Below are 57,671 nucleotides of genomic sequence, written 5' to 3' on the forward strand. Positions count from 1 at the left end.
TTTCAATTTGTTTTTTTAAGGATAGTTTTATTTTGTTTAAAAAATAGTCAAACCATTTATTTTTATCGTTTTTAAACTTGTCAAAACTTTCTTGATTACTAACAGTTTTACTTATTTTATTATTGATGTCTCCTGAGCTAAATTCTTTAAATAATCCAGAAACTTTTATGACAATTGGATAAACACCTATTTTATGATCTCGGTTAATTTCGGTTTCTATTAAATATTTGAAATCATTGTCTTCGTGTTCTAAAACAAGTTTTAATTGTTTGAAATGAACAGACATGGCGTCGTTTACTTCAATTTCATATTTGTCTAGAGCATATTTTAAATCATTTTCTTTTCCGTCTTGATCATGATAAAAATTGATGTCATCATGAGCAATTTTAATGATATTAGTAATATTTAAACTTCTAAAAGTAGCGTTTAACTGCTGTAAAATAGCAACAGCTGTAAAAGTTTCGCGTTCTTCTTTGTCAGAAATAGCGCCTAGAGTTAGGTGGTGAAAAAACTTTTTAAAAGCTTTAGTTGGTTTTACTTTTTTAATCTCTGTAAGTTGAGATGGGTCAATGGTAATAATACCTTCTAAATACATAAGTTGGGTTTTAATTGTGGCAAGCTCCGCAATTGCTAGCTTCCCATTCTTTTATAGCGTATGAACCCCAAATGGATTCTGGTGGTTTGTTGTAGTGTTTTATATAAAGTTCTATTGTTTTTTGAAATGTTTTTGGTTCGCTATTTTCGCTAGGAGTGTGGTGTATAAACCTTGAATAGTGAGTTAAACAAAAGTCATTATAGTATCGGGTAAATAGAATAAATTCATGCCAAGCTAAATCAACTAATACTGATGGACTTAGTTTTTCATTAGTGATATGAATTAGGTTTAGAAATTTTACCATTTCTATTAATAATTCATCACTATCAACTTGGTTTTTGAAACTTATTTCAGCTATTTTTTTCTTTAATAGAGGAATATTTGATGAGATATCGTTTAATTGGAGCTCCATAAACTAGTTTAAATAGAGTTTGTTCTCTCCGTTAGCAATATAAACCAAAACATCATTTTCTTTAAGTATTAGGTTGTTTTCTGGATTTTTAATCAATTGTTCATCTCTACTTAGAGCAACTAAAGTAATTCCTGATTTTTCTTTTAAATCAATATAAGTGTCTAAAAAACGTGTGTTTGTGTAGTTGTGATTTGCTGTTAGTTTAGTTTCGCAAATATCTAAATTGCTCTTGTCGTTTGAGGTAGATATTAAATCTTCGGTAAGTAATGCAACATTGGGTTCGAAAATATAGCTTGCTATAAACTTAGAAACTATTTCTTTTTTAGGAATAATAAATTGTACTCCTAAATAGTTAAAAGACGATTTTAATTCTATATTTTCTATAGCAACAACACAATTTACTTTTTCAAATCGCTTTTTTAAGCTAATGGTATAAACTAACGAGTCAGTATCGTTTTCAAAACTAATGTAAACTCTTCTTGAATTTGTAATGTTTATTTTTTCTAAGGCCTTGTAATCATTTAAGTCAGCTAATAAAACAAAACAGTTTTTATCTGAGTAAATTTGTTTAATTGTTTTTAGATCTGATTCTTGATTAACAACTATGGCTAAATCTTCTCCAGCATTTATTATTTGTTCGGCAACTTGTTTTGAAAAAGTATTCCAGCCAATAATTATACAGTGGTTGTTCATATCTGTTCCAAAGTATCCCATTTCTCTTTTTTTTAAGTATTCTGATATTTTTAAGCTTAATTCTGTAACGATGTACCCTAACATACCAAGGCTTCCTAGTACGAATAGTATTCCAATTAACCTTCCCCAAAAAGTAATAGGGTAGAAGTCACCATAACCAACAGTTGTTAAGGTAACTAAAGAATACCAATAAGCATCGGCAAGATTATGAATGTTAGTGTTTTCGAAGTTTGATTCAAAATAATACAAACCATATACTAGTAGATTGTATATGGCTGCAATTATAACGAAGAGTATTAGTTTTTGTTTGGTACTCATGCGTTCATTAAAACTTTAAAAGTGTTTAGTTTTTCCTGATTACAACTACTTAGCTCAATGTAAGTTTTTTTGCTTTCAGGAAACGTATGAATCGCTAAATGACTTTCTCCAAGTAACCAAAAACAAGTATAGCCTTGTTGTTCAAAATAATGTTCGTTAAAAGCTAAAATGGTGAACTTACTTTGTTGTAGCAATTTTTCAAATTTGGTTTTTAAAACCTCAGGATTGGTTTCTATAATCCATTCCTGAAGATTGTATATTTCGGCTTGTATATGTTTGTAGCTAGTGTTCATTTTTTATTAGTATAAATCCCAATTTCCTTTTAAATAATATTGATACAATACCGGATTTTGAATCTTATTCACTTCAATTTTTTTAGCATCGATATTAAAGAAATCTTTTTTTCCAAAAGAAGTTAATAATAACATTGCTTCGTTGTTAATCCATTTAGTAGTAATAGAATCAAACTGTAAGCTTTGTAATTGTTTTTTAAATGTTTCTTTTGAAATGTTCTTGTTTTTAGTTCCTATAATCCAACCCCATTCTCCCATAGATATTATTTGATTGTGCATTGGAATTGTTGTGAATCCTGCCGATTGCATTGTTAAATCTATACACTGAAATGCTTTGGTGGCAAAATATGGGCTTCCAGATTGTGTTATAAGTAATCCGTTAGGTCTTAGCTTACGTCTGCATAAAGTATAAAATTCATGAGAATATAATCTACCTAATTCAACACTTCTTGGGTCTGGTAAATCAATAATAATAACATCGTAAAAAGATTTTGTGTCTTGTTCTAGGTGAACATAGGCGTCTTTATTGTAGATAGTTAGTTTTTCACTATTCATTGATCCCTCGTTGATATCTATAAGAATTGGGTTGTTTTTACCTAAATCAGTCATGTTGGGATCTAAATCTACCATGTCAATTTTATCAACAGAAGGGTACTTTAAAAGTTCTCTTACTGCGCAACCATCTCCACCTCCAAGAATTAATATTTTTTGTGGATTTGGATGTGCTTGCATAATAGGATGTACCAAAGGTTCATGGTACATTTCTTCATCAATAGAGCAGAACTGTAAGTTTCCATTTAGATATAACCAATGTTCGTCCTTCCATTCGGTTAAAACAATTTTTTGGTATTTACTTTGATTTGCATAAACAACTTTATCCTTGTATTTCTTTTGCTCTCCCCAAGTAATAATGTCGTTTGTAAAACTCATTCCGGCAATAAGAATTGTCAAAACAATACCAATGCTTCCTAGCATAGGTTTGAATTGCTTTTTTACCATTTTTCCCTTAAAGCGATAGAAAACAATACAGGCAACAAAAAAGTTGATGAATCCTAGGATAAATGGGGTGTAAGTAAGTCCTAAAATAGGTAAGCCTATAAAAGCAAAAAATACACCGCCAAGTAAACTTCCGTAATAATCTTTTTCAAGAATTGATGAGATGTTGGTTTTTAAATCTTCGTACTCTTTGTTTATTCTTACTACCAAAGGAATTTCTAGACCAATGAGTAGCCCTACAAGCATACTTAAAAGATAAATAACTAAATCGTAATAAGATGAGACTGCAGCTAATGTGTATACTAATACTGAAGAGAAAGCTACGATTAAAGATAATGCTAGCTCTAGGAGTAAAAAGTTTCTAACTAGGTTTTTGGTAAAATACTGGCTAAGTCTACTACCTAGCCCCATGCAAAATAGCATTAATGAAACAATCATAGTCCATTGAAAAACAGAGTTTCCAATGAAATAGGTGGCAAGTGTAGATAAAACATACTCTGCAACAATTCCAGCAAAACCAGTAGCAAAAATTGCCGATTTAAGTACGAATGAATTACTTTTTAAATACTCCATGTAATTAATATTGCTGAGCTAACATAAGCAAATGCTTCTAGTAAACCAGCTCCAATATTTGGTTTTTCTTGGTTAATTATTTCGTCTGTTAGTGTTCTTCCTGGAAGTAAAATTTTGTCAGTTAAGAAACGCATTATAGGTAATAAGATAATTCCTAAAACGGTTTGTAAACTAACATCGATTAAAGTAGTGGTCCAATCAATAAAAGGGTCTAATAAGGCGTTCATAATTACAATTCCTATCGCTAAGATTGCACCTCCAAAGCTTATTCCAACAGCAACATTATCTTTTTCAATATGATCATGTACATCAAAACGAATCCATAAAGTGAAGATTTTTGAAGCAATAATTAGCATAATATTTCCAATAACCCAGTAACTAATAAAGGTGAGTATTCCTTCTTGAAAACTTTCAGATTCTCCAATAAGAGCTCCATGTAATATTAAAGCGTTTGCAGTGTAGATACAAGCTTCTATAACTCCTGTACCTTCGTTTTTATCTTCAACAATTTCCTTTTTAATATCAAATTTTGGTAAAATTAGCTTGTTGCTAATTAGAATTGAAATATGAAGTAAAACAATACCAATAAGGCTATAGGTACCAATGTGAAATAAATCTGTATAAAAATCAACGCTTTCTCCAATAATTGCACCTCCTAGAATTATAACTAATCCTACAAAATAACCTGTATAGGATAGAATAAAAGCAAAATTGTCTTTTTCAACAAGTTCATGTGCAATATTGATTTTCTTATTTATTAAGCTATAAATTAACTTTCCTAAATAAAAGATAATAAAAGCAGAAAGTACATAGCCTAAAGAGTGTCCTAGGCTAATGATGTCTATATATTCGGTTAGGTTTTCCATTTGTGTTTTAATCTTTTTAAGTTAGTTGTTATTTACCAAAGCCTCCGCTTCTTGAACGAGAAGATGATCTGCTATATCTAGAACTGCTTCTGCTTCTTTTGCTATAACTTTTACTAGAAGTATAGCCTCTTGATCGCATATTAGAAGCACTTCTGCTAACTTTTGAATTTACCTTGCTTTTAAACGTTTGTGGCTTTTTTGCCCAAGAAGTATTTTTATTTCCTGTAGAATTTGTTCCGTATTTGCTAGAACCTCCATAATATGATTTTTTATTACGATAGTTTCTGTTGTAATCATTCCAGTCTCTTCTAGGGTAGCCATATCCATAACCGTATCTTGGTCCGAAGAATAAATCAGAAAATAATCGATAACGTCCATAAAAAGCCCAAAAAGAACTTCCGTCGCTATGGGTTCTCCATTCTCCGTATTTAGGATTTCCTACATAATTGTTTACTCCAGCTGGAGCAGAGTTTTTATCTAATTTTCCATTTTTCTTACTTAGAATAGTCATCCCTAAATCATTTTGATGCTCTTCAAAAGTTATAGGAGAAACTTCCTTCCAATCTGTGTCAATAATTTTAATATCGGTAGGTTCAGCTAAACTATCTTTTAACTGTTCAATAGATAGGTTTGGTTGTTTTTCTTCAATTAAAATTCGATACTTATGAAAATATTTATCGGTATCTTCTTTGTAGTCCATATCGGCTAAAATGACACTGTAATCATTTTTGTCAATGTATTTAGTGATGATATTATCGATAGGAGATTTTACAAATTTTGGTTTTCTTTCAGTACCACAAGAACTTATTAAAAAACTAATGGTTAATAGAAATAAATAGTTGATAAGTCGCATAGTTTATTCGTTGTATGATGGTAAAATATTACTAATTTCAAATGGTTTAAGTATTTTTCCAATACTTACTTCAAAGTCATTTTCGTCCCATTGTTCAATGGTTAAACATTTTTCTTCGTCTTCATCTAAGTAGTAAAAAGAAATAAGTTCTTCCCAGTTTTCGTTTTCTACATTTCTATAGTATCCTGGAGACTCTTCGTCCAAGTAATAAGTAATATTTTGATGTGTAATTTTTTTTGGAGGTTTTCCATTAGTGTCAATATAGTCGGTAACAGTTTCTCCTAGTTTTCTGTATTTTAATTCTTCTGAAAGAGAAATGATAAGGTCATCATCTTCTTCTATATGAAGAAATCGTTTCTTTCCTTTAGATTCAATTACAAATTCTCTTGAGAAATGATTGTTTCCCCAATCATATTCAGACATTTTGGTAACTGTCCAAGTTTCTAAATCGTAATCTAATAGATAACCGTTTTCTAAATCGGTTACTTTGATGTTAATTGGGTCGTAATGTTTTTCTTCTTCTTTTTTATTGCTTTTGAATAAATCAAAAAATCCCATAGTAGTAGGTTGTAGTTAGTTTTTATTTTCTAATCCTTTCTGTAAAACAGATTTTATTCCTTCCAAATTTTCTGTAAATGCCATCATTTGACTTAGAATTTGTGTCATTTCATTTTTGTTTCCTAAACCATTTAGTTTGTTGTTTTTAAGGAAAATCTTCTTAATATCGTCCCAACGTTCTTGTTCTTCTTTAGATTGAGAGCTAATCAATTCTTTATATTTTAAGAGATTGGCTTCAGCTGCTGAGGTTAGGGTTTGTGATTCACTTTCGTAATGAGATAATAACAAACGTCCTAATTCATCTTGATTCATGATAGGAACAATTTTAGCAACTAATTTGTTCATGTCACGATACGAACCTTGTAGTTTGAATGAAGGCTCAGTTCTATAACTGTCTTCCATTGCTGCTGATTGAATATAGGTTTGATTCACTTTTAAAATAGTATCTCTGATTGTAATCACTTTTTCAAGAACTGCAATGTAATCTTGCACTTCTTGTTTGGTGTGATTTCCTTTTAAGTTAATCTCCTGTGTATTATTTTCCACTTTGTCAATTAGCGTGTAAACATCATCAAAATACTTACTACTTAGTTGGTGTAAAACAGGGTTAGAGGTTAAAGAATTTTCTATTAAACTTAATTTAAATAAATGTGCTGTATCACCTATAATATCTCCTAAATTGTATATATCTGCTCTGTTAGCAAGCATGTCTGGTATTTGGAATCTGTCACCGCTTTCGGTATAAGGGTTTCCTGCCATAATAACACAAAACTTTTTCCCTCTTAAATCGTAGGTTTTAGATTTTCCATTGTAAATACCTTCTATTTTTCTTGTTCCGTCGGAAAGAGAAATAAACTTTTGTAAAAACTCTGGATTACAGTGTTGGATGTCATCTAGATATAACATTACATTGTCTCCCATTTCAAAAGCTAAGTTTAATTTTTTTAACTCTTCTCTTGATGCTGAGTTGTTAGCAGACATTGGGTCTACAGAAGTCACTTCATGACCAATTGCAGGACCATTAATTTTCATAAATACCAATCCTAATCGGTTTGATATGTATTCCATTAAGGTAGTTTTACCATACCCAGGAGGAGAAATTAATAATAGCATACCCATTCTATCGGTACGTTTATTGTCTCCAACTGTTCCTAATTGTTTAGCAAGGTTGTCACCAATTAGAGGGAAGTAAACTTGGTCTATCAGTTTATTTCTTACAAAAGAAGAAAGTACTCTTGGTTTGAATTCTTCTAATTTTAATTCTTCTTTTAATTCTTCTGTAACTTGATGTTTTGCTTCTCTATATTTTATAAAGTTAGGTACTTCATTTTGATTAAATTGTGTAAGCTCTTCAATGAAGTTATGATAGTCAAACTCAATAGTATTTTCGTTAATTGTTGAATGGTTACCTTTTAATCCTTCTAATACTTGTTTTGGATGAACATTAATAGGGTTTAAAGCTGATAGATTTTCAAATAGTAATAATACTACGACTTCATTTATATAATTAATTTCAGTAGGAGCCTTTTCTATAATGAAGGAACTTACCCATTGTTTCGCTAATTGAATTTTATCGGTGTACTCTTCGAGCTTTTCTGTACTTGCTTTAAATTTATGAAGAGCATTTTGCCTATCTAAAGTTTTAATAAATGTCTCTTTTAAAACTAGTGCTTCCGGACTTGTGTGAAAAGTATTGTTGCTCTTTAATTCATTGAATAAGTACCTAGCAATAACTTTAGATTGGTCATTTGAAAAAAGCTGTGTTTTTTCTGAAAAACTATTTAAATAATCAGTTAAGTCATCAATAATGAAGTCATAAGCAGTGCTATTTGGAAACACAGCTAAAACTTCACCAGAAGCCTTAATTGAAGTATTGTAGTTTGTTTTTTGTTCTTCGGTTAATGAGTTCCAGAAATATTGAGCAAAGGCTCTTACGTCTGGAGTAAAAGTTAGTAATCCAAGTTCGTGATGTTTATGTACTAATGTGTGTAATATTTTTGCAGCATCAACATCATGAACACCTTTTATATAGCCTTCAGCATAAGAATTGCTACTTTCTTTTCTGATTAAATTTAGTAGCTCTTCTTCGGTAAGGTTGATTAATTCTTCTTCTTTAAATTTATTGAATAATTTAAAAGCTAGGAATGAAGATCTATAAACAGTGTTGTTTTCTGAAACTAATTCTTGGTCCCAATATTTTTTTGAATTAAGTAAGATTTCATTTGAAACTTTTTCGTAAAAATCGGTTCCAGTTAAGTGGTAGTATAACTCTTCGTTTTTGTAAACAATAGTAAGGTCGAGTAATTGTTTGTTTACCCCAAATTTGTGCTTTCCTAATTTGATTACATTTTCACCGTCTTCGTAAAGTTCTTGCTTGTCTTTTAGTTTTCTAAGTGCATCTTCTTTTGCAACTTTTAATTGCGTTTCTATAGCTTCTGCTTTACCGATATCGTCTAATTCTTTTAGTTGACTAATAATGTCTCTAACTTTATTAATCATTAAGTCAGCAGCAAAATACCCGTTGATGTCTTCAGTTGAATTGAAAGTAAGTGCTTTTTTGCTTACACCTTTTAAAATTCTTTCTGAAGCTGTTTGTAGCGCTACAGTTTTTTTGTTTCTTTTTTCAATTAAGCTGTTCTTTCTGTTATCGAAAGCGGCATGAACTTCTTCTCTTTTTTCAATAATCAAAGTAATAAACTCTTCAAAATCGGCAAATTTTCCTTCTAGCTCTTCAAGTTGAATAGCTGTTTTGGTTAAGAATTCATCACATTTTTCAGGTGTATTAGCAATGTCTATGTAATTGATGATACTTTGGTCAATTAGCTTTAACTGTGCATTAAAATCGGCCTTAGCTTCTTTGCTTCCTAAGCTTTTGATGCTATTCTTAATTCCAGATTTTAACTGGTTTAATGTCGCAAAAATCAATGAGATGTTATCAATAATCTTAGTAGATTGTGAAGTGTCTTCGATTTCTAAATTTGAAACAATATCAATTAGCATCTCTAAATCGGAAGTAATCTGATTAACTTCTTTCTCTAGAGCTTTGGCGTCTATTACCTTTTTAATATTTGGTAAAGCTTCTTCTTTTTCTGAAACTCTCTTATGGTAAGGTTCTAATGCTTTATCGTTTAAAAGAAACTGAACACAACGTTTAGAAATAAGGTTGTTTTGTTCGGCAACTTGCTCTTCTAATTCTTTTAAGAGATTTGCATTTATATATCGAATATCATGTAAGCTAATTACTTCTCCTCGTAAGGTTCGTAATTGATTCAACAGAACAACAAAGTCGTCAATAGATTTAAAAGAAGTACTTTTTATTTTGCTGAATAACTCATCAGATTTCTGATTAATGTTTTTAGTTTCCTTTTCAGCTTGTTTTTTTAGTTGAACTACCTTCTCAAACTCTTCAATAGCAGCATTTGCAGCTTCATTTATTTGAGCAATAGGAATGTTTAACTGTGAAGTTTCTTTTTCAGGTAACCAGTAATAAGTGTCGTTTATATCTTTTGATATTTTGGCAATATCGTTGTATAAGCCTGTATAATTATCTTCTTTATTTAATAGGTTGATTAATTCGTGACACTCTGCCATGGCGCGAACAATATCTTTATTACCTATTTTGTATAATAATGTATTTTCATGTTGTGAAGGCATAAAATCTCCTTTCAAATACGGAGTTTGCCAAATTTGAACTACATGATGTTTTGTTTGTTCATTTTCTGTTTTAAAATAACAAAGTTCTCCATTTTGTAATACAGTAAAACCATTACAAATTATTGGGGTTTTAACTTCTTGTTCTATGATGTTGTACGACATTAAAATGTATAAACCACGGATGGTTGCATAAAATACATATAAGAAGTCTTCTCCATTAGGAGATACTATTTTTTCTTGGAATTTTACTTCCTTAGCATCGTTTTCAAAAAGTTTATATTCTCCAGTTTGTAGGTAATATCCGTTGGGAAATATAATACCATGGTCATCTGGTAACTGAACAGCAGTGTCTTTAATGCTGTCTATTTTTTGAACTTCCTGAAGTTTGTGGTTGTAAACAAAATAACGAGATGGTTCTTGAAATGGTTTCACTTCTAGGGTAATTAGATTTCCTAAATTACCATATCTGAATTGACCATCGTCTAATGTTTGATCTATATGTTCAACAGGTTCAGAAAGAATTCCTCTTCCTTCATCTGTGTTGTCTTCAATTTTAATAGTTAAATCTCCTCCAATAGTTTCTACAAAAATCTTATCTAAAATAGATACATGAGAGTAGGTTCCATAGCGGTGCATATCACGAGTTACTTCCTGCCATTTAAACTCGTGTTGTGTAGGGAATTTATATTCGTGTTCACTTCTATTATCAATATATTGAAGACTATTTTCGTTGATAAGCCATTTAAAAGCTTTAATATCGTTTTTGTTTTCGCTTAACTGAAAAACCATGTATAGGTAATTTCCAATTACAGCAAATTTTGAGAAAATAGTATTTCTATAATATTTATAAAGATTGGTAAAGTCATCAATAAAAATAGAATCGTTTAATAAATCTAAAGATTGAATGTGAAAACGTTGGTCTTTAAATTCATAAATACTAAACACATCCGATAGTTTGATGTCTGTTCTTAATCCGAAGTGAACATTGTACCCGAAAATAGAGATGTTGCCTAAAGAAACGATATCTCTGGCAATACAATTGTTTTCGGTGTTAATTCTATCATTAGCAATTAATTTGGTTTCTATAGCTCCAAAAACATGTTTTCTATCCTCATTTAGGGTATGTAATCTTTCTTGTAGGTCTTGCTTTTGTTTTTGCAATCTACTTTGAATGATTTCATAGGTGCCGCCATCTAATTGCTGTGCATTGTTTTGGTTTTCCATGTACTTTTAAAAGTGTGGTTTTAAATAAATAGAAACAATAAAATATTAGGTGTATGTATGACACCATAATTTTCTTGTTATAAAATAACTAAGAAAACAAAGAGTTTATCGATGTGATAAACTCTTTGTAAAAGTTGTTTATGATAACTTTTGGTTAGATAAACCTAATCCTTTTGCTAAATTGAATAGGTTACTAAAAAGGTTTTCATCATCTGAACTAGTTGCTTTTCCTTTTAAGTCCATTAAAAGGTTGGCCACTGTTAAGTTTTTAATGTCTTCAGAAGAAATTCCGTATTTGGTAGCAAAGTCTTTTACTTTGTCTAATAGGTTACCTTTTACATCATCACTTCCTAAAATAGCATCTTTTACATCTTGAATGTTGTCACTGTGTTGTACTAGTCTATCAAACCCTTTAGCCTTGGTAATTTGCCCAATGATTTGATCGAAGAACATAGTTTCACCACCAACAATATCAATATTAGCAGCTTTCAATGCGTCACCAATAACTTGTGCTTGTGCATCTGCAATATCTTTCTGAACATTAATGTGAGCTAAATCTACTTTTAATTCTTTTTCTAAGCGTAGCTTGAATTCTTCGTGTTCTTTACCAACACCGTCAAGTTTCTTCATTGCTTCCGCTTTTTCTTCAATTCCAGCTGCTTCAGCTAAAGCAATCTCTTTGTCACCAGTAGCTTGTGCTAACGCTTTTTCTTTGATAACTTCCGCTTCTGCAATTCCTTCTTCTTTAAGGGCTTCTGCTTTTGCTAAAGTTCCAGCTGCTTCAGCTTTTGCTTTTTTCTCAATGATTGTAGCTTCTACTAATCCTTGACGTTCGTTAGCATCTGCTTTAGCATGCATTACTTGTGCTTCAGACATACCAATAGTAGCTTCTTCTTTAGCTTTAGCTTCAGCTAATGTTTTTCTAGCTTCAGCTTCTTTTTCACTTGCTTCTTTTTGAGCTTGTGCATGGATGTTAATTTCTTCTGCTTTTTGCTTAGCAGCTTCTTTTTCTGCTTCTGCTAGCTTAATTCGCTTAATTAATTGCTCTTGAGCGGACTTCTCAGCTAAAGTAATAGCAACTTGCTTTTCACGATCGGCACCTTTAAAAGCTTCGATGTCTTTCATGTTTTCTTGCTCTTCAACAACACCTTTCTCTAGCATTACTCTGTCGCGAATTACATCTTGAATGTTCTTCTTCTCAACTTCTACAACTTTCTCTTTTTCAATTTGAGCAAGTGTAACAATACGCTCACGTTCTGTAGCTTCTAAAGCTCTGTCTTTTTCTACTCTTTCTGTTTCAACAGCTTCAGTACGTATTTTGTTTTTCTCTGCAACAATGATTTGACGTTGCATGTTTTCTTCTGCAACCTGTACCTTTTCTTCAGTAGCAATTCTAGCAGTTTCAGATTTTAAACGTTCTTCTTCAGCTACTTTTAAAGTCTCTGCTTCTTCACGAGCTTTTATGTTAGCAATTTCTCTTTTTTGTTGCTCTTCTTTTTCTGCTAATTGTTTATCTAGCTCTAAGATAGCTTCTCTAGCTTCTACATCTTGTTTACGGATAACTTTTTCTTCATCACGCTTAATTAAGTTAGATTTTACATTTTGTGCAGCTGTTAATTCAGTAATTTTCTTGATACCTTCAGAATCTAAAATATTATCAGCTTTTAAATATTGAACATCAGTTTGTTCTAAATAATCAATAGCACAATCATCTAAAACATATCCATTTAAATCTTTTCTAATAAGCTCCATGATTTCGTCTCTAAACTCCATACGAGCCTCGTATAAATCCACAAAATCGAATTTTTTACCTACAGTTTTTAAAGCTTCGGAAAATTTTGCTCCAAAAAGTTCTTCTAAAGTAGAGATGTTAGAAGCTCTTTCACAACCAATGGTTTGCGCTACTTCTATAATGTCGTCTTTAGATTTATTAACTCGTAAAAAGAAAGCGACTTTAATATCTGCACGCATATTGTCTTTACAAATAAGACCATCATCGCCTAAACGTTCAATTTCGATTTTTTTAACCGAAATATCCATAACTTCTACTTTGTGTAGAACTGGAATCACATACATTCCTTTATCAAATGCTACTGCAGTACCTCCAAAACCAGTTTTAACTAAGGCTTCTCCCTGAGGGATTTTTTTATAGAACATTGCTATAACTGCAATGAAGACTATAAATAAAAATAAAAGACCTACAACAGCTATAATGGCAATTTGTGCTCCATTACTTAATGTATCCATAAAATTTAATTGTTATTAGTTAGTTATTATTTTCATAGTGTTGAACCAGGTATAAGTTGTCTCCTTTTACTTGGTTTATTATTATTATATTCTCATCCATGTTTATTGGTTTTCCATCAATAGATTTTACATAAACAATAATTGGACTTGATTCTATTTTTATTTTTGCTTTTCCAACGCGTTCGTTTTTTATGTTTGTTTCTAAAACTCCAACTCTTCCAATTAAATCAATAGAGTTAACTCCTTTTTTACTAAAATTTTTAAAGAAAGACTTAAAAGGAGTTGTACCTATTTTTGTTACTATTAAAGAAGGAATAATAGCTAAAAAGAAAATAATAAAACCGAAACTGTTATTATAACTGTTGGTTAAGTTAGTTATGAAAACGGTTAAAAACCACCAAGAAAAAATCCAAAAAGTGAATGTGAACATAAATGGCAATCCAACAAAGTTGAAATATACCAAAGCTACTTGCCACCATTTTAAATCCTTTTTTCTGTCTTTTATGATGTCCTGATGTTTTACTTCTGCATTTGAAACGTCTTCAATAGATATATTACCACTATCAAGACTGGTTTCAGTATCTATGTCAAAGTCGCTATCAATATCAACGTCAACTTCTACATCAAAGTCTAAATCGAAATCAATTCCTGAAAGCATTGTTAGCAACCAGTATAAAACTAAAATAATTAGTAATACGGTTAGTGAAATGTTTACAGGGGAAAAAAGTATATCAGTTAATTCAACCATGTATTGTTTAGTTTTATTCTATTAGCTGTTTTCAGAATCTTTATTATCCATTCCTAATTGTTTCTTTAATTTGTCTAAGTCGCTCATAGCACTAGCTTCTGTAGTATCTACAATAGCGTCTAGCTCTTCATCTATACTCTTAGATTCATTAGCGATATCTCCATAAGCTTCTGCTAAAGCTTCTTCTTGTTGTACTTTTTCTTTCATACGCTCTAACATAGAAACTGTACTAGAGCTGTCGATTTCGGCCATCTGCTTGTTTAAGTTTTTAGTAGCATTACTAACCTTAACTCTGGCTTTTAAAGTTTTTAACTCATTTTCCCACTTACTGATGTTTGATTTTATTTCAGAAACATTTTTCTCTAATTGAGCAACAGATTTGTTAAATCTTTCGGCTTCTTCTGTAGTTCTAGTAATATGGTTTGTAGCTTCTTCTTTTTTAATTAAAGCTTCTTTTGCTAAACGATCAGCTTCAGCCATGTCTAAATCACCGCTTTGAGCTTTTTTCAAAATAAGCATCGCTTTGTTTTGATAGTCTTCAGCTTTAGATGTGTATTGTTCTTTATCGTTATTGGCTCTAATAGCCATAGCTTTAACTTGAGCTAATGCTTCAAGACTTTTATCTAAGTCTTTTTTCATGTCTCTTATTCCTTGCTCTGTTAGTTTAATAGGGTCTTCCATTTTATCAATGGCAGAGTGAGCTTCGGCTTTTCCTATGTTAAATAATCTTCTAAAAATGTTCATAATAATATTTTTTTAATATTTTGAATATGTAATAATTTGTTCAGAATATTCGCTTAATAATAAACTCAAAGAGTTTAAACTAGCTTCTAATTCGTTTAAATCTAAATTTTCTAATTGTAAAGTGTCTCTAAAAATTACACGCTCATAGCTGTCGTCTAAAACAAAGGCACCATGAACAATGTCTCTGTTCTTTTTTAGTAAACTCTTAAAGATTTCTTCGTTTGGTTGATTAACTTTAAAGATGAATTGTTCAATAATAACTATTGGGTAAGCGACTCCTATAATTAAGTTTTTGATCCCAAAACTTTCTTTTTCAATAACAAAAATCCCCTCAGTTTCGTCTTCCTTAATAATGTTTACATTAAGTTCTTGTAAAAAGTTTTTTGTTTTTAAATAGTGATTGTTCATTAGCAATGAAATTAGTAGTTTATAATTTTGTTTTCTTCTCTTTTTAGCGCTTGTAATATTACAAAAAAGATTTGAAAACAAGTCCGGTCATACATATAGTAAATAGTATCATAATTGTTAAAATTTGGTTAGTTGTTCTTTTTTATTTTGATTTTTAACTAAAAAAAATAGCAAATATCAAAAGTATTAGCTAATATTGTTAGTGTAAAGATAGGTAAAATAATTTAATTTGCAAATAAAATTAGCAAAATATGTCGTTTTTTGGAAAAAACATAAAGAAAATAAGAGGGGTTAAAGGGTTGAGTCAGCAGGTTTTTGCTGAGATTTTTGATCTAAAACGTGCTACTTTAGGGGCTTACGAAGAAGGTAGGAGTGAACCTAAAATAGATACGATAATAAAGATTGCTAATCATTTTAGTATTAAGGTAGATGATTTGCTAACTTCTGAATTAACTGTAAATAAGTTGTTGCAGTTTAAGGATGATATTACGTTGCAGGCTGATGATATGGATAAAGAAGTGTTTGCTTCTGTTCCATGTATTACTGAAAAGATGGTGGGTGATTATATTAAGTATTACAATAAAAAAGCATTTGTGGGTGATTTACCTGTTTTGAACTTACCTATTAATACAGGGAAAGTATTTAGGGGGTATACTGTTAGGAATTTAGAAATGACAAACCATGATAAAGGTTTGTTTCCTAAAGATGTTGTTGTAGGGGAGTTTGTTCCTAAGGATGTGATAGAGAAGTTAAATAACGGTGTGTTGGCTTTGGTGTTGGTAAATGACGAGCTTATTTTAAGAAGATTATATGTAACAAATGATGAAATTGTTTTAAGGGCAGATCATAAAAATATTGAAGATAAAACCTATGCATTATCGGATGTAAAAGAGTTGTGGCGTATTCGTTATGCTTTTTTTAAAAGGTTGCCAGAGTTTAATGATGTATTAGAGGAAAAGTTATTGTTTTTGGAACAGGAGTTTACAAAACTTAAAAATAGGCTGTAGTTGAAAGAATATTATAAGTATAATTTTTTCAAACATACTTATTGTGAGTTTGAGAAAAAGGAAATCGATTTTTTTAAAGGGAAGTCTGCACATTATCAAAGTAAATCAGGAAGCTTATATTATTATACGGAAGATGGTGTGTATCGATATTCTAATCATTGGGGTAGAGTAGCTAATTGTAGGTGGAAAATAAAAGGAATTGAAAATTATAGAAACCAAAACTATTATGTTGGTTATGCTAATTGGAAGGATTTTTATCCATTAAATGATGTTGATAAGGTTTTTTATTTAGAAGTTGACTTTGAAAATAAGCAAGTGAAAATCCAAAGAGTAGGAAATAAGGTAGATGAAAATGTTTTTTTAATGACTTCAGAATTGGTTCATAAACGCTTAAAGCAAATTCAAACTTTATTTAAAGAATATAAGTGGGCGAAATACTATGATGAAGATATTGATGTATTGCGTAAAGAAATAATATTAAACTTGATGAGTTCAAATAAACCCTTGCAGTTACTAAAGCAAGATTTGAAAAGGGAATATCATTAAAATTCAGTAAATTTGTGTTTAGATTTTAACTTTAATAAATCTAAATGAATATACCACAAACCAGTTTTCCTCGAGTTGTAATTATAGGAGGGGGATTTGCAGGATTGGCTGCTGCTAAAGGATTAGAAGACCAAGAACTTCAGGTAGTTTTAATAGATAAACATAACTATCATACATTTCAACCATTACTATATCAAGTTGCTACTGGAGGGTTAGAGCCCGATAGTATTGCTTTTCCACTTCGGAAACGTTTTAACGATGTAGAGAATTTTTATTTTCGTTTGGCAGAAGTAACTAATGTCGATGCAAAACTGAATGTGATAGAGACTTCAATAGGAAGTTTAGAATACGATGAATTAATTATTGCTACAGGTTCAACTACAAACTTTTTTGGAAATACGAATATTGAAAAATATGCAATGGAAATGAAGTCAGTTCCCCAAGCATTAAATATTCGTAGTTTGGTGTTAGAAAATTTTGAAGAAGCTTTACTGGAAACAGATCTTGAAAAGAGAAGGGCCTTGATGAATTTTGTAATTGTAGGTGGTGGTCCAACTGGTGTTGAATTAGCAGGTGCTTTGGCGGAAATGAAGAAAGGAATTTTACCTAAAGATTACCCCGATTTAGATATTCGTCAAATGAAGATAAATCTTATTCAAGGTACGAATGAGTTGTTGAGTGGAATGAGTAGTAAGGCATCGCAAAAGTCAGAAGATTTTTTAATCAAGCTAGGAGTGGATGTCTGGAAAAATCTTAGAGTGATAGATTATGATGGTGAAACAGTAACTACTAATGGTAGCGATCATTTTAAAGCAGAAACGGTTATTTGGGCAGCTGGTGTAAAAGGAGATGCTATAGATGGTTTAGAACAAGATTGTTTGATAGAGAGAGCGAATCGTTTTAAGGTTGATGAATATAGTAAGGTGGTTGGTTATGAAAATGTATACGCTATAGGTGATGTTGCTTGCATGCAAACAAAAGATTATGAACGTGGGCATCCAATGATGGCACAACCAGCAATTCAACAAGGTGAGCTGTTAGGGAAAAATATCTTAGCTAAGTTAAAAGGAAAAAAGCTAAAACCTTTTAAATATAATGACAAAGGTTCTATGGCAACTATTGGAAGAAATAAAGCTGTAGTCGATTTGCCTAAGTGGAAGTTCCAAGGAGTTTTTGCTTGGTTTGTATGGATGTTTGTACACTTGTTCTCTTTAATAGGTTTTAGAAATAAGGTAATTGTTTTTATGAACTGGGTGTATAGTTATATTCGTTTTGATAGAGAAACTCGCTTGATAATTCGTCCATATAGAAAACAAAATAAATATTCATTTGTAAAAGAAGATGCCTAAAGTATCAAAAAACATCAAGTGTACTAAATGTGGAGTGTTTACTGAAAACTCTGATTTTTGTAAAAATTGTGGAGAATTAATTTCTTTTAAGAAAAAGCAAGAAATAAAACAAGAAGGAGAAAGGCAGAAGCGAATAGATAAAGCTAAATATGAATTAGAGAATCCTAACTTAGCTGAACGTTTAAAACAACATCCATTTTTTCTTTATAAGATAGTAGGTTGGATATTGTATTCAGTGTTTTTGGTGGTAAGTGCTATAGGTGCTATGTTGGCTTGGTTTATTGCAATGGTAGCAGCTGGGTAGAGTGAAAAAAGCACTTCATATATATTTTGTGGTTTCACTGTGTTTAGGAACAATTGTTTATTTGGCTTCTAAATATAAAGTTGAGTTACCAAGAGTTATTCGGTTTTACCTAAATGATTTTCTTATTATACCAATAGTATTGTCGTTTAGTTTATTTGTACTTAGATGGAGTAGAGGAGATAAGAATTATGAAATTCCTATTTGGGTAATTTTTTATATGTGTGCTATGTATTCAGTCTTATTTGAATTTGTGTTGCCCAAAAGCCATTCTAGATACACGGCAGATGTGATTGATGTAATTCTTTATTTTTTGGGAGGTTTGGTTTTTTATGGACTTCAAAAGAAATCAATTTATGAAGATTAGAATAAGAACTTTTTGTTTGTATGGTGAGAGTATGTATCGTATAAGAATTATAAAATAGATGAAAGGAATTGTGAATTTTTCAAATAAAACAATAACTAGAATAGGAAAGGCAATAGATTATGTAGAGTCTAATTTAGATAAGAAACTAGTGTTAGAAAGAGTAGCAAAAGAAGCGCATTTTTCTTCTTTTCATTTTCATAGATTATTTAAAATTGTAACCAACGAGACATTAAATGATTTTATTGTTAGAAAAAGAATAGAAAAAGCGGCATTTTTTTTATTAAAACAAAAAGAAAAATCAATAACAGAAGTTTCTGAAAGAGTGGGTTTTACAAGTTTGTCTTCGTTTTCGAGAGCGTTTAAGAACTTTTACGGAATGAGTCCTGCGGAATTTAAAAAAGAAAGTGCTAATAAATATAGCAAGATATGTAAAACAGAAAGCAAGAATGGACAAATAGAAACCAGGTTTGAGCAATACATTTGTAACATAAATGAAAATTTGAATTGGTTAAAAATGAATGCAAAAACAGAAGTAAAAGTAGTTCCAGAAATGCAATTGGCTTACTTGAGTCATAAAGGAGGAATGGATTTGATAGGGAGTGTGTATAATCGTTTAATTCAATGGGCGGCTCCTAAAGGTTTAATGGGGCAACCAAATTTAAGGATGGTAACGATTTATCATGATAGTCCTAAAATAACATCGCCAGACCAAGTGAGACAAAGTGCTTGTATGGTTTTAGATCGTAAGGTAACTTCAGGAGGAGAGGTGAATTTGAAAACTTTACCAGCAACCAAATGTGTGGTTTCTAGAGTAGAGGTTGTAGGAGAGCAATTTCAAAAAGCATGGGAAAGTAGTTTTGTATGGATGAGTGAACATGGGTATAGAAAAGGAGATCAAGATCCGTTCGAGATTTATTATAATAATGCAGAAGAGCATCCTCAAAAAAAATGGATTGTAGATTTATGTATACCAGTTGAGTAAGCTTTTATGTGTTAATGTTCTTTAATAAAAAAGTTATCAAGTTGTTGATAGGTGTATAAATTCCTAGTTTTTTACCCAACGATGATATAATTCCGTTCTTGGCATTAATTTCAATAGGGTTGCCGTTTAGTTTGTCGGTTAGCATAGAGCTGCCTTTTTTGGATGGAAGTGTACGTGCTTTTTCTGTTAAATGAAGAGTAAAATCAGGAGGGATTTGAGCGCCATCTGCATTAGCGACTTGAATCCCTTCTTCAATGATTTTTGTATATAAATTTAAGATACTGGTATCTTTAAAAATGATAGCGGTTCTGTTGCTAAGGCATAGTATACTGCCGATAGCTGAGCTTTCAATTAGCTTCATCCAACTATCCGTTTTAAAGTCTTTGCTAAATTGAAAATTTAGATTTTTAGTATGAAATAAAGAAAGGAAGTTTAAAGAAGTATTTTTTTTATCTAAAGTAATAATGCCTTTTTTTAGTTGAATAAAAAGTCTGTTTTCTATTTGTGTGGGACAGTCAATAATGCATTCAATAATGTTTTTACTATCTGTATATTGTAGAATACTGTCTTTAAGATTGATGCCATTTCGTATAACGGCAACTTTAGTATTTTTATTAATTAGCTTTTTTAATAAAATGGAAGCGTTTTTATAATGATATTCTTTTAAGCAAATAATTAACCAGTCGAGAGGAATGTTACTAGGAGTGTTTAAAGAGATGGATTTTTGAGTGGTGTAGTTTTGAAATTGGAGTTTTAGAGTTGTTTTTGGACTTCTGTTATAGTAGTAAATAACATTGTCAGTTTTTAATGACAATGAAATTACTGTACCTATAGCACCAATACCTAAAACTCCAATATTCATTTCATAAAAGTAAAGGAACTAATTATGAAAATAATTGACGAAAATCATTAATTTTAGTTTTAGCATCAGTGTCAATTTCTTTACCGTCTTCAGTAAACCATGCGTGAGTATCTCCAATATAGTTCATGCCTAGATAATTTGCACTTTCAATAAAAGGCATAGTGAATCCATCTTTTAAATCATTGGCTCCAGAATTACTAATCATAGCCATGCTTTTGCCGCGTAACTGTCTTCCAAGTTCTTTTTTATAATGAAGAAGGTCAGATAATCTGTCAAAAAAATGTTTTAAAGTACCGCTCATAGAGTACCAATAAACAGGGGTAGCAAAAATGATTGTATCATATTTATCAATAATGTTTTCCATTAAAGGAATAAAGTCATCATTTGCATTACTAAAATCATATTCGAATGCTCCAATGTTTTTGGTTTTTAAGTCTATAATGTCAAAATTACTATTTTTATTTAAGTAGTTGATAACCGTATTTGTGTTACCATTGCTTTTTGAACTTCCTTGTATAATTACAGTTTTATTCATTTTTGTTTGTTTTATGTGTGATAAAGCTCACAAATTTTATTAAAAACCAATTAAGAATCTTATTGTTAAAAATGATAATAACCAAGAAAAAATCAATGATTAAAGGGGATATTTTTTGTACTTTTATCGTATAAAAAGCATTATCTATGAATACAGACATGTTTAAGTTTTCAGAAGAGGTTGTGTTAAGCGATTTTGAAACGAAAACAGTAGAGGGGGAAGCGAAAAAAAAACTTAAAAAATTAAGAAAAGAAATAAGTAAATTACAAGATACTATGTATGCTGAAGGTAAGTATAGTATGTTAATTTGCTTACAAGGAATGGATACCGCTGGGAAAGATAGTTTGATTCGTGAAGTGTTTAAAGATGTAAATGCCCGTGGAGTTGTAGTGCATAGTTTTAAAGTGCCAACAGAGTTAGAGTTGAAGCATGACTTTTTATGGAGGCACTATATCGCTCTTCCTGCAAAAGGAAAAATAGGAGTTTTTAATAGGACTCATTATGAAAATGTGTTGGTAACAAGAGTACATCCTGAATATGTTTTTGGAGAAAATATCCCAACAGTTAAAAGTTTAGATGATTTAAATGACGATTTTTATCATTCAAGAATGGATCGAATTAATCAGTTTGAAAAACATATTTCAGAAAACGGAACAATTATCTTGAAGTTCTTCTTAAATGTGTCAAAAGAAGAACAGAAAAATAGGTTATTACGTCGCTTAAATATTCCTGAGAAGAATTGGAAGTTTTCTTCAGGAGATTTGAAAGAACGTAAGTTATGGGATAAATATCAAGCATGTTATGAAGATTTATTAAAAAGAACATCAACATATTATGCACCATGGTATGTTGTACCTGCTGATGATAAACCAACAGCAAGGTATATAGTTGCAAAAACAATTAGTGAAGAGTTAAAAAAGTATGGATTTAAAGAACCTACATTAGCTCAAGAAGATTTAGATAAGATAGACGAGTTTAAAGCTCAATTAAATAATGAATAATTCTCTTAAAATAAGATGAAGTTAAACTTAGCAAAACCAATCGTATTTTTCGATTTAGAAACAACTGGAGTTAATATTGCGAAAGATAGAGTTGTTGAAATATCAATATTAAAAGTGTTTCCAAACGGAAATAAAGAAAGTAAAACATGGTTGGTGAATCCTGAAATAGAAATACCGAAAGAATCATCAGATATTCACGGAATAACAAATGAAAAAGTAGTTACAGAACCTACATTTAAAGAGTTAGCACCAAAAATCAATGAGATGATTGCTGGATGTGATTTGGCAGGATTTAATTCAAATAGATTTGATATCCCTCTTTTAGCAGAAGAGTTAATGCGTGCTGGAATTGATTTTGACATGAAAAATCGTAAAGCAATAGATGTACAAGTAATTTTTCATAAAAAAGAGCAAAGAACATTAAGTGCAGGATATCAGTTTTACTGTGGAAAAGAATTGGTAGGAGCACACGGAGCAGAAGCAGATACAAATGCTACTTATGAAATTTTATTAGCTCAATTAGATAAATATGATGATATAGAAAATACAGTAGAGGCTCTAAGTGAATATTCAGCACATGGAAAAAGAGCAGATTTTGCAGGTTTTGTTTTAATGAATGATAAAGATCAAGAAATTTTTTCTTTCGGTAAATATAAAGGACGAACAGTAGAAGAGGTTTTTAAAGAAAACCCTGGATATAATGCATGGATTCAAAATGCAGATTTTCCATTATATACTAAAAAAGTTTTGAGAGAGGTGAAAGAACGTATGTCTCCATCTAAAAAAAAGATGACAGATGAAGAGAAGCTACAAGCACTGCAACAAAAATTTAATTTAAGGTAATCTTTAACACTCGTTTAAGATATAAAATCTTGATAGTTTTTTAATTTAGGAATTATAAAAGAAAGGAAAAATGTACACGGAATATAATAATTTACCAAACGATTCACGAGTTTGGATTTATCAAGCAGATAGAGAGTTTACAATTGAGGAAGTAGAACATATTTGTGCAAAAGCAATACTTTTTATTGAGAATTGGACACGTCATGGAGATGATTTAAAAGGATCGTTTACTATAAAATACAATCAATTTTTAGTATTAGCTGTAGATGAAGGTTTTAATAATGTATCAGGATGTTCTATAGATTCTTCAGTTCGTTTTGTACAAGAGTTGGAAAAAGAAATCAATGTAGATTTAATGAATAAAATGAATGTAACTTTTAAAGTTGGTGAAAACATTAATATAGTAAAGTTGCCAGAGTTTCAACAATTTGCTAAGGAACAAAAAATAACTTCAGATACCATAGTTTTTAATAATATGGTAAATACCAAAGAGGATTTTGAGACAAACTGGGAAGTAACAGCTGATAAAAGTTGGCATAAGAGGTTTTTGGTATAAGAATTGATTTCATGTAGTAAGAGATTTTAAATATGATGAAGAAAGTACTAGTTTTTTTAGCGTTTGTTTTTGTTCAAGTAGTAGAAGCGCAACAAGTAGATCCGTTATTAGCAAAAGATAAGGAATCACAAACAATTTGGGTAGATAGTATCATGAAATCAATGTCCATTGATGAAAAAATAGGGCAGTTGTTTATGGTACAGGCTTATTCTAATAAAGACAAAAAGCATGAAAAGGTTATTACAAATATGATTAACAAGTATCATGTAGGTAATTTAATATTTATGCAAGGAACACCTGAAAAACAAGTAGCTCTAACTAATAAATATCAAGAAATATCAAAAGTCCCTTTAATGATAGGTTTTGATGGAGAATGGGGATTGGATATGCGACTTAAAAAAACATATCGTTTTCCTTGGAATATGGCTTTAGGGGCTATAAAAAATCAAGAGCTTTTAGAAGAAACAGGTAAGAGAATAGGAGAGCACTGTAAGCGAGTGGGGATTCATATGAATTTTGCACCTGTGGTTGATATCAATACAAATCCTAATAATCCAATAATAGGAAACAGGTCGTTTGGAGAGCGTAAAGAAAATGTAACAGAAAAAGCAATTGCATTTACCAAAGGAATGCAAAGTGTTGGGGTTTTAGCAAACGCCAAACACTTTCCCGGCCATGGAGATACGGCAACAGATTCTCATCATACTTTACCAACAATCAATTTTAATGAACAAAGAATAGACTCAATAGAGTTATATCCTTATCGTAAAATATTTAAAGAAGGAGTTGCTAGTGTAATGACTGCACATTTAAGTATTCCTGCTTTTGAGCCAAATCCTAAGTTACCAACTTCCTTATCAAAAAATGTAGTAACAAATTTATTACAAGATAAACTAGGTTTTCAAGGTTTGGTAATTACAGATGGGTTGAATATGAAAGGAGCGGCTAACTATTCAACTTCGGCTGAAATAGACTTAGCAGCAATTTTAGCAGGGAATGATATTTTATTAATACCACAAGATGTTCCTGGATCAGTAAAGTTATTGAAAGAAGCTTTAGAAAAAGGTGATTTAACAGAAGAAAGATTAGATTTTTCAGTAAGAAAAATTTTAAAAGCGAAATATCTAGTAGGTTTGAATAGGTTTGAGCCAATTTCTACAGATAATTTGAACAAAGATTTAAATTCGATATCAGATGAGGTGTTACATAGAAAATTGATAAAGAGTTCAATTACAGTAGCAAAGAATGAAGCAGAGATTTTACCAATAAAGAATTTAAAAGACAAAAAAATAGCCTATGTTTCTTTAGGAGATGCAAAAGGAAAGCATTTTTCTAATATGCTTAAAAACTACACTAAGGTAGATGTGGTTTCAGACAAGCACTTGAGTGTTTTAATGAAGAAACTAAAAAAATATAATTTGGTAATTGTAGGTTTTCATAAATCAAATAAGCATCCATGGAAAAGCTATAAATTTTCTAATAAAGAACTAGTTTGGTTGCAAGAGATAGCGAGAACTAAAAAGGTGATTTTAGATGTGTTTACAAGTCCTTATAGCTTATTAAAGCTAAAATCTTTTACAAACATAGAAGGAGTTGTAGTTTCGTATCAAAATAGCAAGTTGGCGCAAGAACTTTCAGCACAGGCATTATTCGGAGCATTTGATTTGAATGGTAAATTACCAGTATCAATTAATGAAGAATTTAAAGAAGGAGAAGGAGTTTCTGTAAAAGGATTAAATGTTTTTGAATACACAATTCCAGAAGAAGCAGGAGTATCTTCAGAAAAACTTTCTATCATAAACAAAAGAATTGATACTATTTTACAAAAGAGAATGGCTCCAGGAGGTCAGGTTTTAATAGCAAGAAACGGTAAGGTGTTTTATAATAAAAGTTTTGGATATCATACGGGGTTAAAGAGAAGGAAAGTAAAGAAAACTGATATTTATGATCTTGCATCATTAACTAAAATTTTAGCTTCATTGCCAATGATTATGAAGGCAGAGGAGGATAAAAAAATTAGTTTGTACTCAAGTTTAGGAGATGTGTTGCCAAGATATCACGAGTCAAATAAGGATACTTTATTATTGAAAGAAATTCTTTCTCATTATGGAAGATTACAATCGTGGATTCCTTTTTATATGAATACTAAAGATGAAGAAACTGGAAAAAATTCATCTAAATATTATAGAAAGAAAAGATCAAAAAAATACAATATCAAGGTTGCTAAAAATTTATATTTAAGTAAAGCATATAGAGATACAATTTATAAGCATATTGTTGAGGTAGATCAAAGAGAAAGAGTTGGCTACAAGTACAGCGATTTAGGCTATTATATTTTTAAAGAAATTATAGAGAAAAAATACAAAACACCTCTAAATAAATTGGTTGATGAAGAGTTTTATCAATCATTAGGAGCAAATAGAACAACATATTTGCCGCTTAATAAGTTTAGTAAGTCAGAAATAGTACCTACAGAAAAAGATACTTATTATAGAAATCAATTAGTACATGGTTATGTCCATGATATGGGAGCTGCAATGTTAGGAGGAGTTGGAGGACATGCAGGTTTGTTTGCAAATGCAAATGATGTAGCGAAAATTATGCAAATGTTCTTGCAAAACGGTGAGTATGGAGGTAAGAAATACTTAGAACCAGAAACTTTAGAGAAGTTTAATAAAAGATATTATGCAGATAAAAAAGTACGTAGAGGATTAGGTTTTGATAAGCCTCAAATAAGACCTGAAGAAAAGCCAACTTGTGGATGTGTTTCTGAAAAAAGTTTTGGTCATAGTGGTTTTACAGGAACTTATACTTGGGCAGATCCTGAATCGGGAATAGTTTATGTGTTTTTATCTAACAGAGTGTATCCAACAATGAAAAACTCTGGCTTGGTTAGAAGTAATATGAGAACTAAAATACAAGCAGATATTCAGAATGCAATAATCCATTAAAAATGGAAGCATATAAAACGTTACGAGCTTATATAAAGAAAGAAGGAATTGCTACTCAGAGAAAAGTTTTAAATCGAGAAGAGTTCTTAAAAAGAGCTCATAGCATTGATACCAATATTTATTTTATAGAAAAGGGAAGTGTTCGAGTTTTCTTTGTTGAAGATTTTGAAGAACATACTTTTTATTTTGGATATAAAGAATCTATCATAACAGCGTTAGATTCTTTTTTTTCGGGTAAAAATTCTCAATTAGAAATAGAGGCTTTAAAGAAAACAGAAGTAAGTTATTTGTCTAAGGAAGAGTTTCTGAAGTTTATATTTTCTCGCCAAGAGTATCAAGAATTGTGGTATAGGGTTTTGGAGGAGATTATAGTGCATCAAGCAGAGCGAGAAAAAGATTTGTTAATTTCATCTCCTGTAAAAAGATATCAAAGAGTTCTAAAAAGAAGACCAGAGCTGTTTCAAGAGATTCCTAATAAATACATAGCATCTTATTTAAGAATGAGCCCAGAAACATTGTCAAGGGTGAAGAAAACGTTGATTTAAATCAATGTATATGTTTGTAAGTTGCCGTTATTTTACAAAAAAAATAAATGAGTATGATAATGGACGATTTTAAAGTACAATTATTAACAGAAAAAGAAAGCGCTCTCTTTTTTGAATTAATTAATAAGAATAAAAATAGGTTAGAAGACTTTTTTGCTGGAACAGTAAAGTATACACAAACATTGCAAGATACAGAAGAGTATTGTAAAAAAATAGATGTACGAATAGAAGAGAAAACTTATTATCCGTATTTAATAATAGATAAGAAACTAGGTAAAGCGATTGGTTTTATAGATTTTAAAAATATAGATTGGGATGTTCCTAAAGCCGAACTAGGAGCTTTTATAGATGTGTCCTATGAAGGAAAGGGGATTATAACTCAGAGTTTTAATTATATACTAGAGAATACAGTAAAAAAGCATCAGTTTAAAAAGTTGTTTTGTAGAATTTCAAAAGAAAATACAAGAAGTATAAATTTAGCCTTACGATGCGGGTTTGAACAAGAAGGAGTACTTAGATGTGATTATAGAACAACCAAGGGAGAATTGGTTGATTTAAACTATTATGGAAGATTGTTTTAAACACAATCTTAGGTTTTGAAATAGTGGCCAAACTCACTAAACTTTGTTGTTTTTAATGGATTTTTAGAAAAATGTTCAATGATTTTAGCAATCGCTGGATTTTTTAAGCTTTTTCTTGGATAAGCTAAACCAACCTCTCTAAAATAACGAGGTCCTTTGTATTTTTTTACCTCAAAACCATACCATCCATCAACAAACGATTCAGGTAAAAAAGTAACGCCTAATCCAGCCATTAGCATGGTTAATGTTTCGGTTTTGGTTGAGCAATTAGCAACAGTAACCATTTTGTTTGTTTCGTGATTTAAAATTGATAAGCATTGCTTGTGAGCTTCACAGGGAGGGCAGTGAATAAATGTTTCTTTTTCTAAATCCTTTAAGCTAATAAGTTCTTTGTTTATTAAAGGATTGTCGTTAGGGATACAGAGAACATAGTCTTCTTTCCAAAGAGGTAAAAACAAGTCTTCTTCTTGCTTCCATTCTCTGACTAATAAATTAAGTTCATTTTTTCTATCAATTTCATTTACTATCCATTCTACGGAATCACAAATATTAGATGAAGTCCTAAAAAACTGTTGTTTGTGTTCTTGAGGTAAACTCTCTGCGATACCAATTTGTACTTTGTTTTCAAATTTTCTAACCTTAAAACTGTGACTCAAATTATCTATTTCACTAACCAAACGTTTAGCTATAGGATATAAATAATGAGCCTCGGTTTTTAATTCAACCCCTTTTTTATGACGTTCAAATAAAGTTTTTCCAAGTTCTTCTTCAAGTTGTTTAATTCCATTAGAAATGTTGGGTTGAGAAACAAAACATTGAGAAGCAGCTCGAGTTAGATTCTTTTGTTCGTAAACAGCGATGAAAAATTTAAGTAGTCTAGTATCCATAATAAATAATTATGATAAATATAAAAAAATAGTATTTTGATGACCTTCTCTTTAGTTATAGATTTGCTTCAGATTATAGTCATATTTTATTTCAACTTGCAAGTTAATTATTTACTAATTATTATAAAAAATAATTATGATGAATAGAGTTTTTAAGAAAAGAATAATAACCGTATTAATTTTAAGTATGATGTTTAATGTAAAAGCGCAAACAAAAAAAGAGGATGGCACATATAGAGTAAATTATGTAGAAGGGATAAATAAAGTTAGTTTTTTAAGTGAAGGAACTAGAATAGCAGCAAACTTATTTATACCTAAAGATTTTGATATTAATGGAAAATTTTCTGCCATAGTTTGTATAACGCCAGCAAGTGGAATAAAAGAACAAACAGCAGGGATTTATGCTGAGAAATTAGCAAAAGAAGGCTTTGTAACTTTGGCTTTTGACCATAGAACTTATGGTGAGAGTGGAGGATACCCAAGAGCTATGGAAAATGCACCTATGAAAGTAGAGGATATCAAAAATGCTATTTCATTTGTAAGAACAATACCAGGAGTGGATAAAGAAAAAGTAGGAGAGTTGGGAATTTGTTCAGGAGCAGGATATAGTATTCAAACAGCAATTTTTGATCAGCGAGTAAAATCAGTGGCAACGGTAAGTGGTTTTGTTGATTTTATTGATTACGGATTAGGAGGAGCTACGCAGTACAGCGATGTTTTAAAAGGAGATAAAATAGCTCAGTTTCAGCAACAAATAAAAATGGGGAACGAAGCAAGGCAGAAGTTTTTTGAAACAGGAGAAGTTGTTTTGGTTGATGGAATTCCTGTGAAAAATTCTGGAATGGGAGAGTTTTGGGATAGAGCAGCTGATTATTATAGAAATCCAAAACGAGGTGGGCAATTTGCTGCTTACTCACCTTTAAGAGCAGCAATGTCTTTAGATACTCGTTATTTTTTCAATCCAAGTGAACAAATGGAGTTAATGGCTGATAGACCATTTTTAGCAATAGTAGGAGAAAAAGCTTTGTCAGCTTATTTTAGTGAAGTTGCAGTAAATAGAGCTAAAGGGCAAAAAGAGTTGTTTACAATAAAAGAAGCAACACATTTTGATTTGTATGATCAAGAGGAGTATGTTAATCAAGCTGTGGTAAAGTTAAAGAGCTATTTTACTGAAACTTTAAAGTAATATTTAAATAGTAAATTAGTTTTTAAAAAGGAGCTGTTGTTATAAACAGCTCCTTTTTGCAACAAAAGAATTAAAATTATGAGCGGTTTTTAATTAAATTGACAGTTTCCTTTATTACAAACCAGCAGAAATAACCAATACCAACAGAGAACACAACATCACCAATAACACGCATCCATTTAATAGTTTGCACTGTTGGAGTGTATAAAAGTTCAGCATCTCTGGCGTAAGAATATCCTTTTGTTATAGAGGTATATGCTTGGATGATACCTAAAGGAAGTAAACTCAACACCACCATAAGAACTAATCCGATATTAAGTAACCAAAATGCATTTTTAATAAGTTTTTCGTTCCATAAACGTTTTGAGTATAAACGTAAACAAGTAATAATAAAGCCCATTCCAAGCATACCATATACTCCAAATAAAGCAGTATGAGCATGTACAGAAGTTGTATTTAGTCCTTGAATATAATACAGAGCAATTGGTGGATTAATTAAAAATCCAAAAACACCAGCTCCTACCATATTCCAAAAAGCAACAGCTATAAAGAAGAAAATAGGCCATTTGTATCGTTGAATCCATTCATTTTCTTTTAGTAGATTCCAATTTTCTCTAATTTCAAAGCCCATTAAAGTAAGAGGAACTACTTCTAACGCACTAAAAGTAGCACCTAAAGCAATAGCTTGTACTGGAGTCCCTGAATAGTATAAATGATGTAGTGTACCAATAATACCTCCAGCTAAAAAGATAGTTGCAGAAGCTATAGAAGTTTTTCCAGCTGTTTTTACTGATATTATTTTCATTCTTGAAAATAGGTAAGCAATCGTAACAGTAGCAAAGACTTCAAAGAAACCTTCAACCCATAAATGTACTAACCACCATCTCCAGTAATTGATAACAGGTAAGCTACTATTTTCTCCATACATTAAACCAGAAAAGAAAAACATTCCTATAGCAATAACTGCTACAAGTAAAATGGTTAGTAAATGTTTATCATCATTCTTTTTCTTAATTCCATAAACAATATGTCTTCCTACCATGAACATCCATAAAATTAAACCAACAGCAAGGAATAACTGCCAGAATCTACCCATATCCATATATTCATATCCTTGATGTCCAAAGAAAAAGTTGGTAGATAATTCTAAAAATTGATGCACTCCAAGCCATTCACCAAGCATAGAACCTAAAACAATAATTAAAGCAGCAATAAATAAAAAGTTAATACCAAAAACTTGATACTTCATTTCTTTACCACTAATCATGGGAGCTAAAAATAAACCAGTAGCTAACCAAGTAATGGCAATCCAAAAAACAGCCAGTTGTGTGTGCCAAGTTCTAGAAATAGAGTAAGGCAAAAATTTTGATAGTTCGAATCCAAAAAAAGACTGTCCTTCTACAGTATAATGAACGGTAATTATCCCTAAAACTACTTGTAAAGCTATTAGAAGTGAAACAACAAAAAAGTATTTTAAAACTGCTTTTTGCGATTGAAATAAAGGCATATTAACAAGTGGATCTTTACTAGGGCTTGTTACAGCTTCACCTTTTTCGTGATTTCTTACATAATAATAAGCAAGAATCCCGATAAATAATAAAAGAAGAATGATAGAAAAACCAGACCAAATTTGAGAGTCAGCGGTTATGGTATTGTCAATCAAAGGCTCATGTGGCCAGTTCGATGTGTAGGTGTAGTCTTTATTTGGTCTATTAGTACTTGCCGCCCAAGAAGTCCAAAATAAAAAAGCATTAAGTTGTTCAAGTTTTTGAACGTTTGTTAATGCTCCTTTTTGTATTGCATATTGTTCATGACCTTCAGAAAAAATAGAGATGTAGTAGGTAATATTATTTTTAATAGCAAGTAATCGATCTTCTGAAATACTAATACTTTCAGTTTCTTTATTATAAGTATTTGTTTTTATTTCTTTAACTAATCTAGCTTTTAAAGCACCTTGTTTTTCTACATCTAATTTTTCGAAATCATTATTGTAATCTTTTTTAGCCCAATAGTTTAATAAAAACTCAGCTTCTCTGTGAATCCAATCAGCAGACCAATCGGGAGCAACGTAACTTCCATGCCCCCAAATTGAGCCTACTTCCATTCCTCCAATAGATTCCCAGACATTTTGGCCTATTTGTATATCTGCTTTAGTATAGATTATTGAATTTGTATTTTTTACAACTACTTTTTTGGGAATAGGAGGTTGTTTTTGGTAAATCTCAGTACCTACCCATATAAGAGCAGCAAATGAAGATGCTACTACTAGTATAAAAATTGTCCAAATTTTTTTCATTAGTTCTTATTGTTTAATTTATTTTCAAGAGTTATGGCTCTTTTAAAAAGAATATTGTTTTCTAAGTGAATATGTTTATGTAAGTCTTCTTCAAAGTCTTTTAGTAAGGAAAAAGCGATTTTATATGTATTGCATGCGTCGTTAGGAATTTTGTAGTTATTTGTTAATTCTGAAATTTTTCTAAATCGCTCACCTTCATTATCATGGTCGCTGTGCATAGCCTCAATAGGGTTTGATATGGAGCTAAAGGGAGGAGTGCTTAGATGTTCATTGTTCTTGTGTGAATTTGCTATTTTTTTTATGTAAGGAAAAAGAATTAATTCTTCCTTTTTCATGTGAATAGTTAAGTCATCTAGTGCTTCTTTAAAAAGTAAGGCTACTTCATAAAGTTCAGGATGATTTTTACCATGAACAGAACTAATCTTATTAAGATAAGCTAATATTTCAGGACCTTTCCTTTCTATGTAAGTATGGTGATTTTGATATATATAATCACTCAAGAAGTCTAGTTCCCAGTTTTGAAAATTTTCATGATTAGCATTTATACTTTTCTCATTGTTATTTTTAATTTTTGAAATTAATATTGATAAATCAATCTGTTTTTTTTCAGATACTTCTTGTAAACTTCTGTTACCGTTGCAGCAAAAATCAATACCATAAAGCTTGAAAGTTTCTGCTGTTTTATAGTTTTCAGATACTATATCTGAAACTAGCGTATTAGGATTTATATTCATTGTTATATGTTATTTGTATACCTATTAAAATGAGTGTTATTATTTTTAGTAGTTCTAATAAAACATAGACTAAGTGGTCGTAATTTTTATCTACTGAAATGCCTTGTATAATTTGTATAGCTCTTGAATCTAAAACTGGTAAGAGATAAATACTTTGTATTAGTAAGATAAAATAGGGAGGTAGTAGTTTTCTTAGCAAGTTGAAGTTCTTGCTAATTAATATTGAAACAAGAATTATAAAAGCTAAACTTATTTCTACTGTGTTTAAGGCTTTAAAAACTAAACGTCCAATAGATAGACCAATTTCAGTGGTTACTCCTTCAGCTTTAAATTTTAACCATGCTTCCATAAAACTTATCGAAGCTATAAAGCCAATCCAAATAAAGACGCAAGCAATTTGTATGGTTGTTATTTTTTTTAAGTTAGTCATTTTATAGCGGATATTTTTATCCTTTTTTGTTTTAAAGAATTAAACTTTCCTATTTTTAATTATGTAATTCTATAAAGGATATTTTTATCCTTTATGTTTTTAAAAAAAAGGAACAGCCTTTTTTAGTTTATCTTTTTAATTGTAGAATTTTATTTTCACCAGTTTCTGATTTGATTAAATCATATATAGTTGTTGTTTCTAGCATTGTTTTTAAATCTCGTCTAATATCAATAAATTTATGATGAATAGGGCATGGGTTTTTTGCATTGCATTCTCTTAAGCCTAAGCCACATCCAGTATATATTTCATTGCCATCTATAACTTTTACAATTTCGCTAAGTTTAATAGCTTGAGCTTTACTTTCAGAGATTAAAAAACCACCATAAGGGCCCTTAATAGAGTTTACAATGTTGTTTTTTGTTAGTTTTTGCAAAATCTTAGCTGTGAAAGCTTCTGGCGAATTTGTAGCCTTAGCAATCTCTTTAACGCCAGTTTTATTACCGTTAAAGCTTTGTTTGGCAATATATAATATTGCTCTCATGGCATATTCGCAAGATTTTGAAAACATATAAAATATTTTTACAAAGGTAGTGTAATTTTTATAACGGATACAAATATCTTTTATAAAATATTTTGAAATACAAAAGTAGCTTTAATTAGTAGTTTCAGTTTTGCATACATGGGTTTTAGTATATAGTAAAACCAATAATAAAGAAAGAACAAAATAAGATAGTGCTATTTTCCAGTTGAAAAATAAATAAACAATCCAACCTTGTAATGCATAAAAAGTAGGAAACAAAATTGTATTAATACTAAAACGAAAAGTGTCGATAAATTCAATTTCAGTAACTTTTTTGCCTATCTTTTTCCATAAATAATACGGAATAATACTATTTAAAATCACTAAATAATATAAAGGGTTAAAAGTGTTTTTAGAAGATTGTTTTAGAGGAGGTAAATTCCCACTTTTTATTATTTTGTTAACCTCTTTTACTTCGGTAAAATCAACTTGAGCATTGTTTAGTTTTTCTAGAGTATATTCATAGTTTTCATCATCTTTAATATGAACTACTAAGTTTTCTAATTGTGAACTCACTTTTTCTTTTAAAACTTTAGCAGAGGCATTTAGATTGTCTTCTTTGTAAAAGTCGTTAGATACAATAGGTTCACCAAAATTTACAGCTACTTTTGATGGGTATTGAGAAGAATTCTGATAAGTAATACCTACAGGGATAATATAAATTTTTGTGTCAGGGTAATTATTTAGAGTACCAAATATTATTCTGGTAAAGCCTTTGCTAAGTGGTCTGACAGTTCTTTTTCTATTATGACTTCCTTCAGGAAAAATAAGTAAAGCTTTATTGTTCTTTAAAAGCTGTTGACATTGATCAAAGATTGCTTCATTTTTAGAAAGCTGTTTTATACCATCTCTAATGCGATAAATAGGCATCATACCTAATAAATTAAAAAAGTTAGAAACAGATTTACTTGTAAAAACACCAGCTTGTACTAAAAAATGTGTTTTTCTCTTAATATGAGTTGCTATAATTAAAGGGTCAATTAAACCGTTTGGGTGATTAGAAGCTAGTAAAATAGCACCATCTTTAGGAATATTTTTATTTCCAGTTACTTTTATTTTATTAGAATAAAAAAACAAACCAGTTTTGATTAGTACTTTAAAAAAATAGTAAACTAAGTATCTCATTAATTATAGTTTTTTTCTACCCCAATAAGTTGCTAAAGTCATTCCCGAAAAAATATCCCATACACCCCAAAAAGCAGCTAATAGTGCCATACCACCAAGGCCATCAAAGAAACTAAATACTAGAAGAAGTCCCAATCCACTATTTTGAATACCAGTTTCCATAGAAATTGTTTTCGTGTCTTTATGATTAAGTTTGAATGATTTTGCAGTTACATAACCAATAATAAAAGCAAATACATTATGAAAAATTACTAAAAATAATACTAAGTGAATATAGTTTTTAAATATATCAGCATTATCATAAAGAGCAATTACAATTAGAAGTAGAAAGAAAACTACTGAAAAAGGACGAAGTATTTTATTGATTTTTGTTGCCATTTCTGAATGAAAATGATTGACTAACATTCCTAAAATTATTGGGATTCCTAATATTAATAATACAAGTTTAAATAATTCAAAAGGATTTAAAGAAACACTTTTTAAAATAGCATTAGTAGGTTCGTATAAGCTTCCCCATATTTGTAAGTTTAAAGGGGTCATAATTAAGCATAGTAAAGTAGCAAAGGCAGTTAAACTAACTGATAAAGCAGTGTTTCCTTTCGCCATTTTACTAAAAAAATTTGAAACATTTCCTCCAGGACAAGCAGCAACAAGCATCATACCAAGTGCAAAACTAGGATATGGTTTGATTAGGTAAATAGCTATAAAAGTTAAAAAGGGTAGTAAAATAAACTGAGATAATACCCCAACTAAAACAATTTTAGGATTCTTTAATAATCTTTTAAAATCCGCAATTTTAATATCTAAAGCAATACCAAACATGATAATAGCTAATGCGATGTTTAACATCCATAAAGCATCAGTATCAAAATTTATTTTAATACTGTCTATTTGAAAATCATTAGTTTTTAAAGGCATATTCTATAATGTTTGACCCCATTTTTAAAGCTTTTTCGCGTACTTCTTTAGGATTATTATGAACAGATGCATCTTCCCATCCATCACTTAAGTCACTTTCATAATCATAAAATACAATTAAACGCCCTTTGTAAAAAAGACCAAAGCCTTGAGGTGGTTTTTTGTCGTGTTCATGGATTTTAGGTAGTCCATTGGGAAAAGAAAATGTTTGATGATAAATAGGATGGTTATTAGGTATTTCTTGAAGTTTTAAAGAAGGAAATACTTTTTTAAGTTCCCTTCTAATGTATTTATTTAATCCATAATTATCTGAAATATGTAAAAAACCTCCTGAGATTAAATAGTTTTTAAGATTTTCAGCATCTTCATTGGAGAAAAAAACATTACCATGTCCAGTTAAAAATATAATTGGATAATTATTTACTGTTTCATCATCTAAACTTACCGTTTGTATGTTTTTATCAATTAGGGTTTTGGTGTGAAGGTTAGAATATTCAATAAGATTAGGTAATGCAGTTGGATTTGCATACCAGTCGCCACCTCCTTGATATTTTAAAACAGCTATTTGTTGAGAAAAAACGATGAAGGAGTTTATCAAAAATAGAATAACTATAACCTTTTTCATTGTGTATATTATATAATGAAGAGCAATATAATAAAACAACAATAAAAAACACCAATATGACTATTGGTGTTTTCTTTTTCCCCTTACAGAAGTTATTTTATAAATTAAAAATCCCCTTATTATTTTCAATAATTACATAACTTCTAGTACCAAATATAAAACGGGATTAAAATAGACGAGTTCTAAATCGTCCAATCTGGACGATTTAGAACCCTTTTTTTATAAAAAGTAAAATTTTTATTTTGGTGAGATAATATACTTAGGAATGACAAAAAAATAAAAGCACCAATAGTCATATTGATGCTTTTAGGACAAACCTTTTCTTTTTCATTATTGAGTTTATTACTCAATAAATATTTTAAAGAATATTTAAATTCAAAATAGAAAACCCCTTCACAATTTTCACTTTAGATTTCAAATTTCTCGTTTACAAATATAAGGGCTATTTGAAATTTAAGGGTTCGAAAACATCCAATTTGGATGTTTTCGAACCTCTTTTTTATAAAAAGTAACAAATTTAATTAACCGCTACTGTAATGTTTTTGAATTCAACAGGTGTATATCCAGTATGTTTTTTAAAAACAGTGTAAAAAGTAGATTTTGAGTTAAAACCAGATTCTAATCCAATAGATGTAATTGTATAATTAGAATAATCCAAGTCTAATAAAAGGCTTTTTGCTTGATCTACTCTCATTTCATTTAGATAATCAGTAAATGATTTTCCAGCAATATTATTAATGATTAGAGAAAGTGTGCTAGAACCTAATTCTGTATCTAATGATAAATTTTGTAAAGTATATTTAGGGAGTAAATACTTTTTACTCTTTTTTATAAAATCATCTATTTTTAAAAATTGTTCTTTATGTTTTTCAGAAGAAGTATCTTCTGTTGTATTTAAGTTAATCGTATTAACACTAATATCGCCATTCAATTCAATAGATAATGATTCTCTAATATGTTTACGTTCTTTTAGTATTCTAATTTGTCTTAGTCCTTGATATCCTAACCAATATATAAGGATAGTTGTATAAATTCTTAAAGGATAATACGAGAATAAAAAACCAGAAAAGTTCATTTTAACTTTTATAATCAAAGCTAAAATCCATAAAGAGTATCCAACGGTAGTTAATTTAAAGAAAGTGTGTATCCATTTTAAATTGTCAAAGGATAATATTTTTGGAAAAAGCTTTTCCTTTTTATATAAAATATAAAACGAATAAATGAAAATACTTAGTGATACAACTAAGCTGAAAATTTCTTCAAATGAAGTATATCGTTCATATAAATAATCTAAATCATTATGAGAAAATGTACTGTTACTGTAGTTAAAGACAAAGCTTACCTGAGCTATTACTATTATTAAAAATATAGGAATGATAATTTTTAATAATTTGTATGATTTATCAGCTAAATTCAAATAGTTTACTAAAAACATGTAAAGAAAAGGCATAGCTAAGAAGTGCCAGGGTATTTGAATATAGTCTAAAGCAAACCTATGTTGAAATAAATTCTTTTCTAAAGCCCAAGACTGGAAGTTATTTAAAGAAATAGCTAGTATTAATAAATTTAAATATAGCATACTTTTTTCTCTTCCATTTTTAGAGCAAAAAAGAATTATACTAAAGGCAAAACCATGTAATGCACTAATAAGTAAGAAAAAATTAAAAAAATCAGCAGTACTCAATAGTTGTATATTTATTTAGAACTTTAAATATACAAAAAATGACTTATTGATGAATAAAGGCAATATTCTGTACTACACTTAAGCCAGCCGTTTCTGTTCTCAATCTATTTTCTCCTAATGAAATAGGAGTAAAGTTCTTATTCAAACAACTATCAATTTCTTTTGTAGAAAAATCACCTTCAGGTCCAATTAGGATAGTATACTTCGAATTTGGTTTAACAATGTTTTTTAAAAATAATTTTTCTGTGTTTTCTTCACAATGCGCAATAAAGGTTTGTTCAGAAAAATCATTCTTCATAAACTCAGAAAATTTTACAGGTAAATTAAGTTTTGGGAGTGTAAACTGAAGCGATTGCTTCATAGCAGATTGAATTATTTTAGATAATCGTTCTGTTTTTACTATTTTTCGTTCAGAATTATCACAAATTATAGGGGTAATTTCATCAATACCTATTTCTGTAGCCTTTTCTAAAAACCATTCTAATCGATCGTTGTTTTTTGTTGGTGCAATAGCTACATGTAAATAGTAATTTCTATGGTTAATTTTTTCTTCTTTTTTTACAATGGTAGCCAAACACTTTTTATCGTTTGGAATTACTATTTCAGCAAAAAATAAATAACCATTACCATTGGTAATATGTAAAATATCTCCTTCTTTTTTCCTTAAAACGCGAACAATATGTCTACTTTCTTCTTTTTCAAAAGTAATTTCTTTGGTTTCAGGAGTGATATTAGGGTTGAAAAATAGCTGCATTATAAATCTAACTTGTAAGTTCTTCTTCTTTTGTGGACTGAAGGATTAAAGGTTTTCCATATTTGTTGTATAGCAATATTATCTTCTAATTCAGGAGTTCTTATACAGTTTTCAATATTTTTCTTAGCAAAAGTTTCTGCATATTGATCAAAAATTATAGCTGTAACACCTTTGTTTTGATATTCAGGGTGAACCCCAATTAAATAAAAAATAACATCTTTAGAGTTACGTCTAGCATTTAGTAAATGAAAAAGGCCAAAAGGAAATAGTTTTCCATTAGCTTTTTGTAAAGCTTTAGAAAAAGAAGGCATTACAATAGCAAAAGCTACTAATTTATTGTTTTCATCTAAAACAAACTTGATATATTCAGGGTTGATAAAGCTGATGTATTTTTCTTTAAAATGTTCTATTTGTGCATTAGAAATAGGTACATAAGTAGAGAGCTTAGAGTAAGTTTTGCTAAATAGGTCAAACATTTCATCAACATAGGGCATAATGTCTTTGGTTGAAGTGAAATTTAGAGCTTTTAATTTGTATCTCTTTTTAATAATGTTACTTGCTTTTTTATATTTAGCAGCATCCACATTGCTAAAACGAAATTTATTTTCTAAATATTCTTTTTCTTTCTTAAAGCCCAACTGTTCTAAGTGTTTTGAATAGTATGGATGATTATACCAAGTAATCATAGTTCCTATATGGTCAAAACCTTCTACAAGAACCCCAGTTTTATCTAAATTATTAAAACCTACTGGGCCTTCAACAAAATCTAAGTCATTTTGATATCCAATCTCTTTAACTTTTTCAATTAGCGATTTGCTTACATTAATATCGTCTATAACGTCAAACCAACCAAAACGCATTTTTTTTATGTTTTGTTTTTCAACTTCATATGTGTTGATTATAGCTGCAACACGTCCAACAATTTGATTATTTTTTAGAGCTATGAAAAAGCGTGCATTTGCATGTTCAAAAACAGGGTTTTTGTCTTTGTCAAAACTAGCAACTTCGTCATTAATAATAGGGGGTACCCAATATTTATTATTCTTATAAAGAGAAAAAGGAAACTTAACAAATTGTTTCATTTCCTTTTTGGTATTTATTTCTTTAATTTCAATCATACAGCAAATGTATCATTTTTATTTATCCTTATTCTTTTCTTTTTCTTTCTCTTTTTCCTCTTCTTTTTTTAATTCTTCTTCTAGTTTTTTTATTTCTTTTTCAAGCTTTAAACGTTCTTTTTCTTTACGTTTAGCTTCTTTTTCCTTTTCTTTCTTGAGTTCTTTTTCAAGCTTTAAACGTTCTTTTTCTTTCTTTTTAGCTGCTTTTTCTGCTTCCTTAGCTTTGTTTTTAGCGTCTTTTTCAGCTTTCTTTTTCGCTTTTTTCGCTGCTTTCTTTTCAGCCTTAGTAGTTTTCTTTTTTTGTTTTTTATCTTCCTTAGCAATTACATCTACTAATGATTTTTGACGTTGTCTTCTTGGTTTTTCAATTGTTATTTCTTCTTTCTTTTCACCATCATCAATAACAATAGTTTGCTTGTCTTTTTTCTTAAACAGTTTTTTTACTTTGCTAAATAAGCGTCCAAAGAAACCTTTGTTTTCATCATATTTAGTTTCTTCTTGTTCTACTATCTTATTACCAAATTCATCTACTTCTACAAAATCATCTTTATGTCTGTTTATTCTATAAGAAACACCAATACCTGTATAAACACCAATTTCGCTTTGCTCACGCATTATCCTAGCAGTAGCGTTTAGTTGTAGATTTTCACTGTATAAATAAGCTGCTCCAAAACCAATATTGCTTTTTCGTTGGTACTTTTCAAAAGAACCTTGTAATTCAGCAAAACCAGACCAATAATCATTAAAATTATAAGTTCCAGTTATAATGTATGAGAATTCAGAAAAATCACTTCCTATATAATCGTAATATAAATTACTTATTACATTCAGTTTATCAGAAAATTCATTTTGTAGTAAAACTCCAACTTTTGGTGTTACACCACCTTTTTTATGATAATCATTTAAAATGCTACCAAAATTTACTCCAGCATATACTCCTACATGTGGAATCCATCTTTTCCAATCAAAAGAATGTCTAGCTTTCCAGCTTCTAATTTCCTTACTCTTATCATCATATTTAGGAGTGTACACTAAGTATTTCGCTCCTAAAGTTAAATTACCAAATCCTGTTTGGCTATGAGATGATTCAAAAACATTTTTGAATGCATTTTTATCGTTTTGTAAACTTGTGTTTAAATTGAACTCTAGTTTTTCGGTAAAGAAACTTGTTCTAAATAATAAGTTTAAGCCAATAGCTTGCGGATTACTAAAAGTAGGTGTAGCATTAATTTTTCTAAAAAATAGACTTGATTCAAATTGATATACACCAGAACCCACACTGTATGGGCTCTCTGAGAAACCCGGACGGTTAGAATTTATAACAGTCGTGTATTGTGCATTTACAAGTAAGGGTGAGCAAAAAGCAAAAAACAAAAAAAGTTTCTTAATCATGTTATGAATTCAAGTTATAGAAATTATACAAACATACGTAAAAATACGAATTACCGTATAATTTAAGTTTTGTAAAGTCTTAACGCTTCCTTTTGCTTCAAATTGTTATTTTTGATAGATTTTTTTATTTACAAGAAATAGATGATACATATAAATGAGGCTGGACCTATGAATTTTTTAAGAACTTTACTAATAATCCTTGTAGCATATTATGCTGTTAAGTTTGTTGTGAGGTTGTTTGCTCCATATTTAATTAAAAAAGCTGTTGATAAAGTACAGAAAAGAGCTGAGCAACAATATCAAAATCAACAACAAAAAACAGATGTTGAAGAAGGAAAAACAATTATAGATAAAAAACCAAGAAATAATAAACAAAGCAATAATTCGGTAGGAGAGTATGTTGACTTTGAAGAAATAGACTAGCTATGAATTTTAAAAAAATACTGCCATTTGCAATAGCAATAGCTGCTTTTGCTGTTATATCATTGTTATATTTTAATCCAGTTTTAAGTGGGAAACAAATTAAACAGAGTGATATTACTCAGTTTATAGGAATGTCTAAAGAAGTTTCTGATTACAGAGCAGAAAAAGGAGAAGAGCCTTATTGGTTAGGAAATGCATTTAGTGGAATGCCAGCTTATCAAGTTAGTGCTTATTATCCAAATGATTTTGTAAGATATATTGATAAAGCTATTCGATTTTTACCAAGACCTGCTGATTACTTGTTTTTATACTTCTTAGGATTTTTCTTGCTGTTAAATGCGTTGAAAGTAGATTGGAAACTAGCTATATTAGGTAGTTTGTCCTTTGGTTTTTCTACATATCTAATTATTATTTTTGGAGCAGGGCATAATGCAAAGGCTCATGCAATAGGATATATGCCGTTAGTAATCGCAGGAGTATTATATGTTTTTCAAAAAAGATATTTACTCGGTTTTGTAATTACTTCTTTAGCTATGGCTTTAGAAGTGTATGCAAATCATCCTCAAATGACTTATTACCTTGTTTTTTGTTTGTTAATATTAGCTATTGTAGAATTTATTGAAGCATTTAAAACAAAAACATTACCAGTTTTTGCTAAACAAGCATTAGTATTGATTGCTGCAATGTTTATAGGTTTAGGAGTTAATTCTACAAGATTGTTAGCAATGAAACAGTATGGAGACTTTAGTACTAGGGGGAAGTCAGAACTAACTATAAATGCCGATGGAAGCCCTAAAGAAAAATCTACAGGATTAGATAAAGCTTATATTACAGAATATAGTTATGGAATAGGAGAAACATTTAATCTACTAATTCCTCGTTTTATGGGAGGTGGAACTATTGAAAAATTAGGTGAGGACTCTAATTTTTATCAAGTTTTAGAGCAAAATGCTGGTAAAAGTGTAGCAAAAGATTATTCAAGTCAAGTACTTACTTATTGGGGAAAACAGCCTATTGTAGAAGCACCAGCTTACATAGGGGCAATTTTATTCTTTTTATTCTTTTTAGGAGTATTTTTAGTAAAGGGAAGATTGAAATATTGGTTAGTTTCTGCTACTATTTTCTCTATTGTATTAAGTTGGGGTAAAAACTTTCCAATAATAACAAATTTCTTCATCGATTATGTGCCTTTATATAATAAGTTTAGAGCAGTTTCATCTATTCAAGTAATAGCAGAGTTATGCGTACCGTTATTAGGAGTTATAGCTTTAAGAGATTTCTTTTCAACTAAAATTTCTTCGGAAGAAAAAGAAACAGCTGTTAAAAAAGCTTTTTATGTAATAGGTGGTATAACCGTAATTTTTGCCTTATTTGGTTCAAGTTTGTTTGCTTTTGAAGGACTTAGAGATAACCAATATCAACAATTACCAGCATTGATTGATGCTTTAATTTCTGATAGAAAGGATATGTTGTTTAATGATAGTGTAAGGTCATTCTTATTAGTTTTAGCAACTGGTGGTTTATTATGGTTTTATTTAAAAGGAAAATTAAAACAAATTCCAGTTTTAATAATTATTGGTGGGTTAATAGTATTTGATTTGGTTTCTGTAGATATTAATTATGTAAATAAAGAAGATTTTACATCTGCAAGAAGAGTATTAAAACCATTTTCGCCAAACCAAGCTGATAAGGAAATTTTAAAAGATAAAGATTATTATAGGGTAGCTAACTTTAGTGTAAATCCAATGCAGGATGGGAGAACTTCTTATTTTCATAATTCAATAGGAGGGTACCATGCAGCAAAAATGAAGAGATACCAAGAGCTGTTTGATTACCAAATAGCTAAGAATAATATGGAGGTGTTGAATATGTTAAATGCTAAATATATTATTATTGGTGAAGATAAATTTCAAGAAAATAAAGATGCCAATGGAAATGCTTGGTTTGTTGAAAAACTAAAAGTTGTTGATACAGCAAATAGAGAGATAAAGGCTTTAGATAGTTTAAAAACGAAAAAAGAAGCTGTATTAAACTCAAAATATTTAAATGGGGAGTTGTCTTCATTAAAATTTCAGAAAGACTCTGTTTCATCAATAAAACTAGTTAAAAATGATGTAACAGAATTGGTGTATGAAACAAATACAACAGGAAATAGTTTTGCAGTGTTTTCTGAAATCTATTATAAAGATGGGTGGAATGCTTATTTAGATGGCAAACAAGCTCCTTATTATAGAATAAATTATGTGCTAAGAGGGATGGAAATTCCAAAAGGAAAGCATGAAGTAGTATTTAAATACGAACCTACAGTTATATCAATAGGAAATGGAATTACATTATTTTCATATGCATTATTATTGTTAGTTCCAGTAGGTTGGGTAGCTTTTAAGAAAAAAAAGCAGTAATTTATATAATTTAATTAATCAAGAGTTTTTAGAAAAGCAGAAGGTGTAATGCCTACTTGCTTTTTAAAAGCTCTTGAAAATGCAGAAGCATTTGTATATCCAACTTCTTGAGCTAAACCTTGAATAGAGTATTTTCTATATTGACTATCAGTTCTTAACTTATTAATTATATAATCTATCTTACGTCTAGTAAAATATTGTTTAAAAGACTCTTTGTAGTGTTTATTAAATACAAAAGATACATATGTAGAGTTAGTTTTTAAGTCTTTAGTAATGCTGGAAATAGAAAAGTTAGAATCTAAGAACTCAAAATTTTTATTAATATCGTTTATCTTATCTAGGATTTTATTTTCTAAAGCGTCATCAATATTGTATTCTTTTTTTTCTACAACATCAATTGAAGAAGATTGTTGAGTGTTTAATTGATTGATTAGCTCATACTTTTGTTTTTTTTCTTTTCTTAAAAAGAAAAATGTTAAACTCAATAAAATCAAAATTAAAGCAATGAAAGTAATAATTAGATTGTTTTGTTTTGAAGCTTCTTTATCTTTAATTTTCTTGTTTAATACTTGAGCTTGTTTAAAGTTGTTAGTATATAGTAAATTGTAAGTTTTCTCTTTGTTACTTTTAGCTAAGTTAAATTGTTTAAGTGTTAGTTGGGAGTATTTAAAAGCACTGTCAATTTTATTCAGCTTATTATACTCTTTAGATAAGATGTCATAAACTGTAATTAACTTACTTCGTTTACACTTCTCTTTGTTGTCGTTTATAAGTTTTTTAGCAAAATGTATAGTAGAATCTGTAATGTTAAGGTTGTGAAAGCAAATTGCTTTTTGAAAATACTCTCTATGTTTGTAATGGTATCCATTACTTATTCTAGAGTATTTATTGATTTCATTAATTGCTTTTTTATACTTTTTTTTAGCTATAAGGATTTCAGTTTTTCTAAAACTGTATATAATATCTGAATCTTTATGAGGAGGTTTAAATAATTTAGTGATTAAAAAAGCTTTATCATAGTAAAAAGCAGCAGAGTCAATATAGTTTGTTGAACTGTCTTTATGGAAAAGAGTCATATAAGTGTTACCTAAGCTGTTACTAATGTTTGCTCTTTGCTGAATGAAGAAATTATCATTATTGATGCTTTCGAATTTTGAAGAATTCATGTCATTATAAGCAGCTAGTAAAATGTTTTTAGCATCTTCTTCCATTTTTAAAGCTTTTTTTATAATGGCTTTTGAAGTTTTTATCGTTAATTTATATCTTAAGTATTTAATGTTTTTATTTGGCCTAGATTCATTAGTTTTCTCCATCAAGAGAAGATATTCATAGGCTTTTGTATAGTTTTCTTGATTGTTTTTTATCCAAAATAGCCTATTGTATGCAGCAGCTTTTCCATCATAAAAATATTCCTTATTATTTTTAATAGATAGATTACTATTTGCTTTGTTTAATAGTTTAATAGAAGCTTCTTCTGATTTTATATAATCTTTTTCTCTGTAATATGCGTATGCCTCTGCTGACAAACCTACTATTACATACCAATCATCTTTAGATTGTTCTAGTTTTTTTGCTATTGATAAAAGACTATCACTATTGGTGTTTTTATAATATTCTAACTTTTCTTTTAATTTAATGTTGATGCTATCATTATTATTTTGAGAAAAAATATTGATAGTGAACAGTATAAGATGTATTAAGAAAAATCTTCTGAAATTCATTGAAATATGCTTACTTAAGCTTTTTATAAAATGATAAATATACTACTTGCATTTTATAAAATGAGGATATATACATTTTTTTATGAACAAAAACAGTACTACATTCGTACCATACTTAAGCTTACAAAGGAAAAAGTTTATTCCAAAAGTATTAATTAGCTTTTTGGATATAAATCAAATACTATGAAAAGGAAAAAAGAGAATCAATTGATTCTCTTTTTTTGTTTAGAGTATATTTTAAATATACATTTGTTAAAGATATAATGAGTGTATGAAAATAGGAATGATATTGGACAAAGTTTTCCCTCCAGATCCACGAGTTGAAAACGAAGCTATTGAATTAATTAAAAATGGACATGAAGTTTTTCTATTCTGTTTAACTTACGAAGAAGAGGAAAGAAAAGAAATAGTTAATCAAATAAAGGTTCGAAGGTATAAGTCTAATAAATTTGATTATAAAATGTCTGCATTGGTATATACAGTCCCAGTATATACTTTTATAATGAAAAAGAAAATTTTAAATTTTTTAAAAGAAAATAAAATTGAAGCTATCCATATTCACGATATTAGAATAGCAGAAGCAGCTTTTAAAGCTAATAAAAGAATTAAATTACCTGTAGTTTTAGATTTACACGATAACATGCCTGAGGTAATGAAATTTTATCCGCACTTACAAAAGTTTCCTGGTAAATACATTATTTCACCAAAAAGTTGGAAGAAAAAAGAAGAGAGCTTTATAAAAAAGGCAGATAGTGTAATTACAGTTTCTCAAGAATTTGTGGATGAGCTTATTGAAAGAACAAAAATTAAAGCTGAAAAAGTGACATTAGTTCCTAATACAATTAGGAAATCTTTTTATAATTCATTTGAGTTGAATGAAAGTTTGATTCATAAATATAAAAATAATTTTGTTATACTTTATTTGGGAGATACCCATATCAGAAGAGGTTTGTTGACAGCAATTAGAGCAATAAACAATATAAAGAATCAAATACCTAATGTAAAACTTGTAGTTGTAGGTAAAAACACTACTGATTATTTATTAAAAGAAGAAGTTAATAAATTAGGATTAAAAGAATTTGTTGATTTAGAAGGATGGAAAAATGTATCCTTATTTCCATCTTATATAGAAGCAAGTGATGTTTGTATTTCACCCTTGCATAGAAATATTCAACATGATGTAGCCTATGCAAATAAATTGTTTCAATATATGAGTTTAGGTAAGCCATTATTGGTAAGTAATGCTACTGCTCAGAAAAAATTAATAGAAAAATATAATACAGGTTTAGTTCATAAAGAAAAAGATGTTGAAGATTTTGAAAATAAGATTATAGAATTATATAATAAACCATCCTTGAGAAATCAATTAGGAGAAAACGGAAAGAATTTTGTTCGTAACGAATTTACTTGGGATAAAACATCTAAAGAGTTAATAAATTTATACGCAAACTTATAATTTGAAAGTACTAATTATAACATATTACTGGGTGCCAGCAGGAGGTTCTGGAGTGCAGCGTTGGTTGAAGTTTGTGAAATATTTACGAAACTTTAATATTGAGCCAGTTATATATACTGTAGATGAGGCTAATTACCCTATTATAGATTCATCTTTACAAAAAGATGTTCCTAATAATATAGAATTATTAAAGAAAAGTATTTGGGAGCCTAATGATATACTTGCATGTTTCAAGAAAAAAAGTACGAAAACAAGTGCAGGTTTTTTAAACCCTAATCCAACCTTTTTTGGAAAAATAATGCAATATACCAGAGCTAATTATTTTATTCCAGATGCAAGAAAGTTTTGGATAAAGCCTTCAGTAAAATATTTAAAAAACTATTTGAAAAATAATACTATTGATGTGGTAATTACTACAGGACCACCACATAGTTTACATTTAATAGGATTACAATTAAAAAAAGATTTAAATATAAAATGGGTAGCTGATTTTCGTGACCCATGGACAGATATAGATTATTTTCATCAATTACCCTTAACTGAAAAAGCAAAAAAGAAGCATTTTGAATTAGAAAAGGAAGTATTGAAAGAAGCCGATGCTAGTTTAGTAATAGGGAAAACGATGAAAGAAAACTATAAAGAATATTCAAAAAATATTCATGTAGTTACTAATGGATATGATACAGAAATTGATGCAGTAGAGGGAAAAGAAATAGTATTAGATAAAAGTTTTTCAATTACTCATATAGGTTTAATGAATGCAGATAGAAATCCTAAAATATTATGGGAAGCATTATCTGAGTTATCAGAAGAACATTTGGACTTTAAAAACGATTTAGAAATAAAGCTAATAGGAAAAATTGCGAATGAAGTTGAAAACAGTTTAAAAAACTATAAATTTCAAAATGTAACTAAAATAAGTTATGTTCCTCATCAAGAGGTACAGCAATATCAAAGAAAATCTCAGGTGTTATTGCTGGCAGTAAATAAAGTGCCTAGTGCTAAAGGTATTATTACAGGAAAAATTTTCGAATATTTACAATCAAAACGTCCTATCTTAGCAATTGGTCCAGAAGATGGAGATTTAGCTGAAATTTTAAATAAAACTCAATCGGGAACTATAGTTGATTTTGAATCAAAAGAAAAAATAAAGCAAGTGGTCTTAAGTTTGTATAAAAAGTACAAACAAAATGATTTGAAAGTACCTTCTTTAGGTATAGAAAAATATCATAGAAAAGAATTGACCAAACAATTATCAGTAATACTAAAACAAGTAGTAAATTCTTGAAAAAAATAGTAACTATATTAGGGGCTCGACCTCAATTTGTAAAAGGAGCAGTTTTAAGCAGAGTTATAAGGAAGTATAATGAAGTAGAGGAAGTGATTGTTCATACAGGACAGCATTTTGATGAAAATATGAGTGCCGTTTTTTTTAATGAAATGAAAATTCCTAAACCTAAATATAATTTAGGTATAAATGGATTAAGCCATGGAGCAATGACTGGTCAAATGCTTGAAGGAATTGAAAAAATTTTAGAAGAAGAAAAACCAGAAGCTGTCGTAGTATATGGTGATACAAATTCGACTATAGCAGGTGCTTTAGCTGCAAAAAAAATGCATATTAAAGTGGTGCATATTGAAGCAGGATTGCGTTCTTTTAATATGCAAATGCCAGAAGAGGTAAATAGAATTGTTACAGATAGAATTTCAAATTTGTTAAGTTGCCCAACAGCAGTAGCGGTAGAAAATTTGAAGAAAGAAGGATTTGATAATTTACCAATAACTGTAGAGCAACATGGAGATATAATGAAGGATGCAGTAGAGTTCTATGGTGAGTTTTCAAATGAAAAATCGACTATTATAAGCGATTTGAAACTAAATAAAGATGAATTTGTATTAGCTACAATTCATCGACAAGAAAACACTGATGATAAAGAGAAGCTAACAGAGGTTTTTCAAGCTTTAGAAAAAATAAATGAGTCTAAAAAAGTGGTGTTACCTTTACACCCAAGAACCAAAAAGAAACTTGAGTTTTATGGTTTAACACCAGCTATTACTTTCATAGAACCAGTAGGTTATTTTGACATGCTAGAATTATTAAAAAATTGTAGTTTAGTTGTTACTGATAGTGGTGGATTACAAAAAGAAGCTTTTTTTAATAAAAAACATTGTATTGTAGCTAGAGAAGAAACGGAGTGGGTGGAACTAGTTAATTATAATTATGCTAAGTTAGCAGGAACAAATTATACTAATATTATTAAAGCATATGAAAATTTCTTAACAGCTGATAAGAGCTTTGAAGAAAAATTATATGGTGATAATGTTGGAGAAAAGATATATGAATCAATTAAAAAACTAATTCAAGAATAAATTGGGAATTGTATTTAAACAATCATTTAGGAATACTATTATAATCTATTTAGGATTTCTAATAGGAGGAATCAATACTATAGTTTTATATTCAAGATTTTTAAAAGATGAATATTATGGATTGGCAATGTATGTGTTTGCAGCATCTAATTTATTGTTACCAATAATAGCCTTAGGAGTTCATTTTACTATCATTAAATTCTTTTCAGGATATAAGACTAAAAAAGAAAAAGATAGTTTTTTGGGGGCGGTACTATTTCTTCCTTTACTAGTTGCATTACCAGTAGGTTTTTTTTGGGATTTCTTTCATAATCAAATTATGGATTATATTTCAAAAAGTAATGTTGAAGGAAATCAAATTGTAGAAAGTTACACTATATACATATATGTAATTGCTGTAGCGTGTGCTTATTTTGAAGTTTTCTATTCATGGGCGAAAGTTCAAATGCAATCAGTTTTTGGAAATCTTTTAAAGGAGCTTTACAATAGGGTAGCTATAATGATTATGCTATTTGCTGTAAATTTTGAGCTAATAACTAAGCAAGAATTTCTGTATTATATGGCTATATCGTACATTATAAGAACATTTTTAATGATGTTATATGCGTTTAGCTTATATAGACCTAAAATAACGTTTACATTACCTCATAACTTTAAAGAAGTATTACGTTACACATTTTATATAGTATTGGCAGGAAGTGCAGGTGCAATTGTTTTAGATATTGATAAAATAATGATACCAGGAAAAGATGGTTTTGCTACCGCAGCTTATTATGGTGTTGCATTATTTATAGGAACATTCATAGAAGCTCCAAGTAGAGCAATGGGACAAATTTTACAACCTCTTACATCTAAATCTATAAATGATAATAATACGAAGGAAACAGAAAGTTTATATAAAAAAAGTTCAATAAATTTATTGGTTATTGGAGGGTTATTTTTTGTTTTGGTAAACTGTAATGTAACTGAGTTGTTTAAAATAATGCCAAATAAGAATTATGGTGAAGGAGGAATTTTAGTTGTTTTATTAATATCTATTGGTAAATTGTTTTTAATGTCTTTAGGAAGTAATGGTGCAATTATAACCAACTCAAAATTTTATAGAATTGTAATGCCAATAGGAGTAGGGTCTGCTTTCCTAGTGTTTTATTTGAATAAACTCTTCTATAATTATATAGGTATGGGAACAGAAGGTTTAGCATTAGCTACTTTATTAACCATTTTATTCTTTAATATTTTTAAGCTATGGTTTGTAAGTAATAAGTTAAAAATGTTCCCTTATACAGGTAAAACATTTCAAATGATTTTAATAATTATTGTAATGTTTTTTGGTTTTTATTTTTGGGATTTTTCAGTTCCTGAGTTCTCAGCTTTCGATTTTCCGTTAGACCCAATAGTTAATATTATTTTGAAGAGTATTTTAATAATAATAGCTTATATATTTATTGTAGTTAAATTATCTATATCTAGTCAAATAAATAACTTAGTAGCTAGGTTTATTAAATAAAAAAAGACTGTATTCACAAAAGGAATAAGTCTTTAATAAGGGAAAAAGAAATAAGGGGAATATTTCGACGGCAAATATACAGTTGTTTTAGTATTTTGTTGATTAACATATGTTTATAAAAAGAGTTTTTTTATAAAGCTTTTTTAATTCTACTTAATTGAACAGGAGAAATGTTAAGAAATGAAGCGATGTGTTTTTGAGCAATTAAATTATCTATTCCTGGAATTCTTTTTCTCAATTTTAAATACCTTTCTTTTGCAGTGTACATAGAAATGTCAAGAATAATATTTTCAGCCTTTAAATAAGCGTCTTCTAAGATTTTTACATAGAAAGTACTCATCTCATGGTGTTTCAAAGTAAGTTCCTTAAATTTATGAAAGCTCCCTCTATAACCAGTTACTTTTGTTAAAGCTTGATAGTTGAGTTCAGAAGGTATTTCTCTCATCATTGCTGAGGCTCCACCAGTAGTTTGACCAGAAGTAAAGAAAGTTCGGGTAGCTTCTTTTCCAGTTTCGGTTTCAAGATAAGATCTAACTATTCCTGTTTTAATAATGAAAAAATCAGTAGGATATTCATTAGTTTTTACTAAAAAATCTAAAGGCTCCAATTCGGAATATGTGACTAGATTTTCAAAAATAGAGATGATATTACTAGGTATACCGGTAAATTGATAAAGAAATTGTTCAATATCAGTTCTCATAAAAATATATAAATTAACAAGTTAGCCCCTTTTGAGAGTAGCTAAATTTAATGAAAATAATGAGATAAAAAAAATAGACGCAAAAAATCAGACTTATATAAGGGGATAAGTCTGATTATTGAAAAAAAAGTATTAATTAGGGGAATTTTTTTTCAAGTGTGTAACTTGTTAATTACGCTACGAATATAAAAGAGATTTAAAATTTACGCATTAACATATGTTAATAAAAGCGTTATCTATAACTATTCTTTTTAATACGACTTAATTGAACAGGAGTAATATTTAAATAAGAAGCAATGTGATATTGATTGATTAAATTATCAATATTTGGAAGTCTTTTTTTAAGCTTTTCATATCTTTGAGAAGCGTCTAATATAGATAGTTCAAGTATTTTTGCTTCTTCTCTCATATAAATATGTTCTAGGACTTTATAGTGAAAAATAGAAAGGTCATGATGTTTTAATGATAAATTATAAAAAGATTGATAATTGCATTCTAAAACTTCACAATCGGTTAAGCATTCATAAACTAAATTGGAAGGAGTATTTGTAATTAAAGCACCTAAATTACCTGTTGTAGTTATTGGTACAAATATAGTTTTAGTGTACTCTTTACCTTTTTCATCAATTAAAAAAGATCTCACAACACCAGATTTTAAAATATAAAAGTTTGTAGGAGTTTGATTTAAAGCTACAAGTTTATGGTCTTTGGAAAAACTTTTGGAGAGCATTAGTCTATTAAATTCTTCAAAAGAATTCTCTGAAACTTTATCATAAAAATTAAAAACAAAGTTTCGGAAAAAAGACATAAAATATTATTTAAGAGTGTGTTATCCCAAATTTACATTAATTTTTTCTAAAAAACTAATAGCATTTGGTCCTTCCATAAAAAGTAAGTCTAGGATTGATAAATTAGGAATAAAACCATATTTATCATCAAACATTTGAACATAAGTGTCGAGTTCAATTTCTAAGCCTTTTTTAGCAAGAGCTAAACTTCTATAATCAATAGTTTCTGCTGTTAAACTATAATTTTCAGTTTTTAAAAAAGAAGTTTCTATTTGTAAAGCATCAGAAATAAACAAATGACAATCAATATTTACATCTTGTAAAAAAGTGTACTTTTTAGTGAATATTCTTGATAAATCATCTTCAAAAAACTCAAAATAAGGAGAAGATCGATAAGCTGATTGTAAGGATTTAAAATGTTGAGATTGCCAAGGAAAATCATTTTCAACTAAAGTATCCTTAGTTTTTTTTCTTCCCTCTTTTATTTTATGCTTTACAGGTACGTTTAAGGCAAGTCTACCATTAGCGCCGTATATATAACAACGATTACGATATGTTTGTTTTTGATAATTATCGTGTATTTCAAAACAAATCGAGTCTGATTGATATATTGCTGCGTATTGTGAAATAGGAGCAAAGTATGTTGGAATAAATAATGCCATTAAGACTTATTCTTTTTACCTTTTCTGAAACTATAAACTGTATATCCAGCAATTAAAAGAACTACAACCCATAAATAAGAAGTAGGTTTACCAGATCCACCAACAGTTGTAAACATTCTATCCCAACGTATTGATTTTATTTTAGCACCAAAGTCAAGAATAGAAATATTAGGGTCCCAACTTAACCAAATCATTACAGGTTTACCAACAACGTGGTCAATTGGTACATATCCCCAATTTCTAGCATCTAATGAGTTCTGACGATTGTCTCCCATCATCCAGTAATAATCTTGTTTAAAAGTATATGTTTTGGCTTTTTTACCGTTGATATAAATATTATTTCCGAATATTGTTAAATCGTTGTTTTCGTATCTTCTAATAATTTGTTCGTAAAAAGGAATTGTATTTTCATTCAATTCGACTGTAGCGCCTTTTTTAGGAATATAAATAGGTCCGAAGTTGTCACCAGACCAAGCATATTTTGGGCTGTGAGGGAAAACAGATTTGTTGTAATAACCTTTTGGGTGTATGTCTTTAGAAACCTTTTTTATAAGTGGATTTTTAGATAAAGAAGCTGCTTCATCATCAGTTAGGTTGAAGTAATAAAATGCACGATCATTAGACATTTTACCTTCTCCGTTTTTGTTATATTCTCTTATAACACTCATAGGTAATTCTTTACCGTCTGTATCAACTTTAAAATACCACTGTGGTTTAGCTCTGTCTGGTAATACAGTTTTTTTACCATTAATGTACACATAACCATCTCTAACTTCTAAGGTGTCTCCTGGTATACCAGTAGCTCTTTTTACATAGTTTGTTCTTTTGTCAATTGGTTTGTATGTCGGCTTTCCAGATCTATCTCCCCACATTAAAGCTAACGTATCCGAAGGCCAGCTAAATACAACAATATCATTGCGTTTAATTTTTTGAAAACCAGGTAAACGCATGTATGGTAATGAAAGTTTGTTTAAAAAACTATCTTCATTTTTATCATTAGATAAATAAGATTTTACACCTAAACCAGGTATAGTATCATGAGCCATTGGTGCGGCAACAACAGTATTTGGCACACGAGCTCCGTAGTGAAACTTACTTACAAATAAATAATCCCCAACTAATAGTGTTTTCTCTAAAGAAGAAGTAGGGATTGTATATGGTTGCATAAAATATGTGTGCACTAAAGTAGCAGCAATAATCGCAAAAGAAATAGAGCTAACCCATTCACCCAATTCAGACCTAGGTTCTAAGCTTCTATTTTCGATATATTTAGCTTCGGTAGCATAATTTATATAGTAAATATATAATCCTAAAGTTAAGATAACTAGAATAGTATCTTTTCGTTGATTAAAACCAAAACTTCTACAAGTTTCTACCCATATAATTGGGAACATTAACAAATTTACAATAGGAAAGAATAACAAAATGACCCACCATTTAGGTCTGTTTATAATTTGCATTAAAATTATAGCATTGTAAACAGGAATAGCAGCTTCCCATGCTTGTCTTCCAGCTCTAACATAAAGTTTCCAAGTTCCTAAAAAATGAATTACTTGAAGTATTAAGAAGAATATAAACCATTCAGTAAATGTCATAATGTATATATTTTGGTTTCCCTTAAAAAGGAATAAAATTCAATAGTATTAGTGTCTTTTTTCTCTATTTGTTACCTAATTAACCTAAGTTTAACACATCTCTCATTGTATAAACTCCAGTTTTAGAAATTAACCATTCAGCAGCTACAACAGCACCTAAGGCAAAGCCTTGTCTGTTATGAGCGGTGTGTTTTATATCTATAGTGTCAATTTCTGAGTTATAAGTTACTGTATGTGTGCCAGGAACTTCTGGTGTTCGAATAGCAGAAATAGAAATATTATTTTCCGATGTTTTTTTATCTAACTCCCAAGCTGTTTTGTCCGAATTTTCAATAATTCCTTCAGCAAGAGTAATCGCAGTTCCACTTGGAGCGTCTAATTTTTTAGTGTGATGAATTTCCTCAATAGAAACATTATATTGATTTAATGTATTCATCATTTTAGAAAGCTGTTTGTTTAACTCAAAAAAAACATTAACGCCTAAGCTAAAGTTTGAAGCGTAAATAAAGGCTCCTTTTTTTTCATTACACAATTCAACAACAGAATTATAGTGTTCTAACCAACCAGTTGTTCCAGAAACTACAGGTATTTTATTGTTAATACAGTTTGTTATATTGTTAAATGCAGAAGAAGGTATACTAAAATCAATAGCAACATCAGCATCGGAAATGTTATAATCTTCTTTTCCAGAAGTTTTGATTACTATTTCATGACCTCTTTGTAAAGCAATTTTTTCAATTTCTTTACCCATTCTACCATAACCAAGTAAGGCTATTTTCATTTTAAAAAGAATATTTTAAAGTTAAACCAACTTTTGGGGCTTCAATAAGCATAGGATCTGGTTGAATTGTAGGATTTATAGATAAACTATCGTCTGTGTCAAATTGCAATAAATGAGCATTAACACTAGCTTCTACAATTTGTAAAACATATAGTAAAACACCAGTTAAAAGAGAGAGGTCTCTGTTTTTACGCAATGTTTTTTGTGCATTTTCTAAACCAGTTGTTGAAATACTTGGATTTCCATTTAATCCATCAAATTCATCAGGAAGTCCTTGGCTACGAAGTTTAAAAGCGGTTCTAAAACGATCGTATTCATTACTATTGTCAACGTAAAAGTAAACACTAGCTCCTATGGCAGCCCAAACAATAGGGGCTTTCCAATATTTTTTGTTATAAATTTGACCACCTCCAGGAAAAATAGCTGAATAAAAAGCTGCTTTTGAAGGTGATAAAGGATTGTATTTATCGCTACCTATTTGTAATTGTTTGGCTCTTATAGCTGTTGAATCTTTTTGAGCAAATGAAGTTTGACTAAAAGAAACACACAAAAAAACGAATATGATAAGTCGAATGTTCAATTACTTTAAAAGGTTTTTAATTCGATTAAAATCTTCTTCAGAATGAAAAGGAATAGATATTTTTCCTTTTCCACGATTATTTACACTAACATCAATTTTATGACCAAAATAATCGCTAATTTCTTTCACACTGTCAGTAACAAAGCTAGGTAAAGCCTTCTTTTTACTAGCTTTAGCAACTTTTCCAGCTTTTAAGTTCTTAACCAATTCTTCTGTTTGACGAACAGATAATTTTTCACGAACTATTTTTTCGTAAATATTTAACTGATCAGAATTACTGTCAACATTGATAAGTGCTCTACCATGCCCCATAGAAATAAAACCATCACGCATTCCTGTTTGGATAATAGGGTCAAGCTTTAATAAACGTAAATAGTTTGTAACAGTAGAACGTTTTTTACCTACACGAGTACTTAATTCTTCTTGAGTTAATTGAATTTCATCAATTAATCGTTGATATGAAAGTGCAACTTCAATAGGGTCAAGATTTTTACGTTGAATATTTTCAACTAATGCCATTTCTAGCATTTCTTGATCGTTAGCTAAACGGATATAAGCAGGAACAGTTTTGTTCCCTATCAATTTAGAAGCTCTAAATCTACGTTCTCCAGAAACTAATTGAAATTTATCACTAGATAATTTACGAACTGTAATGGGTTGTATTACACCAAGTTCTTTAATCGAATTTGCTAATTCTTGTAAGGCCTCTTCATCAAAATAAGTTCTAGGTTGATATGGATTTACATCTATCGAATTAATATCTAATTCAACAATTGTACCTACTAGTTTATCTGCGTTTTTATCTTCTGCCGAATTTACTTCCGCAGTTTCTTTTAATAAGGCTGATAAACCTCTACCTAAAGCCTGTTTTTTTGTTGCTTTTGCCATCTACAATAATTATGCGTTTTTGTTTATAATTTCGTTCGCCAAATTTAAGTAATTTACCGCACCTTTACTCGTAGCATCGTATGAAATTATACTTTCACCATAACTAGGTGCTTCACTTAAACGAATATTTCTATGTACTATTGTTTCAAATACCATAGAGCTGAAGTGTTTTTTAACCTCTTCAACTACTTGATTAGAAAGTCTTAAGCGAGAATCAAACATCGTTAATAATAATCCTTCAATATCTAAATCAGGATTGTGTATTTTTTGAACACTTTTAATAGTGTTTAATAATTTTCCTAAACCTTCTAATGCAAAATATTCACATTGAATAGGAATAATTACAGAATCAGCAGATACTAGCGAATTTAATGTAATTAAACCTAAAGAAGGAGCACAGTCAATTAAGATGTAATCATAATCGTCTTTAACTTCTTCTAATGCTTTTTTAAGCATGTATT

Annotated in this window: 55 protein-coding genes (2 of these 55 only partly in view); 19 read left to right on the forward strand and 36 right to left on the reverse strand. The window is 29.6% G+C overall.

What is annotated here, in order from left to right; translation table 11 throughout:
* From Q0958_RS13410 to Q0958_RS13470, 13 genes are all read right to left on the reverse strand, one after another.
* Nucleotides 1-595, reverse strand: the 5' portion of a protein-coding gene (locus tag Q0958_RS13410) for a hypothetical protein (protein ID WP_299123899.1). 485 nt of this gene lie to the left of the window's left edge; 595 of the gene's 1,080 nt are visible here — the first part of the coding sequence; its start codon is at nucleotides 593-595; the stop codon falls past the left edge of the window.
* 10 nt (nucleotides 596-605) lie between these two features.
* Nucleotides 606-1,007: a hypothetical protein gene (locus Q0958_RS13415; RefSeq protein ID WP_299123901.1), complete on the reverse strand. Its 402-nt coding sequence runs from the start codon at nucleotides 1,005-1,007 to the stop codon at nucleotides 606-608.
* A 3-nt stretch (nucleotides 1,008-1,010) separates the two neighbouring features.
* Complete coding sequence (locus Q0958_RS13420) at nucleotides 1,011-2,018, reverse strand: potassium channel protein (protein ID WP_299123902.1); 1,008 nt, start codon at nucleotides 2,016-2,018, stop codon at nucleotides 1,011-1,013.
* A complete protein-coding gene (locus Q0958_RS13425; RefSeq protein ID WP_299123904.1) occupies nucleotides 2,015-2,311 on the reverse strand; it encodes an S-adenosylmethionine decarboxylase in 297 nt (98 codons plus the stop codon). Before Q0958_RS13425 ends, Q0958_RS13420 begins: the two co-directional genes overlap by 4 nt.
* Nucleotides 2,312-2,317: 6 nt before the next feature.
* Nucleotides 2,318-3,880, reverse strand: a complete 1,563-nt coding sequence (locus Q0958_RS13430) for a polyamine aminopropyltransferase (RefSeq protein ID WP_299123906.1) — start codon at nucleotides 3,878-3,880, stop codon at nucleotides 2,318-2,320.
* Complete coding sequence (locus Q0958_RS13435) at nucleotides 3,868-4,746, reverse strand: DUF350 domain-containing protein (protein WP_299123908.1); 879 nt, start codon at nucleotides 4,744-4,746, stop codon at nucleotides 3,868-3,870. The genes Q0958_RS13430 and Q0958_RS13435 overlap by 13 nt, the downstream gene beginning before the upstream one ends.
* A gap of 28 nt (nucleotides 4,747-4,774) precedes the next feature.
* Entirely contained in the window at nucleotides 4,775-5,599 is an 825-nt protein-coding gene (locus Q0958_RS13440; protein WP_299123910.1) for a hypothetical protein, read from the reverse strand.
* Nucleotides 5,600-5,602: 3 nt separating this feature from the next.
* Nucleotides 5,603-6,157, reverse strand: coding sequence for a DUF4178 domain-containing protein (locus Q0958_RS13445; protein WP_299123912.1), 555 nt, complete (start codon nucleotides 6,155-6,157; stop codon nucleotides 5,603-5,605).
* Between the two features lie 15 nt (nucleotides 6,158-6,172).
* Nucleotides 6,173-11,035, reverse strand: a complete 4,863-nt coding sequence (locus Q0958_RS13450; RefSeq protein ID WP_299123914.1) for a DNA repair ATPase — start codon at nucleotides 11,033-11,035, stop codon at nucleotides 6,173-6,175.
* A 138-nt stretch (nucleotides 11,036-11,173) separates the two neighbouring features.
* Entirely contained in the window at nucleotides 11,174-13,282 is a 2,109-nt protein-coding gene (locus Q0958_RS13455; protein ID WP_299123916.1) for a flotillin family protein, read from the reverse strand.
* A gap of 19 nt (nucleotides 13,283-13,301) precedes the next feature.
* Nucleotides 13,302-14,030, reverse strand: a complete 729-nt coding sequence (locus Q0958_RS13460) for an OB-fold-containig protein (protein ID WP_299123918.1) — start codon at nucleotides 14,028-14,030, stop codon at nucleotides 13,302-13,304.
* A gap of 21 nt (nucleotides 14,031-14,051) precedes the next feature.
* The gene (locus Q0958_RS13465; protein ID WP_299123920.1) at nucleotides 14,052-14,774 is read right to left on the reverse strand and encodes a PspA/IM30 family protein; all 723 of its coding nucleotides are present in this window, start codon (nucleotides 14,772-14,774) and stop codon (nucleotides 14,052-14,054) included.
* 12 nt (nucleotides 14,775-14,786) lie between these two features.
* Nucleotides 14,787-15,182, reverse strand: a complete 396-nt coding sequence (locus Q0958_RS13470) for a molecular chaperone Tir (protein WP_150900735.1) — start codon at nucleotides 15,180-15,182, stop codon at nucleotides 14,787-14,789.
* Between the two features lie 251 nt (nucleotides 15,183-15,433).
* Here Q0958_RS13470 and Q0958_RS13475 point away from each other — a divergent pair, with 251 nt between their 5' ends.
* From Q0958_RS13475 to Q0958_RS13500, 6 genes are read left to right on the forward strand one after another with little or no spacing between them, the layout of a single operon-like run.
* On the forward strand, nucleotides 15,434-16,189 hold the full coding sequence (locus tag Q0958_RS13475; protein ID WP_299123922.1) for a helix-turn-helix transcriptional regulator: 756 nt from the start codon (nucleotides 15,434-15,436) through the stop codon (nucleotides 16,187-16,189).
* The gene (locus Q0958_RS13480; protein WP_299123924.1) at nucleotides 16,190-16,735 is read left to right on the forward strand and encodes a hypothetical protein; all 546 of its coding nucleotides are present in this window, start codon (nucleotides 16,190-16,192) and stop codon (nucleotides 16,733-16,735) included. It begins immediately after the preceding gene.
* 44 nt (nucleotides 16,736-16,779) lie between these two features.
* Entirely contained in the window at nucleotides 16,780-18,084 is a 1,305-nt protein-coding gene (locus Q0958_RS13485) for an NAD(P)/FAD-dependent oxidoreductase (RefSeq protein WP_299123926.1), read from the forward strand.
* A complete protein-coding gene (locus Q0958_RS13490) occupies nucleotides 18,077-18,388 on the forward strand; it encodes a hypothetical protein (protein ID WP_299123928.1) in 312 nt (103 codons plus the stop codon). The genes Q0958_RS13485 and Q0958_RS13490 overlap by 8 nt, the downstream gene beginning before the upstream one ends.
* 1 nt (nucleotide 18,389) lies before the next feature.
* Nucleotides 18,390-18,752, forward strand: coding sequence for a hypothetical protein (locus Q0958_RS13495; protein ID WP_299123930.1), 363 nt, complete (start codon nucleotides 18,390-18,392; stop codon nucleotides 18,750-18,752).
* A 58-nt stretch (nucleotides 18,753-18,810) separates the two neighbouring features.
* A complete protein-coding gene (locus Q0958_RS13500; protein WP_299123932.1) occupies nucleotides 18,811-19,734 on the forward strand; it encodes an AraC family transcriptional regulator in 924 nt (307 codons plus the stop codon).
* Nucleotides 19,735-19,738: 4 nt separating this feature from the next.
* Here the strand turns inward: Q0958_RS13500 and Q0958_RS13505 are convergent, their stop codons facing one another.
* Together Q0958_RS13505 and Q0958_RS13510 are read right to left on the reverse strand one after the other, a co-directional pair.
* Nucleotides 19,739-20,596 (reverse strand): ketopantoate reductase C-terminal domain-containing protein, encoded by an 858-nt coding sequence (locus Q0958_RS13505; RefSeq protein ID WP_299123934.1) that lies wholly within the window; start codon nucleotides 20,594-20,596, stop codon nucleotides 19,739-19,741.
* Nucleotides 20,597-20,618: 22 nt separating this feature from the next.
* Nucleotides 20,619-21,131 (reverse strand): NAD(P)H-dependent oxidoreductase, encoded by a 513-nt coding sequence (locus Q0958_RS13510; RefSeq protein ID WP_299123936.1) that lies wholly within the window; start codon nucleotides 21,129-21,131, stop codon nucleotides 20,619-20,621.
* A gap of 146 nt (nucleotides 21,132-21,277) precedes the next feature.
* On the opposite strand from Q0958_RS13510, the gene Q0958_RS13515 reads away from it, so the two are divergent.
* The 6 genes from Q0958_RS13515 (at nucleotide 21,278) to Q0958_RS13540 (ending at nucleotide 27,608) form a co-directional block, all read left to right on the forward strand.
* The gene (locus Q0958_RS13515) at nucleotides 21,278-22,132 is read left to right on the forward strand and encodes a PPK2 family polyphosphate kinase (RefSeq protein WP_235275704.1); all 855 of its coding nucleotides are present in this window, start codon (nucleotides 21,278-21,280) and stop codon (nucleotides 22,130-22,132) included.
* A 15-nt stretch (nucleotides 22,133-22,147) separates the two neighbouring features.
* The gene (locus Q0958_RS13520) at nucleotides 22,148-22,975 is read left to right on the forward strand and encodes a 3'-5' exonuclease (RefSeq protein WP_272150364.1); all 828 of its coding nucleotides are present in this window, start codon (nucleotides 22,148-22,150) and stop codon (nucleotides 22,973-22,975) included.
* 70 nt (nucleotides 22,976-23,045) lie between these two features.
* Complete coding sequence (locus Q0958_RS13525) at nucleotides 23,046-23,531, forward strand: ABC transporter ATPase (protein ID WP_299123941.1); 486 nt, start codon at nucleotides 23,046-23,048, stop codon at nucleotides 23,529-23,531.
* Nucleotides 23,532-23,566: 35 nt separating this feature from the next.
* Nucleotides 23,567-26,482 carry a glycoside hydrolase family 3 N-terminal domain-containing protein gene (locus Q0958_RS13530; protein ID WP_299123942.1) on the forward strand — a complete coding sequence of 972 codons (2,916 nt, stop codon included), beginning with the start codon at nucleotides 23,567-23,569 and terminating at the stop codon, nucleotides 26,480-26,482.
* A 2-nt stretch (nucleotides 26,483-26,484) separates the two neighbouring features.
* Complete coding sequence (locus tag Q0958_RS13535; protein WP_299123944.1) at nucleotides 26,485-27,027, forward strand: cyclic nucleotide-binding domain-containing protein; 543 nt, start codon at nucleotides 26,485-26,487, stop codon at nucleotides 27,025-27,027.
* Nucleotides 27,028-27,074: 47 nt separating this feature from the next.
* Nucleotides 27,075-27,608 (forward strand): GNAT family protein, encoded by a 534-nt coding sequence (locus Q0958_RS13540; protein ID WP_299123946.1) that lies wholly within the window; start codon nucleotides 27,075-27,077, stop codon nucleotides 27,606-27,608.
* 8 nt (nucleotides 27,609-27,616) lie between these two features.
* Here the strand turns inward: Q0958_RS13540 and Q0958_RS13545 are convergent, their stop codons facing one another.
* Nucleotides 27,617-28,495, reverse strand: coding sequence for a LysR family transcriptional regulator (locus tag Q0958_RS13545; protein ID WP_299123948.1), 879 nt, complete (start codon nucleotides 28,493-28,495; stop codon nucleotides 27,617-27,619).
* Between the two features lie 139 nt (nucleotides 28,496-28,634).
* Here Q0958_RS13545 and Q0958_RS13550 point away from each other — a divergent pair, with 139 nt between their 5' ends.
* The gene (locus Q0958_RS13550) at nucleotides 28,635-29,681 is read left to right on the forward strand and encodes an alpha/beta hydrolase (RefSeq protein WP_299123950.1); all 1,047 of its coding nucleotides are present in this window, start codon (nucleotides 28,635-28,637) and stop codon (nucleotides 29,679-29,681) included.
* Between the two features lie 76 nt (nucleotides 29,682-29,757).
* Here the strand turns inward: Q0958_RS13550 and Q0958_RS13555 are convergent, their stop codons facing one another.
* From Q0958_RS13555 to Q0958_RS13605, 11 genes are all read right to left on the reverse strand, one after another.
* Complete coding sequence (locus Q0958_RS13555) at nucleotides 29,758-31,977, reverse strand: nitric-oxide reductase large subunit (protein ID WP_299123952.1); 2,220 nt, start codon at nucleotides 31,975-31,977, stop codon at nucleotides 29,758-29,760.
* Nucleotides 31,977-32,711, reverse strand: a complete 735-nt coding sequence (ric, locus tag Q0958_RS13560) for an iron-sulfur cluster repair di-iron protein (RefSeq protein WP_299123954.1) — start codon at nucleotides 32,709-32,711, stop codon at nucleotides 31,977-31,979. Before ric ends, Q0958_RS13555 begins: the two co-directional genes overlap by 1 nt.
* A complete protein-coding gene (locus Q0958_RS13565) occupies nucleotides 32,695-33,141 on the reverse strand; it encodes a hypothetical protein (RefSeq protein WP_299123956.1) in 447 nt (148 codons plus the stop codon). The genes ric and Q0958_RS13565 overlap by 17 nt, the downstream gene beginning before the upstream one ends.
* 127 nt (nucleotides 33,142-33,268) lie before the next feature.
* Nucleotides 33,269-33,709: an Rrf2 family transcriptional regulator gene (locus tag Q0958_RS13570; protein WP_235275695.1), complete on the reverse strand. Its 441-nt coding sequence runs from the start codon at nucleotides 33,707-33,709 to the stop codon at nucleotides 33,269-33,271.
* 84 nt (nucleotides 33,710-33,793) lie between these two features.
* Nucleotides 33,794-34,846, reverse strand: coding sequence for a lysophospholipid acyltransferase family protein (locus tag Q0958_RS13575; protein WP_299123959.1), 1,053 nt, complete (start codon nucleotides 34,844-34,846; stop codon nucleotides 33,794-33,796).
* Nucleotides 34,847-34,849: 3 nt separating this feature from the next.
* Nucleotides 34,850-35,764, reverse strand: a complete 915-nt coding sequence (locus tag Q0958_RS13580; protein WP_299123961.1) for a bile acid:sodium symporter family protein — start codon at nucleotides 35,762-35,764, stop codon at nucleotides 34,850-34,852.
* Complete coding sequence (locus tag Q0958_RS13585; protein WP_299123963.1) at nucleotides 35,748-36,389, reverse strand: DUF4159 domain-containing protein; 642 nt, start codon at nucleotides 36,387-36,389, stop codon at nucleotides 35,748-35,750. Before Q0958_RS13585 ends, Q0958_RS13580 begins: the two co-directional genes overlap by 17 nt.
* A 517-nt stretch (nucleotides 36,390-36,906) precedes the next feature.
* Nucleotides 36,907-37,968, reverse strand: coding sequence for a helix-turn-helix domain-containing protein (locus tag Q0958_RS13590; protein WP_299123965.1), 1,062 nt, complete (start codon nucleotides 37,966-37,968; stop codon nucleotides 36,907-36,909).
* A 148-nt stretch (nucleotides 37,969-38,116) separates the two neighbouring features.
* Nucleotides 38,117-38,827 carry a 16S rRNA (uracil(1498)-N(3))-methyltransferase gene (locus tag Q0958_RS13595; protein WP_299123967.1) on the reverse strand — a complete coding sequence of 237 codons (711 nt, stop codon included), beginning with the start codon at nucleotides 38,825-38,827 and terminating at the stop codon, nucleotides 38,117-38,119.
* The gene (locus Q0958_RS13600; protein ID WP_299123970.1) at nucleotides 38,827-39,945 is read right to left on the reverse strand and encodes a GTP cyclohydrolase; all 1,119 of its coding nucleotides are present in this window, start codon (nucleotides 39,943-39,945) and stop codon (nucleotides 38,827-38,829) included. The genes Q0958_RS13595 and Q0958_RS13600 overlap by 1 nt, the downstream gene beginning before the upstream one ends.
* An 18-nt stretch (nucleotides 39,946-39,963) precedes the next feature.
* Nucleotides 39,964-41,337: a transporter gene (locus Q0958_RS13605; protein ID WP_299123972.1), complete on the reverse strand. Its 1,374-nt coding sequence runs from the start codon at nucleotides 41,335-41,337 to the stop codon at nucleotides 39,964-39,966.
* 141 nt (nucleotides 41,338-41,478) lie between these two features.
* Between Q0958_RS13605 and Q0958_RS13610 the strand changes: the two genes are divergently transcribed.
* Nucleotides 41,479-41,760, forward strand: coding sequence for a DUF4834 family protein (locus Q0958_RS13610; protein WP_272150387.1), 282 nt, complete (start codon nucleotides 41,479-41,481; stop codon nucleotides 41,758-41,760).
* 2 nt (nucleotides 41,761-41,762) lie between these two features.
* Nucleotides 41,763-44,162 carry a YfhO family protein gene (locus Q0958_RS13615; RefSeq protein WP_299123976.1) on the forward strand — a complete coding sequence of 800 codons (2,400 nt, stop codon included), beginning with the start codon at nucleotides 41,763-41,765 and terminating at the stop codon, nucleotides 44,160-44,162.
* 14 nt (nucleotides 44,163-44,176) lie between these two features.
* On the opposite strand, the gene Q0958_RS13620 is transcribed toward Q0958_RS13615, so the two are convergent.
* Nucleotides 44,177-45,883 (reverse strand): AraC family transcriptional regulator, encoded by a 1,707-nt coding sequence (locus Q0958_RS13620; RefSeq protein WP_299123978.1) that lies wholly within the window; start codon nucleotides 45,881-45,883, stop codon nucleotides 44,177-44,179.
* A 271-nt stretch (nucleotides 45,884-46,154) separates the two neighbouring features.
* Here Q0958_RS13620 and Q0958_RS13625 point away from each other — a divergent pair, with 271 nt between their 5' ends.
* From Q0958_RS13625 to Q0958_RS13640, 4 genes are read left to right on the forward strand one after another with little or no spacing between them, the layout of a single operon-like run.
* Nucleotides 46,155-47,339 carry a glycosyltransferase family 4 protein gene (locus Q0958_RS13625; protein ID WP_299123980.1) on the forward strand — a complete coding sequence of 395 codons (1,185 nt, stop codon included), beginning with the start codon at nucleotides 46,155-46,157 and terminating at the stop codon, nucleotides 47,337-47,339.
* A gap of 1 nt (nucleotide 47,340) precedes the next feature.
* Nucleotides 47,341-48,627: a glycosyltransferase family 4 protein gene (locus tag Q0958_RS13630; protein WP_299123981.1), complete on the forward strand. Its 1,287-nt coding sequence runs from the start codon at nucleotides 47,341-47,343 to the stop codon at nucleotides 48,625-48,627.
* Nucleotides 48,624-49,709 carry a UDP-N-acetylglucosamine 2-epimerase (non-hydrolyzing) gene (gene wecB, locus Q0958_RS13635; RefSeq protein WP_299123984.1) on the forward strand — a complete coding sequence of 362 codons (1,086 nt, stop codon included), beginning with the start codon at nucleotides 48,624-48,626 and terminating at the stop codon, nucleotides 49,707-49,709. The genes Q0958_RS13630 and wecB overlap by 4 nt, the downstream gene beginning before the upstream one ends.
* Nucleotide 49,710: 1 nt before the next feature.
* A complete protein-coding gene (locus Q0958_RS13640; protein ID WP_299123986.1) occupies nucleotides 49,711-51,216 on the forward strand; it encodes an oligosaccharide flippase family protein in 1,506 nt (501 codons plus the stop codon).
* A 130-nt stretch (nucleotides 51,217-51,346) separates the two neighbouring features.
* On the opposite strand, the gene Q0958_RS13645 is transcribed toward Q0958_RS13640, so the two are convergent.
* From Q0958_RS13645 to Q0958_RS13680, 8 genes are all read right to left on the reverse strand, one after another.
* On the reverse strand, nucleotides 51,347-51,916 hold the full coding sequence (locus tag Q0958_RS13645) for a Crp/Fnr family transcriptional regulator (RefSeq protein WP_299123988.1): 570 nt from the start codon (nucleotides 51,914-51,916) through the stop codon (nucleotides 51,347-51,349).
* Between the two features lie 232 nt (nucleotides 51,917-52,148).
* The gene (locus tag Q0958_RS13650; protein ID WP_299123990.1) at nucleotides 52,149-52,724 is read right to left on the reverse strand and encodes a Crp/Fnr family transcriptional regulator; all 576 of its coding nucleotides are present in this window, start codon (nucleotides 52,722-52,724) and stop codon (nucleotides 52,149-52,151) included.
* A gap of 21 nt (nucleotides 52,725-52,745) precedes the next feature.
* On the reverse strand, nucleotides 52,746-53,366 hold the full coding sequence (locus Q0958_RS13655) for a WbqC family protein (protein WP_299123992.1): 621 nt from the start codon (nucleotides 53,364-53,366) through the stop codon (nucleotides 52,746-52,748).
* Entirely contained in the window at nucleotides 53,366-54,961 is a 1,596-nt protein-coding gene (gene lepB / locus Q0958_RS13660) for a signal peptidase I (RefSeq protein ID WP_299123994.1), read from the reverse strand. Before lepB ends, Q0958_RS13655 begins: the two co-directional genes overlap by 1 nt.
* Before the next feature lie 79 nt (nucleotides 54,962-55,040).
* The gene (gene dapB / locus Q0958_RS13665; protein WP_299123996.1) at nucleotides 55,041-55,742 is read right to left on the reverse strand and encodes a 4-hydroxy-tetrahydrodipicolinate reductase; all 702 of its coding nucleotides are present in this window, start codon (nucleotides 55,740-55,742) and stop codon (nucleotides 55,041-55,043) included.
* Nucleotide 55,743: 1 nt separating this feature from the next.
* A complete protein-coding gene (locus Q0958_RS13670) occupies nucleotides 55,744-56,322 on the reverse strand; it encodes a DUF5683 domain-containing protein (RefSeq protein ID WP_299123999.1) in 579 nt (192 codons plus the stop codon).
* Entirely contained in the window at nucleotides 56,323-57,210 is an 888-nt protein-coding gene (locus tag Q0958_RS13675) for a ParB/RepB/Spo0J family partition protein (RefSeq protein ID WP_299124001.1), read from the reverse strand.
* Between the two features lie 9 nt (nucleotides 57,211-57,219).
* Nucleotides 57,220-57,671, reverse strand: the 3' portion of a protein-coding gene (locus Q0958_RS13680; protein WP_272150403.1) for an AAA family ATPase. Its footprint extends 313 nt past the window's final position; 452 of the gene's 765 nt are visible here — the last part of the coding sequence; its start codon lies off the right edge, out of view; it ends in the stop codon at nucleotides 57,220-57,222.

It is taken from the genome of uncultured Tenacibaculum sp. (assembly GCF_947499065.1).
Taxonomy (GTDB): Bacteria; Bacteroidota; Bacteroidia; order Flavobacteriales; family Flavobacteriaceae; genus Polaribacter.

Coding starts and splice junctions, on each gene's coding strand:
- Q0958_RS13655 (WP_299123992.1), bottom strand. CDS start 53,366: ATGGCATTATTTATTCCAACATACTTTGCTCCTATTTCACAATACGCA.
- dapB (WP_299123996.1), bottom strand. CDS start 55,742: ATGAAAATAGCCTTACTTGGTTATGGTAGAATGGGTAAAGAAATTGAA.
- Q0958_RS13490 (WP_299123928.1), top strand. CDS start 18,077: ATGCCTAAAGTATCAAAAAACATCAAGTGTACTAAATGTGGAGTGTTT.
- Q0958_RS13465 (WP_299123920.1), bottom strand. CDS start 14,774: ATGAACATTTTTAGAAGATTATTTAACATAGGAAAAGCCGAAGCTCAC.
- Q0958_RS13545 (WP_299123948.1), bottom strand. CDS start 28,495: ATGGATACTAGACTACTTAAATTTTTCATCGCTGTTTACGAACAAAAG.
- Q0958_RS13675 (WP_299124001.1), bottom strand. CDS start 57,210: ATGGCAAAAGCAACAAAAAAACAGGCTTTAGGTAGAGGTTTATCAGCC.
- Q0958_RS13550 (WP_299123950.1), top strand. CDS start 28,635: ATGAATAGAGTTTTTAAGAAAAGAATAATAACCGTATTAATTTTAAGT.
- Q0958_RS13515 (WP_235275704.1), top strand. CDS start 21,278: ATGAATACAGACATGTTTAAGTTTTCAGAAGAGGTTGTGTTAAGCGAT.
- Q0958_RS13615 (WP_299123976.1), top strand. CDS start 41,763: ATGAATTTTAAAAAAATACTGCCATTTGCAATAGCAATAGCTGCTTTT.
- Q0958_RS13575 (WP_299123959.1), bottom strand. CDS start 34,846: ATGAGATACTTAGTTTACTATTTTTTTAAAGTACTAATCAAAACTGGT.
- Q0958_RS13565 (WP_299123956.1), bottom strand. CDS start 33,141: ATGACTAACTTAAAAAAAATAACAACCATACAAATTGCTTGCGTCTTT.
- Q0958_RS13445 (WP_299123912.1), bottom strand. CDS start 6,157: ATGGGATTTTTTGATTTATTCAAAAGCAATAAAAAAGAAGAAGAAAAA.
- Q0958_RS13610 (WP_272150387.1), top strand. CDS start 41,479: ATGATACATATAAATGAGGCTGGACCTATGAATTTTTTAAGAACTTTA.
- Q0958_RS13540 (WP_299123946.1), top strand. CDS start 27,075: ATGAGTATGATAATGGACGATTTTAAAGTACAATTATTAACAGAAAAA.
- Q0958_RS13500 (WP_299123932.1), top strand. CDS start 18,811: ATGAAAGGAATTGTGAATTTTTCAAATAAAACAATAACTAGAATAGGA.
- Q0958_RS13485 (WP_299123926.1), top strand. CDS start 16,780: ATGAATATACCACAAACCAGTTTTCCTCGAGTTGTAATTATAGGAGGG.
- Q0958_RS13475 (WP_299123922.1), top strand. CDS start 15,434: ATGTCGTTTTTTGGAAAAAACATAAAGAAAATAAGAGGGGTTAAAGGG.
- Q0958_RS13470 (WP_150900735.1), bottom strand. CDS start 15,182: ATGAACAATCACTATTTAAAAACAAAAAACTTTTTACAAGAACTTAAT.
- Q0958_RS13460 (WP_299123918.1), bottom strand. CDS start 14,030: ATGGTTGAATTAACTGATATACTTTTTTCCCCTGTAAACATTTCACTA.
- Q0958_RS13425 (WP_299123904.1), bottom strand. CDS start 2,311: ATGAACACTAGCTACAAACATATACAAGCCGAAATATACAATCTTCAG.
- Q0958_RS13590 (WP_299123965.1), bottom strand. CDS start 37,968: ATGCTATATTTAAATTTATTAATACTAGCTATTTCTTTAAATAACTTC.
- ric (WP_299123954.1), bottom strand. CDS start 32,711: ATGAATATAAATCCTAATACGCTAGTTTCAGATATAGTATCTGAAAAC.
- Q0958_RS13420 (WP_299123902.1), bottom strand. CDS start 2,018: ATGAGTACCAAACAAAAACTAATACTCTTCGTTATAATTGCAGCCATA.
- Q0958_RS13510 (WP_299123936.1), bottom strand. CDS start 21,131: ATGAATAAAACTGTAATTATACAAGGAAGTTCAAAAAGCAATGGTAAC.
- Q0958_RS13455 (WP_299123916.1), bottom strand. CDS start 13,282: ATGGATACATTAAGTAATGGAGCACAAATTGCCATTATAGCTGTTGTA.
- Q0958_RS13600 (WP_299123970.1), bottom strand. CDS start 39,945: ATGATTGAAATTAAAGAAATAAATACCAAAAAGGAAATGAAACAATTT.
- Q0958_RS13595 (WP_299123967.1), bottom strand. CDS start 38,827: ATGCAGCTATTTTTCAACCCTAATATCACTCCTGAAACCAAAGAAATT.
- Q0958_RS13645 (WP_299123988.1), bottom strand. CDS start 51,916: ATGAGAACTGATATTGAACAATTTCTTTATCAATTTACCGGTATACCT.
- Q0958_RS13440 (WP_299123910.1), bottom strand. CDS start 5,599: ATGCGACTTATCAACTATTTATTTCTATTAACCATTAGTTTTTTAATA.
- Q0958_RS13430 (WP_299123906.1), bottom strand. CDS start 3,880: ATGGAGTATTTAAAAAGTAATTCATTCGTACTTAAATCGGCAATTTTT.
- Q0958_RS13525 (WP_299123941.1), top strand. CDS start 23,046: ATGTACACGGAATATAATAATTTACCAAACGATTCACGAGTTTGGATT.
- Q0958_RS13570 (WP_235275695.1), bottom strand. CDS start 33,709: ATGTTTTCAAAATCTTGCGAATATGCCATGAGAGCAATATTATATATT.
- lepB (WP_299123994.1), bottom strand. CDS start 54,961: ATGACATTTACTGAATGGTTTATATTCTTCTTAATACTTCAAGTAATT.
- Q0958_RS13620 (WP_299123978.1), bottom strand. CDS start 45,883: ATGAATTTCAGAAGATTTTTCTTAATACATCTTATACTGTTCACTATC.
- Q0958_RS13650 (WP_299123990.1), bottom strand. CDS start 52,724: ATGTCTTTTTTCCGAAACTTTGTTTTTAATTTTTATGATAAAGTTTCA.
- Q0958_RS13555 (WP_299123952.1), bottom strand. CDS start 31,977: ATGAAAAAAATTTGGACAATTTTTATACTAGTAGTAGCATCTTCATTT.
- Q0958_RS13535 (WP_299123944.1), top strand. CDS start 26,485: ATGGAAGCATATAAAACGTTACGAGCTTATATAAAGAAAGAAGGAATT.
- Q0958_RS13505 (WP_299123934.1), bottom strand. CDS start 20,596: ATGAATATTGGAGTTTTAGGTATTGGTGCTATAGGTACAGTAATTTCA.
- Q0958_RS13625 (WP_299123980.1), top strand. CDS start 46,155: ATGAAAATAGGAATGATATTGGACAAAGTTTTCCCTCCAGATCCACGA.
- Q0958_RS13585 (WP_299123963.1), bottom strand. CDS start 36,389: ATGAAAAAGGTTATAGTTATTCTATTTTTGATAAACTCCTTCATCGTT.
- Q0958_RS13605 (WP_299123972.1), bottom strand. CDS start 41,337: ATGATTAAGAAACTTTTTTTGTTTTTTGCTTTTTGCTCACCCTTACTT.
- Q0958_RS13520 (WP_272150364.1), top strand. CDS start 22,148: ATGAAGTTAAACTTAGCAAAACCAATCGTATTTTTCGATTTAGAAACA.
- Q0958_RS13580 (WP_299123961.1), bottom strand. CDS start 35,764: ATGCCTTTAAAAACTAATGATTTTCAAATAGACAGTATTAAAATAAAT.
- Q0958_RS13435 (WP_299123908.1), bottom strand. CDS start 4,746: ATGGAAAACCTAACCGAATATATAGACATCATTAGCCTAGGACACTCT.
- Q0958_RS13415 (WP_299123901.1), bottom strand. CDS start 1,007: ATGGAGCTCCAATTAAACGATATCTCATCAAATATTCCTCTATTAAAG.
- Q0958_RS13530 (WP_299123942.1), top strand. CDS start 23,567: ATGAAGAAAGTACTAGTTTTTTTAGCGTTTGTTTTTGTTCAAGTAGTA.
- Q0958_RS13450 (WP_299123914.1), bottom strand. CDS start 11,035: ATGGAAAACCAAAACAATGCACAGCAATTAGATGGCGGCACCTATGAA.